Here is a 54,420-nt window from a genome sequence, read left to right on the forward strand (position 1 = left end):
AGCGGCCGAGGCCGCTTGGGACGCGCCTCCGTGCTCCAGATGCCGGAGCACGTCTTTGCGCGTCACCCGGCCGCCCATGCCGCTGCCGGGAATGACGGCCGGATCGAGGCCGTGCTGCGCCTCCAGCGCTTGCACCGCCGGCGAATAGCGGGCGCGCGCATCGCCCGTACGGCGCGGCGCGCCGGCCGCTTGCGAAGCGGCCGGCGGCGGCGCGGACGGCGCCGGGGCCGCGGGCTGCGCGGCTTGAGCCGCCGGAGCGGACGCGGCGGAAGCTTCGCCGCTGCCGCCGGCGACCGCGATGCGGCAGATGATCTCGCCGACGGCGACTTCTTGGCCTTCGGAGGCCAGCAGTTCGCCCATGACGCCTTCTTCCGTCGAAGGAATCTCGGCGTTGACTTTATCCGTGATGACTTCGCAGATCGGTTCGTACAGATCGACGGAGTCGCCCGGTCGTTTGAGCCACTTGGCGATCGTCGCGGAAACGAGCGATTCGGCCAACTGCGGCATGGCGATTTCTTTGTGCGTGGAATTGAATGTACTCATTGCGTTCACTCCTCTATGTGGACGATGCCGGTCAATACAAAGCCAATTCTCTCATCGCGTCCAGAAGTTTGTCTTTGCTGAGCATAAAGAACTTCTCCTGCGGCGGGTTGATCGGCATGGCCGGAGCGTCGGGACCGCACAGGCGGCGGATCGGCGCGTCCAGATCGTACAGGCATTCTTCGGCGATGATCGCGGCGACTTCCGCCCCGATGCCGCCGGTCTTGTTGTCTTCGTGAACGATCAACACTTTGCCGGTGCGGCGCACCGCTTCGACGATCGCGTCTTTGTCGAGCGGCTGAAGCGAGCGCAGATCGAGAATATGGCTGGTGATGCCTTCTTTCTCCAGCTCCTCGGCCGCCTGCATCGCGAAATGCAGCGGAAGGCTGTAGCTGATGACGGTAATGTCGTCGCCTTCGCGCAGCAGGTTCGCTTTGCCGATCGGCACGACGTAATCATCGTCCGGCACGTCTTCTTTGATCAGTTTATAACATTTTTTGTTCTCGAAAAAGAGTACCGGGTCCGGGTCGCGGATTGCCGCTTTGAGCAATCCTTTGGCGTCGTAAGCCGAATACGGAGCGACGATCTTCAGTCCCGGCGTGCCGAAAAAGATCGATTCCGGACATTGGGAATGGTACAGGCCTCCGAAGATGCCGCCGCCGATCGGCGCGCGCACGACGATCGGGCAATCCCAGTCGTTGTTGGAACGGTAACGGATCTTGGCCGCTTCGCTGATGATCTGGTTGGTCGCCGGCAGCATGAAGTCCGAATACTGCATCTCGGCGATCGGTTTCATGCCGACCATCGCCGCTCCGATCGCGACGCCCGCGATCGCGGATTCGGCCAGCGGCGTATCGATCACGCGATCTTCGCCGAATTGGTCCTGCAGGCCTTTGGTCGTCGTGAAGACGCCGCCTTTGACGCCCACGTCTTCGCCGAGCACGAACACGGACGAATCCTGTTCCATCTCTTCTTTCATCGCCAGACGAATGGCGTCGATATATTCCATCATCGGCATATCAGTTGTCCCCTTCCTGTCCGTCGCCCGCGTAGACGTGCAGCAGCGTGTCTTCCGCGCGCGGATACGGCGCTTTGTCCGCGTATTCGGTCGCTTCTTTGAGTTCTTGGGCGATTTCTTTAAGATACGCGTCTTCCTGCTCCTCGCTCCACAATCCCGCTTCGATCAGGTATTGTTTGTAGCGCGGAATCCCGTCTTTTTCCCAATTGGCGTCGACTTCTTCCTTCGTCCGGTACGCCAGATCGTTGTCCGACGTGGAGTGCGGCGACAACCGGTACATCATCGCTTCGATCAACGTCGGTCCTTCGCCGTTCACGCCGCGTTCGCGCGCTTCGCGAACCGCTCCGTACATGGCGAGCGCGTCGTTGCCGTCTACCCGGAATCCCGGGAACCCGTAACCGAGCGCGCGGTCGCTCACTTTGCCCGCAAGCTGCTTCGCGACCGGCACGGAGATGGCGTATTGGTTATTTTCGCACATCAGAATGACCGGCAGTTTCTGCACGCCCGCGAAGTTCGCGCCTTCGTGGAAATCGCCCTGATTGCTTGACCCTTCGCCGAACGTGACGAACGATACGGCTCCTTCGCCGCGCATCTTCGAAGCCAGCGCCGCTCCGACCGCGTGCGGCACCTGCGTCGTTACCGGGCTGGACCCGGTCAATACGCGGAGCTTTTTGCTGCCGAAATGGCCCGGCATCTGGCGTCCGCCGCTGTTCGGATCTTCCGCTTTGGCGAACGCGGACAACATCAGCTCGCGCGGCGTCATGCCGACGGCCAACATGAATCCGTAATCGCGGTAATACGGCAGGAAATAATCTTTATCGGTATCGAGCGCGAACGCCGCGGCGACCTGCGCCGTTTCTTGTCCGATGCCCGATACGTGGAAGTTGATCTTCCCCGCCCGCTGCAGCAGATGGCAGCGCTCGTCGAATTTGCGCGCGAGCAGCATATATTTATACATTTCCACGGCGCGGCGATCGTCCAACCCGACCAGTTCGTGCGGGGCCTGCGTGGCAGCCGTTGCTTTTTGGTTCATCACGGGAACCTCCTTAAATGTCTTGACCGAATAATATAAGGTTTAAACCGCCTGTCGAACGTTCGAAAACCTCGACCTGTTATGACGTCTTAAAACCTGGTACTAATTCTTGACTCGCCCCTATTATAATCCTTTTCCCGGCAAAAAGAAAATAGGCGCTTTACCGCACTCGCGCGAAGCGCTCCGGCGAACGCGTTCAGCGTTTCTCGACCATCACAAAAACCCGCTCCGCCGTCCGCGGGAGCGGGTCTGCCGATCAGACGTTAATCGCGTTGCCGTCGATCGCCAGCATGGCTTCGCCGAGCGCTTCGGACAGCGTCGGATGCGCATGCACGGCGTTGCCCACTTCCCATGGCGTGGCGTCGAGCACTTTGGCGAGCGTCGCTTCGGCGATCAATTCCGTCGCGTGCGGCCCGATGATCTGCACGCCGACCAGATCGCCGGTTTCGGTGTCGGCCACCACTTTGGCGAACCCTTCCGCATGGCCTTCGACCAGCGCTTTGCCGATCGCCGAGAACGGCACTTTGGCCGACTTGACGCTGCGACCGAGTTCGCGCGCTTTTTTCTCGGTCATGCCGACGCTGCCGACTTGAGGATGCGCGTACACGCAGCGCGGCACGAAGTCCGGATCGTAACCGTGTCTCGGCTGTCCCGCCAGATGAAGCACGGCTTCGATGCCTTCATGGCTGGCCGCATGCGCCAATTGCAGGCCGCCGATGCAGTCGCCGATCGCGTAGATATGCGATTCGCCGGTCTGGAAGTTGCCGTTGACGCCGATAAAACCGTTGACGACGCGAATATCCGTATTTTCCAGCCCGATCCCTTCGACATTCGCCGCGCGGCCGACCGATACGAGCATTTGCGACGCTTTCAGCTCAATCTCTTGCCCTTTATGAACCGCTGAGATCGCAAAATCTTTTTTGCCCGGCGCGTACGTGTCCGGTTTCAGCTCGACTCCGGTCAGAATCTCGATGCCCCGTTTGGCCAAGGTCCGATTCAACTCGCGGGCCACTTCTTCGTCTTCCCCGGGCAGGATCTGATCCGCCAGCTCGACCAGCGTGACCTTGACGCCGAAGTCGCTCATCATGGAAGCCCATTCGACGCCGATCACGCCGCCGCCGACGATCAGCATCGACTCCGGCAGCTTCGCCAGATCGACCGCTTCGTCGCTGCTCAGGATGAACTTGCCGTCCGGTTCCAAGCCCGGAATGACGCGCGGACGCGAACCCGTCGCCACGATCAGATTCTGCGGCACGACCGTCTCCATCTCGCCGTCCGGAAGTTCTACCGCCACCGCTCCGCTGCGCGGCGAGAAGATGGAAGGCCCGATAATCCGTCCGCTGCCCTGAATGACGCGGATCTTATTTTTGCGCATCAGATACTGCACGCCTTGATAAAGTTTGTCGACGATTCCCTGCTTGCGCTCCTGCACTTTCGGGAATACGAGCAGCGTGCCGGCCGTTTCCACGCCGTAAGCTTCCGCGTCTTGAAGCAGCGAATAGACTTCCGCGCTGCGAAGCAGGGCTTTCGTCGGAATGCACCCTTTATGCAGGCAGGTTCCGCCGAGCTTCTCCCGTTCGATAATCACGACTTCTTTGCCGAGCTGCGCCGCTTTGATCGCGGCGACGTAGCCGCCTGTTCCTCCGCCGAGCACGGCGACATCGCATGTAATGGTCATGGATCTATTCCTCCGGTTTCTTCTATATAGGTTCCGCTCCGCTATTCGTACAGCGCATCGCGCAGCTTGGTCGACATCGTCGGCTTGCGTCCGTTGGCTTTGAGCAGCGCTTCGCGCAGCCTTTTGTTCTGCGCTTCCGTCTCGGCCAGACGGTTCAGCAGCCCTTCGAGCCATTCCGCTTCCCCGCTCTCCAGCTCGACCCGCGTCCGCAGACGTTCCAGACGCTCCGCGTCGTCGGCTTGATGTTCGCTCATGTTCCTTCATCCTTCCGTTTCCCGCTTCGAGACCGTACAAGCCGCCCGAACAAAAGATTTCTTCTCCGCTCGGTTCGCGTCTTATCGGCTCGCCATCCCTAGCATACCACGAGCCGAACGATTTTTCCCGACCGACAATCTTATCTTGCTCTTTCGTTCTATCTGTTATACTATATATATAACAAGTAGATAGAGGAGGAATCAGATGTTCATCGAACTCGATCTGCAATCCGAAGTGCCGATCTATAAGCAGTTGGCCGATCAATTGATCGAAGGCATCGCGTCGGGCAAATTGTCTTCCGGCCAGCCGCTTCCGTCGGTTCGCACGCTGGCCGCGGATCTGGGCATCAATCTGCATACGGTCAACAAAGCTTATCAGGCGCTTAAACAGGAAGGTTTCTTGGAGATTCATCGCAAGCAGGGCGTCATCGTCCAGCCGGGCAGCCTTCCTTCGGCGGACGAAGCGTTCCGCGAACGCCTGCGAAGAGATCTTCGTCCGCTCGCCGCCGAATCGGCAGCGCGCGGCATGAGCGAAGACGAACTTCAAGAACTGCTGCTCTCGCTGTACAGACAGATTCAAAACCCGTCATCCCAAGGAGGAACCTCGCCATGAACCACACCGCCGCTTTTATCTGGATTACTGTCTTGATCGACCTGCTCTGGCTGTTGGCCTTGATCGGCCTTCCGGTCTTCATGACGCATATGCTGCTCGGCGTATACGTTCCTCCGGAAGAACGCGGACTGCCGCAGATCGGACGCATCCGCCGCAAGTTTCTGCTGCTCGCTCTCGGCGGCGGCGCGGTCGGCATCCTGCTTGCCGCTGCCGCTTACCGGTTCTCGGGCGGATCGGAAGGCTGGACGCTGGCGCTGCTCCTGATCCCTCAAGCGCTCTGCATCGCCGCCGCTTGGAACGTCTCCCGCAGCCAAGCGCTCGCTTTGAAAAAAGAACGCGGTTGGACGCTGGAAGATTCTCCGAAACGCGCCGCCTATATCGGTCCGGACCGCAAACGTTCCGTTTCCGGAATTCCGGCATGGGCGTACCTGCTTCCGCTCGCGATCATTGCGGCGTCCGTTTGGATCGTCGCGCGCAATTGGGCGCTGATTCCCGATCCGATGCCCGTGCATTTCGACGCCGCCGGGCTTCCCGACCGCTATCAAGCCAAAACGATCGGCAGCGTCTATACGCTCAGCTTCGTTCAACTAGGGCTGACGGCGCTCTTCTTCCTGATCCATCTCTCGCTGGGACGCATGCCTAAACGGCTCGATCCCAAAGATCCCGAAGGCTCGCTGCGCAAAAACAAACAGATGCTCGCTTCGACCGCCTACATGCTGTATTTCCTGTCTCTCGCGGTTAACGTCATGTTCAGCTTCATGCAGGCGCTCAGCACCTATGCTTTCGAAGGCACGCTGCCGGTCGGGTACTTGTTCGTATTCCTGCTGCTTCTGATCGTTCCGCTTATCGTTTTGGTCGTCTATACCAAACGCAAAGGACTGGCGGACGAAACCGTGAACCGCCGCTTCGGGGACGACCGTTACTGGCGGGGCGGCCTGTTCTACTACAATCCCAACGACCCTTCGTTCATGACGGAGAAAAGATACGGACTCGGCTGGACCTTCAACTTCGCCCGTCCGGCGAGCTGGTTGATCACGGCCGCCGTTACGCTGCTGCCGATCGCGGCCGTGGCGGCGGCGATCGCGTTCGGCGGTTGATGTTCCGGCCTCCTCGGTAGGTTTGCAGACACGGCCTCATGCGTAACCGCTCTATTCTTCGCCCGCCTTATGCGCTCGCTCGAGCGAATAAGGCGGGCTTTGACGCGATTTCCGCATTCGCGAAACAAGAACGTAAGTTCTTATTTTTGACTTGACTCGCCGCTTCCGCGATGTTAGGTTGGATCTATATTTTCCAATCACCATTTTCGGGAGGAATCGGCATGACGGAAATCAAACTCAGCATCGGATACGAGGAGTACGAAGACGGGCAAACGATGGTCAAATTGCTCGACGAACTGGCAGACAAACCGGAAGCGGCAGCGTTGTCCAGTCTGATCATCGGAGACTGGGGCGGCTCGTACGAGAACTCTTCGGCCGAAATCGTCGAGGCGCTGGTACGCTTGAAAGACCGCTTTCCCGCGCTTCGCAGCTTGTTCGTCGGCGATATGAGCTACGAAGAATGCGAAGTGTCTTGGATCAACCAATCCGACCTCAATCCCCTGTTCGCGGCGTTCCCGGAACTTCGCTCGCTCACGATCAAAGGCAGCAACGATCTGGCGCTGGGCCATGTCTCGCACGAGAAGCTCGAAGAGCTGGTCGTCATCTGCGGCGGTCTCGGCAAAAACGTGCTGGCTTCGATCGCGGCGGCGCATCTGCCTTCCCTGCAAAAGCTCGAACTCTACATAGGCGTGGACAATTACGGCTTCAACGGCACGCTCGAAGACGTAATGGCCGTCGCCAAGCCGGGATTATTCCCGAAATTGACTTACCTCGGCCTCAAAGACAGCGAGCTTCAAGACGAGATCGCGGCGGCGATCGCCCAATCGGACATCCTCGATTCGCTCGAGACGCTGGATCTGTCCGAAGGCACGCTCAGCGACACAGGCGCGGAAGCTCTGCTCGCCAGCGAAAAGATCCGCCGGCTGCCGAAGCTGGACCTGCATTTCCATTATCTGTCCGAAGAGATGACCGCTCGCGTGTCTTCCGAACTGCCGAACGCCGACGTGAGCGATCGTCAGGAAGTCGACAGTTACGAGGGTGAGGAATATAGATATCCGAGCTTAACCGAATGAGCGCCTTCTGCTCATTCGGTTAAGCGTAGAACGAAATGCACACGCTTTAAGTGCATTTCGTTGCGCGGACGAGCGAACGAACACGCTTTAAGTGCATTTCGTCACGCGGACGAGCGAACGAACACGCTTCAGGTGCATTTCGTCACGCGGACGAGCGAAAACGCGCACCAACCTCATTCATTGAAACCTGTAACCGAAACGCGCGCGACCCAGTAGTCCCACCGACTCGAATATTCGAACGACCTGTTCTGCACCGCCAGAATCCGGCCGCGAGGCTGCCGGAAGCAGCGAGCCGCCGCGCTCCTGCCTCCAGCTCCCGCCCGCCTTTTCGAAGAAAGGTACGATTCCATGATCAATCCCGATAATTTCCGGCTCGATCCGCGAAGCGTTCCGCTTCTGCTGATCGCGCACGCCGAAGGCGAACGCACCGACGGCATCCGGCAGGCCCGGCTGTCGCTCGGTCTTCCCGCGCCGTTCGTCGTGCCGTACGAACGGCTGCTCGCCGGCGTTCCGCTCGCCGAAGCGGCCGCCGAGGCCGGTCTGCCGGCAGGCTGCTCGCCGCTGATCCGGCTGGATGCGCCGGGCGAGCATTTCGCCGTCGAGCGCGCGCTGATCGCGCTCGGCGCGCCGGAGCATGACGACGGCGACGAACTGCTGCCGCTGCGCGGCAGGCGCGACCCGCACCGCCTCTCGGAGCGCGCTTCGCTCGCGCTGGAAGAGCATCCCGTGCGGCTGATGCATCCGTCGCAGTGGTTCCGCGGCTTCTGCCGCCTGCTCGCGCGCATCCGGCGCGAAGCCGAGCAAGCTTGGCCGCAGGCTTCGTTCTGGAACGATCCGGCGGAGATCGCCGTCATGTTCGATAAGAGAGCCTGCCACGGGCGGCTGCGCGAAGCCGGCGTCTCCGTGCCGGCGCTGCTGGCGGAGCCGGAGACCTTGACCGGCTACGAAGCGGTTCGCGCGGCGATGTCCGAGCGGCGCATGCCCCGCGTGTTCCTGAAGCTGGCTTTCGGTTCGGCCGCTTCCGGCGTGATCGCTTACGAGATCAATCCGCGCACCGGCGCGCAACGTGCCACAACTTCGCTGAGCGCGGAAGTTTACGTGCAGCGTCCGGGCGTTTTTTACAATTCCAAACGGGTCCGCACGCTGAGCGACCCGGAAGAGATCCGCACGCTGATCGGTTATCTGTGCGGGCACGGCATCCACGCGGAGCGCTGGATTCCGAAAGCCATGCTGGGCAAACGTTCTCTCGATCTGCGGCAGCTCGTCGCTTTCGGCGAAGCGGGTCACTGCGTCGTGCGCGCGGGCGAGACCCCGATCACCAATCTGCATCTGCGAAGCCGGCGCCTCGCCCCCGCCGAATCGGGTCTGCCGGAAGAAGCGTTGGCCGCGGCGCGAAGCGAAGCGCTCGCGGCGATGCGCGCGTTCCCCGGCTCGGCATCGGCGGGCATCGACGTCCTGATCGACCGTACCGGCGGACGGCCTTATATCGCCGACGTCAATCCGTTCGGCGATCTGCTGCGGCGCGTCGCTCACGACGGCATGGACCCGTACGCGTGGGAGATGTCGCGCCGGCCCGCGAACGGGCAGCCTTGCGCTTCGCCCGCCATCGTTCAAGGAGGACAGCACGCATGAATCCATCTACAGCGTCCGTCGATATGAACCGAGTCGTCGGCACGCACGACATTCTGATGATCACCCTCGACACGCTGCGCTACGACGCGGCGGTGCTCGAAGAAGCCGCCTGCCCCAATCTGTGCGGCGGCGGCTCTTGGGAGAAACGCCATTCGCCGGGCAGTTTCACTTACGCGGCGCATCATGCCTTTTTCGGCGGATTTCTGCCTACGCCCGCGAATACGGACAAGTCTTCGCACGTCCGCTTATTCCACTCGCGCGGCACGGGGTTGAAGACGCATCCGCATACATGGTTGTTCGATACGCCGGATATCGTATCGGGACTGGCGGCGGAAGGCTATCATACGCTCTGCATCGGCGGCGTCATCTTTTTCACCAAAAAAGTGCCGCTCGCGCGCGTGCTGCCGGGATATTTCCAGCGCAGCTTCTGGCGCATGAACTTCGGCGTCACCAATCCGCAGTCCACCAAACATCAGGTGGATCACGCGCTGAAGCTGTTGGCGGAGATTCCGCCGGACGAACGCTTCTTCTTGTTCATCAACGTGTCGGCGATTCACGGCCCGAACCATATCTTCCTTCCCGGCGCCAAACGCGATTCCGTCGACAGTCAGCGCGCCGCGCTGCGTTACGCCGACGCGGAACTCGGCCGATTATTCGAAGCCGTGCGGGCCAGAAACAATCCGGCGTTCTGCATGGCGTTCTCGGATCACGGCACGGCTTACGGCGAAGACGGCTATCAAGGCCATCGCCTCGCGCACGAGACGGTATGGACCGTCCCTTACCGCGAATTCATGTTGTAAATAGACATTTCATCCGAGAAAGGAGCCGTTAGCCATGACCGAAACGGCCGTTTACGACGCGGAGCGGGTTCAGGCTTGGAAACAGGAACTGGCCGCCGCTCCTTACCGTTCTTATCTGTATTCGTATCCGCACAAGACCGCTTACCGTCCGTTCGACACGCCGAAGCCGTTGGCCGATTTGTGGCGGCGCGAACCGGCGGAAAGCTTTTTCTTATACATGCATATTCCGTTCTGCGGCGCGCGCTGCGGATTCTGCAATCTGTTCACCCTGCCGGACAAACGCGAAGACGTGCATAAACGGTATGTGGACGCGCTGGAACGTCAAGCCCGGGAATGGGCCGGATTCGCGTCCCGTCCGTTCGCGCGGTTCGCGATCGGCGGAGGCACGCCTACCCTGCTGCGCGCCGATCAATTGACGCGTTTGTTCGAGATCGCGGAGGGCATCATGGGACTGAATCCCGCCGAAGCTTCGATTTCCGTAGAGACGTCGCCCGAGACCGTGGACGCCGAACGCCTTCGCATCCTTAAACAGCGCGGCGTCGATCGGGTCAGCATGGGCATTCAGAGTTTTATCGAAACCGAAGCGGCCGCGATCTATCGTCCGCAGAAGCCCGACGAAGTCCGGCGCGCGCTCGAACTGCTGGGTTCGTTCGATTTTCCGCTGCTCAATCTGGACCTGATCTACGGACTGCCGGGCCAGACGTTGGAGACATGGTTATATTCGCTGGAGCAGGCGCTGGCTTACGAACCGGGCGAGATCTTCTTGTACCCGCTCTATACGCGCGAGCATACGATCTTGAAGCCCGGGGACGTACAGGCAGCAGGGCCCGAAGATCTGCGTTGGTCGATGTATGCGGCCGCCTGCGAACGCTTGGCGGAACGCGGCTACGAGCAGTTCTCGATGCGGCGGTTCGCGCGCCGGGACGCCGCAGGGTACTCGCCGGACAAAACGCTGCTCGCTTACGGCTGCCAAGAAGAAGGCATGATGGGACTCGGTTGCGGCGCGCGTTCTTATACGCGAGACGTTCATTACGCGTCCCGTTACGGAGTCAGCCGCAAAGCCACGGAGAGCATCATCGCCGATTACGTCGCCGCCGAGCGTCACGATACGGCCGATTACGGTTTCGTGCTGAATGCCGACGAACAGCGGCGCCGCTTCGTGCTCAAAGGCATTCTGCACAGCGAAGGACTGAACTTGGCCGAATACGGACAGCGCTTCGGATCGGAAGCGTTCGACGATCTGCCGGAGCTGCGGCTGCTGCTCGATTCGGGACTCGGCCGAATCGAGAACGGCGTGCTGCGCATGGGCCGCGAAGGTCTCGGCTATTCCGACGCGATCGGCGATTGGCTGATCTCGGAACCCGTGCGGCGGCGGATGACGGAGTTCGTGCTGCCATGAGAGCGACGCTGTATTTTCGGGGTTCGCTGTCGTCTTGCAATTATTCCTGCCCTTACTGTCCGTTCAGCAAGACCACGGACAGTGCCGAGACGCTGCGCAAAGACCGGGAGCAGGTCGAACGTTTCGTCGAATGGGCCAGGCAGCAGGAAGCGTCCGGTCACGTGCTGTCCGTTTTCTTTCAGCCGTACGGCGAAGGACTAGTGCATCGCTGGTATTGCCAAGCGATGATCGATCTGTCGCATATGCCTCATGTCGAGCGCGTGGCGATCCAGACCAATCTGTCCGCCAAGCTCGATTGGACGGATCGGCTGAAAGCGGATACGGCCGCGTTCTGGGCGACGTATCATCCCGGCGAGACGACCGAAGAACGTTTCTTGTCGCGCTGCCGCGAACTGCACGATCGGAGCATTCCGTTCAGCGTGGGCAGCGTAGGCGTACGCAGCGCGTTCGACGCGATCGCTTCGCTCCGCCGGTCGCTGCCGAGCGACGTTTATCTGTGGATCAACGCGTTCAAAGACCGCGGCGATTATTACGCTCCGGAAGAGATCGCCCTGCTGCGCGGAATCGACCCTTTGTTCGAGTTGAATCTGCCGGATTACGCCAGTCTGGGCCGGTCCTGCCGCACCGGGGAATCGGTCTTCTTCGTGCAAGGCTCGGGCATCGTCAAACGTTGTTACAGCGATCGCCGGGTCATCGGACATTTGTATCGGCACGGACTGGAAGGATTGTCGAAGCCGCGTGCCTGCGGGATGAAAGAATGCGGCTGCTATATCGGTTATATCCATATGCCCGAGCTGGAAATGGAGCGTCATTACGGAAACGGATTGCTGGAACGTCGAGGATCTCCTTTGCGGCTCGCGGCGGCCGGGGATGCGTCCGCGCCGAGCGACGGGCACTCGAGATAATCTTAGAATTCAAGAATCCGCCTCGAACCCGGACAGCCTTCTGTCCGGGTTCTTGTGTTACGTTAAGATCAACCGATTCTTGTTCCATTTCTAAGGAGGAACCTTTATGGCCGAACCGTTAAAGTTAGTGTATACCGAAGATTTTATCCGGCAGTTTGCCGCCAAGATCCGTACCGTTCTCCCCGCTTTCGATGAAAGCTTGTTCGTATCCGGCGTCATGGGCAGCGGTTGGGAAGAGCTTGAACTGAAAGCACGCATGCGGCGCATCTCGGAAACGCTGGGCCGCACTCTGCCGCAGTCTTTTGCCGAAGCGCTCGACGTGCTCTATCGGATCGACGAGACCTGCGTCGGTTTTCCTTACCTCTTCTTCCCCGATTTCGTCGAAGTTCACGGGCAGCGGGAAGAAGATTTCGAACGTTCGCTAGACGCGTTGGAACGCTTCACGTCCAAATCGTCTTCCGAATTCGCGATTCGTCCTTTTCTGCTTCGGCATCCCGAACGGACGATGGCGCGCATGCGCTTGTGGGCCGCCGGAGACGACGAGCATGTGCGCCGCCTTGCCAGCGAAGGCTGCCGTCCCCGCCTGCCGTGGGGCCAAGCGCTGCCGATGTTCAAGCAGGACCCTTCGGCGGTCTTGGAACTGCTGGAGACGCTCCGAGCCGATCCTTCGCTTTACGTTCGCAAAAGCGTCGCCAACAATCTCAACGATATCGCCAAAGACAATCCCGAACGCGTCCGCGAAACGGCTCGCCGCTGGTACGGCAGCGATCCGCTGACGGACTGGATCGTGCGCCGGGGATGCCGGGGACTGCTGCGCGCGGCCGATCCCGAGATCCTCGCGCTGTTCGGCTATGCCGCCGACGCGGGAGGCGAACAGGATCTGATCGAGCAGGCTTCGCTCTCCGCGGCGCCGAACCTTGTCGCGATCGGCGAAAGCGTCGAACTGCGTTACAGCTTGCGAACCCGCCCGGGCGAACCGCTGCGAATCCGTCTGGAATACGCCGTCGATTTCGTCAAAGCGTCCGGCCGTACTTCCCGCAAACTGTTCCGACTTTCCGATCGCACTTGGAACGGCGGCGAAACGTTGTCGGGAAGCCGTCGTCACGGTTTTGCCGATCTGACCACGCGCAAGCATTATGCCGGCGTTCACCGCGTGGTTCTGCTCGTAAACGGCAGAGAATACGCGGAAGATATACTGACGCTGCAAGCCGCCGTTCCGATATCGCACGAATGAACCGTATCGAAAAAAGCGATAAAATATTTTTTTCGCCTTTCTTTCCGGAGTTTTTTTGCAATAATTTGGTTGTTAACTCGCCCTGATTCTCGTATAATGTGAAAAAACATTACATATCTCATTTTTCACAAGAAGGGCGTGTTGAGAATGAATCGAAATCGCTTTCCCCATCTTGTATGTACCGTATTGGCTTTGGCGGCATCGGCTTGGCTCTGGTCCGTTTCTTCCCGAGGAGTACCGGAGACCGTCTCGCTGGCGCTCGCGGCTGCGGCTTGCGCCGGTCTGATCGTTCTCGCTTTGCGAAGCTCGCGCCCTGCTTCTTCCGCGCAGACGGCGGACGATCAAACCGGCAAGCTCAAAAATTTTCTGTTCGAATCTCAAGTCGTCTCGGATCGGTTGTTGGGGGTTGTCGAGGAAGTTCAAGCTTCCGTGCAGAATCTCACTTCGGTCACGGAACATTCGGGCCGCGTCGAACGCGATCTGAACGCCCGAGGAACCGAAGCGGCAGCGCGCACGCAGGAAGCTTCGGCTCTGCTGGAAGAAGCGGCTCGTACATCCCGGCAGATGGCCGAACGGGCATCCGCGATGACCGGGCAAAGCGCCGAAGCTGGTTCCGCGGCCGGAGAACTGTCCGAAGCGCTGCTCTCGGCGGACCGGGCCATGCGCGATATTCTGGACCAGAATGACGCGATCGGAGCGCGCATCGACGAATTGACGAAGCATATGGCGGATATCGAAGAAATCAACGTTTTTATCCGCGGCGTGGTCGAACAGACTTCCCTGCTTGCGCTGAACGCGTCGATCGAAGCGGCGCGCGCCGGCGAAGAAGGCCGAGGATTCGCCGTGGTCGCTCAGGAAATCCGCAAACTTGCCGCGCAAAGCGGAGAAGCGGTCGGACGATCGACGGCTACTCTGGAATCGGTCGTCTCGGGAGTCGGCCACGTTACCGAATCCAAAGAAGCGAGTACCCGCGCCGTCGAACGCGGTGCCGCGGAAATGCGCCGCATGCAGCAGGAGATGAAGCAGTTGGCAGGCAGCGTGGGCGGCGTCTTGGAATCGGCTCGCGAGACGGACCGGTTGAGCGGCTTGCAGCACGAGCGAATGGTGAACGGCGTGCAAGCTCTTTCTTCGGCCGCCGAACTCTCGGAGCAGACGACGCAGTCCATGCAAGAACTGTTCTCGCATATCGGCAGGCAGAGGGATCAGATTGCTCGGCTGGCCCGAATCGGCAGCGAAATGCGCGGCGCTTCCGCCGAGCTGTCGGATATCGTCGCCGCTTTCCGGTTGGACCAATCCGACGGGATCGATAACGAAGCCGTCGAACGGACGCGGCAGGTGCTCGAAGCGGCGGCGCGGCAGGCCTCCTCGATCCCGGCCGGCGAACGCGAGCACGGGCTGCTGCTGTCCGGTTATATGGAGCGTTCCCCTTCGATCGAAGCGATCTGGTCGAACCGTTCGGACGGTTCGTTCATTTTCTCCAAACCGCAGGCCGGCTTATTGAACGCCAAAAGCCGCGAATGGTGGCAGCAGGCGATGCAAGGCGAAGTCTATGTATCGCCTGTGTACGTGTCCGCGATTACCAAGCGCCCTTGTCTCACGATGTCCGCGGCCGTGTTCGACGATCGGGGCCAACCGGTCGGCGTCATCGGCATGGACTTGTCGCTGGAGTCGGACAAAGAAAGCGGCACGCGCGTTTCTTGAGTCTGGCGGGACTGCCGGTCGGAACGGGGTTCGAATCGAATTTTCGCCATACAAAAACGGGGCATCTTCCGATCGGAAGATTGCCCCGTTTGTTTACGGATAACGTTTGAATTCGGATAGGAAACGGAGGCGTCCGTTATCGAACGGATACTTCCGCCTGTTTCTCGCGTTCGGAATCGTGCTGTTCCTGCGGCTTGCCGCTTGTCGAACCGTACAGGATAAAGTTGACTTCTTCCAGCACGTCCGTGAATTGAGGGATATTTTGGGTATTATTCATGTTGTTTCTCACCTTGCTCCATTCTGTAATGACGTGTCCTCTTATTATTTAACCACCGGGCTAAATTTGAAACCGCCGTCTTTCTTGGCATGGCAGCGTTTCCCGTCACGTCGATTACATTCAAGAACAGCCGCCTTTATTGATATCGGCAGACATGAGCGATTCCATGATATCCATTTATTTCTTTTTGGACGAAGAACGATTTTTTTTGCGAGACGCTTTCTGTTTGGCCGCGCTGCGCTGCTGGCGGCGTTTCTCCAATTCCAACTCCCGCTTCAGATAGAGTTCCATCGTATTTTCGGGGTTCTCCGAAGCGAACAGCATAAATTTCTTCAAATGTTCGTTGTATTTGTCTTTGCCGAACACCCGGCCGTTCTCGCTCAGGAACACCGCCAACATGCGCTGAGGATCGGCGGTGTTTTTCAACATGTCGAAATCGGTCAACACGCCCAAAATCCGGGAAGAGATCCGCTCGGACTGTTTCTCCATCCGCTCTTCGGCAAGCCGCTCGTCCTCGGGGTAAGCATGCGACAAGATCAAGAAAATGCCGCTTACGCCGTACAGCGCCAGCATATCGGTCAGATCTACCGAATCCGCGTCTACCCGGCTCGTCCACTCGAGAGAAGCCCGGTCGGGATGGGTGAAAATATTCAGGAATCCGTACACGTCGGTCAACTCGAACGAAATCTGTTCATACGCGTATTTCATGACCCCGAGATTGCTGCCCATCACTTCCTGAGCGGCGTCGACGGCGATCGTCTCCGGAGCGGAACGATACTGAAACAATCGGGCCGCATGCTCGAACGCGACCCGAATCTGCACGGGCGCTTCGACGACCAGTCCTCCTTCACGAAGCAGTACCGCCGCGGACAACGAATTCGCGATGCGCTGCAGCAGCGCATCGGCATAAAAATCTTCTTCCTGTTCCGCATGATCGCGCGCGATCTCGATCAATTCATGCATGTATCCGAGCATTTCTTCGCGTACGGAACCGGCATGTTCCGGCGCTCCCAGCAGCGAAGACGGGGCCCATTCTTCTTGGTCGATACCGGTCTTCGGGTCCGGCGAATGAGGTTTGGGTTTCATCGGACCTTCTCCTTCCGCTTGCTTGTTCTCCGGGCACATTCGAATTTCAATCATCCTCGCGATGCCTCTTGTTCATTGTACAGACTTCCCCCTTCGCGTTTCAACTCGCCGCCTTTTTTCGTTCGAGAACTTCCGGCGCTGTTCATGGTTAAAAAAGGAATTCTTGCTTGCTCCGTCGAAAAAGTAACGAAGAACGCCGACGGCACGGCAGGAATCTCGCGGTTCGCCGAGAAGATCCGCCGTTCGTGCCGGACGTTACTTGATCACAGACAGGGGTATCGGGCAATAATGAAAGGGAAATGGATCGCCAAAACCGCGCTGACCGCGGGCATTCTGTTGGGAGCGGCTCTGCCGGCTCCGCAGCTCTGGGGAACGCATGCTTACGCGCAGACGGCGGAAGCCGCGATCGCAAGCGGATTGAACGCCAAAAACTACGTGCTGACCGACGGCTCGCTCCGGGCGGAAGGCCGCACGATCGGCGCGCCGCAAGAGTCGTCGCCGTTCGTCGGACTGACGCGAGATTCGCGCACGGGCGAACGTTATGCTTGGACCGAAAGCGGAAGCGTCTATCGTTGGGGCAGCCTCGGCTTGACCGGAGGTCCGGAAAAGCTGACCGACGCGCCGCCGATCGCGCAGGTCTCGTCGAACGTCATGCTGACGAAATCCGGCGAAGTCGTCGGCTATGCCGGCGCGGGACTGCCTGCGGGCGTTAAGATCTCCGCGCACCCGGACGGCTTCGCGCTGCTTACCGCCGACGGGCAGATCTGGCGCTACCGCTCCGATTACGCCAGCAACAAGACGGCGAAGATCGGCGATCTGCCGGGCACGAAAGATATTCAAACCAGCAGCAGCTACGTGATGGCGCTCGGCGCGGACGGCACGGTCACCAAGCTGGATTCCGCGACGGACTCGCAGCCGGAGACGCTGACGCAAAACGCGGTGTCGCTGGCTTGGGTCAAAGAAGAAGCGCGCAGCGATCTGTACGTCGCGAAATCCGACGGCAGTCTGTGGCTGTTCGAATACGGAAGCGGCAAAGGGGAACCGGTCTCCGCCGTCAAAGGAGCCGCTGCGGTCAGCCCGGCGGAGAACGGCTTGTTCGTGCGTCTGAGCAGCGGGACGACCGGTCTTTACGCCGACGGCAAATGGAGCGAACTCGCGCCGGCCCGGCTGCAAGAAGCGAAATTGACGCTGTCGCGCTCGTCGGCCGCCAAAGGCGACAAGATCTCGACGACGGTCGAGGAACGTTATTCGGACGGAACGCGAATCAAACGTTCGGCTTCGGCGAGCGAATTGAAGGTCTCCGATCCCAAAGTCGCATCGGTTCGGCCCGACGGCTCTCTTCAAGCGGCGGGGATCGGCAGCACGACCGTTACGCTGACTTCGGGCGCTCTCGTTTCGCAGGCGACCCTGCTCGTCAAACAGGAAGGCACGCTGAGCGGAGCGGGCGTGATCGATTCCGGCGTCTATCTGCCGCTGCGTCCGGTATTTGCGGCGCTCGGCGCTTCGATCGCCAATTCCGGCAGCGACTGGACGATCGGATACGGCGACGCGCAGATCAAGCTTCGCAAAGGCAGCGATATCGCGACCGTTAACGGCAAGACCGTCAAGCTCAAAGGCAAAGTGCAAACGCTGGACGGACAGACGGTGTTCCCGGCCGGATTCCTGTCGTCCGCCGTCGCCGGCGCGTCGGTCGCATGGGACGGCAAGTTCCAACAGGCGATCGTCTCGATCGGTACCGCTTCGTTCGAAGTCGAGTCCAAACAAACGCCGCTGCTGCGCAAAAAGCAGCAGCTCGGCAGCCTTGCTCCTTATTTGGGCAAATCGTACTGGATTAACGGGTACAGCGGAGCAGGCGTGCGTTTCAGCAAACTCACGGTCGCGGACATCAAGATCTCGGAGACCTCTTCGGGCCGTTCGTATACGATCGTCTTCGCCAACGCCGCAGGCAGTCAATTCGCTGCGTCTTCGACCGACGCGTACGGCGTCGCTTCGCTCTTGAGCGATACCGACCAATTCTTCCCGTTCGATCCGCAAGTCCGTTACGGGGGCAGCGATAAAATCTGGAATTATATTCGCGGCAATTACGTAGCGCCCGGCATGAACAAGCAGCATGTCCTGCTGTCGTGGGGCGAACCGAGCAGCATCGAAAATCAGAGCAGTCCCCAAGGTCCGATCGAAGTCTGGATCTATATGCGCGGCGGCATGAAATGGCAGGCCGTAGGCTTCAGCAAAGGCATCGTCTTCGCGATCTTGTAGCACGCGGAGCGATGTAGAGATATAGAGGTATAGGGATATAGAAGAATACAAAAAAGCGCGCTTCCCAAACAGGAAACGCGCTTTTTCTTATGAGCTACTACCCTTTCAACTCTTAATCGATTCATGGCTGTCGCCGACGCGATAACGGAACGCGGAGAAATCCGCCGCGCCGCCGGCCTGCCGCGTCGAATACAGGAATAACGCGAGGCGGCAGCCCATGAAATGGTCGAGCTTGTAGACCATGCGATGGGGTTCGCCCAGTTCGCGCCAATTCTCGCCGTCCCGGTAAGCGAAACGGCATTCGTCGCGGTTCTGTTCGAATTCGCCGATCGTCCGCAGCCGAACGGTCGGTCCGTCGACGGCAACGCGCGCGATCTCCCGTCCCGGCCGGCGATCGACCAGACTGCCGAAGATCGAATCGTCTTCCGGTTCCCGTACCGTGACGCTCAGGTAATATCGGTCGTCTTCCCGGGTCAGCGCGATCAAGCCGTAGGTTCCGATCAAGAACCCGATGCCTGCATAATCGCCGTCGTTTAGCGCCGCGCCGTCGAGCGTTACCTCGGCTTCGCAGCTCGGGCCGAACGCCCGCTGCGTCAGCGTATTGACGGCGAAGGTCAGATTGGGCCGGACGTCCGCCGTGCGAATCCGGTACGCGCCCGGTTTCTCCGTCACCGACCAGTGCCGATCGTCCGGCTCATGGTTCCACTGCCAGAAGTCCTGCAGCCGTACCCGCCCTTCCCGATCCGTTTCGTAAACGAAATCGTCGTCGCCCAGCAGCGGCTTATAGACATATTCCGGACGGGTCGAAGGCAGATCGAGGCTGACCGGCGCTTTCGTCGCGAACACGGGCCGCCCTTCTTGGAACGTCAGCGGCACCAGCACCGGAATCCGCCCGACCGCGCCGTGGTCTTGGAACAGCATCGCGTGCCAATCGCCGTCCGGCGTATCGACGATGCCCCCTTGCGCGACCCCGGAATTGAAATAGCCCATATCGTCGTCGAACACTTCTCCGCCTTCGAACGTTCCTTCCAAAGAATCCGCCCAATAGCAGGCCTGCGTTCTTCGTCCCGCCGATTCGGAAATATGGATCAGAAACACATAATATCTGCCGCCGATCTTATAGAGATGCGCGCCTTCGTAGCCCAGATGAGCCGGCTCTTTCTCCCGAACGATGATCCGATGCAGGCCGCCCGGCCGCGGTCCGGACAAATCGGGTTTCAATTCCGTCAGCCAGATCTCCGTATTGCCGTAAGTCAGGTACGCCCGGCCGTCATCGTCGAAGAGCAGCGAACAGTCGTGATAAAAGCCTTCGATATAACGTTTCTCCCACGGACCTTCGATCGTATCCGCCGTATACAAGTACGTGCGGCGCGTATCGTTGGCGACGAACACGACATAGAATCGGCCTTCATGATACCGCAGCGAAGCGGCCCACATGCCTTGGCTGTAGATCTGCTTCTCTTCTTGAAGCCGCTGGGCGGGCGTGCCGTCGAGCGTCTCGTAGACGTAAGCGGCCGTTTCCCAGTTCATCAGATCGTACGAGCGCAGAATGACGCAGCCCGGCATCATATGCATCGTCGTGCTGACCATGTAGTAGGTGTCCCCTACCCGAATCACGTCGAGGTCCGGATAATCGGCCCAGATGATCGGGTTTGCTTGCATGGTGATTCCTCCTTGAACAATTCATAATATTTTAATTAATGATTCGCAATTACCTTATACACCTTTATCATAAACGAAAAAAAGCGCGTTGTCCTCTTCTTCGCCGAGAAAAAGAGAACAACGCGCTTTGCGGCATTCCGCCGGATCGATTCGTTTCGCCGATCAACCGCCGACTTTGACGAATTTCCACTGCTGGGCGGGAGCGCCGGTATAATCGCCCTGCTGAAGCTTGGCTCCGTCGGCTGTCGAAGCGCCCGCGACTTCGACAGCTTTGCCGCTGTTGACGTTGACGATGCTCCAATAACCGTCGCCCATATCGTACACGCGGAAATGCTGCGCCGTCGTATTCAGATCGCTCATGAGCTGGATCGCTTCGCCGCTGCTCTTGCTTCCCCCGCGAACTTCAAGCACTTTGCCCGGCGAATTGACGCTGGTCAGCTTGTACAAGCCGGTACCGATGCTCGTCAGTCCCCATTTCTGCGGATTGCCGCCCAAATCGGTCCACTGCTGCAGTTGAAGATTGTCCGCGTTCTGCCCGCCCGGGATGTCGATGACTTTGCCGGAGACGCGGGAGACGATCTTGTAAGTCGCGCCCGCGGTCAGACCGTTCGACACGTTGGTGCCCGGCTGCGTCTGCGCCCGTTCGAAGTACCAATGGAACAGGAAGCGGCCCATCGCGCTGCGGGTGCCGTCGCCGTCCCATTTCAATCCGGCCGTCGGATCGGCGAACGAACTTCTTGCGCCTTCCGCCAGAATGAAGCCGTTCATGTGCGCGGCGATGCTCACGTTGCCCGCTTCGCTGAAGATGGCTTTGGTATTGCGGCCGAACCCTTCGTTGCTGCCGTCGAACAGGCTCCAATATTCGGAGTCGCCGGCTTTTTTCTTGAACCAAGTCACTTCCGTGATATTGATCGGATACGCGTCGGCGGCAGCTTTGATATTGGTCGTCCATTGGTCTTTGAGAATCGCCGCATTGTCGTGCGCGCCGTATCCCGGATACCAGTGGACGGCATAACCGTAATTGTTGAGCGGATCGGTCAGCGGATGGCTGGCGGTCAGGCTGTAGAATTGGTTATAGCCGAGCCCCGCCGCCCAGATCACGTTGTCCGCGCCTTTGCTGCGAATGGTCGAGATCATCGAATTCTGGAAAGTCCGCAGGTCGTTCCAATGGTCGACGAAGTCGTTTTCCCCGTTATAACCGCCCCAATGGCCGTTGGCGAACGATTTGACCGGCTCGTTGATCAGCTCGAAATGCACGTTGTCCGCGCTTTTGATCTCCGGACGCGAAGCCAGATAACCCCAGATCTCGTTGAACTTCTGGAGATTGGACGCCGTCGTGGCCTGATCGTCTTTGAGCGTAAAGTCCAGTCCCAGCGTCACGTAGACGCCTTTGGTTTTGGCATATTGGATATAAGGAATGATGACGTTCTGCGTCACGGACTGCACGCCGGCGAAGTTATACGTGCCCGCCGCGACGTCCCCCATGTCCTGACGGTCGATGAACAGGCGCACCTGATTCATGTTCCAGCCGTGTCCGCTGCCGTATCTGGGATTGGTATCGGTAAACGTGTCCGTGATGTCTTTCAGATAAGCCAGCGTCGCTTTGTGGCGATCGTTGCCGTTGCGCGTCAGATAATAATCGCTGTTCTGATACGTCCAGTAAGCGCCGGACGGCTGATGCCATCCGCTGAGCAGCACGGGCTGACCGCCGCTGTTCACGAGTTGGTTGCCGCTGACGTGCAGCTTGCCCGCGGGCACGCCGTTCCACGCTTCCGCGCGGTTGGTTCCCGGCGGGACAAGCGTTACGATCATCGCCAATAACAGAAGCAGTATCCAATAACGTCGAACTTTTTTCATCTTCCCGATCCCTCCTTTTTTGTCGAAAACGGCCGGAGACCTTTTTAGCGGGTCGGCGCGCGTTTTCGTGGCGTTCGGCGCAGCTGGAACATGGGGATGCTTCCTCCTCTCTCGCGTTCGCGTACGAATCCGCCTTATCCGACGATTCCTGTCCGCTCGACGCTTTCGACGAAATAGCGCTGAACGAACAGATAGATCACGATCAGCGGCAAAATGGCGAGCAGGATTCCCGTGTCTTGAATCATGCTGAGATAGAACGGATCGGCTTTGGACGCGCCGTCGCCGACCTGCTGGGCCAGGTTATACGGCAGGGAAGAGAGCTGCGTCGACATGACCTGACTCGAAGTCAGGTAGGTCGTCGTGTAGAAACTGTCGTTCCACTGCCACACGAACGAGAACAGCAGCACGGTCACGAGCGACGGAACGGCGTTCGGCAGCATGATTCTGGCGAACGTGCCGAAGATGCCGGAACCGTCCACGTAAGCCGCTTCTTCGATTTCTTTGGGAATCCCCCGGAAAAATTGACGGAAGATGAAAATGTACAAGCCCGCTTTGAGCGAGTTGGCCGTCAGCGACGTCAGAATGAACGGCCAATACGTGTTCAGCAGATTGACCGGTTTGCCGGTGAGCAGCGTCATGAGTCCGAACAGATCGAAGTTCTTGAGATTGAGGTAGACCGGCACCAGAATGGTGGTCGGCGGAACCAGAATGGTCAGAATCACGCCCGCGAACAGCAGATTGCTGCCTTTGAATTTCAAGCGGGCGAAGCCGTATCCGGCCAGCGCGCACGACAGCGTCGTGAAGATCGTCGTGGAGGCCGACAGCGCGAACGTGTTCAGCAGCGTCGGCCAATAATCCATGACCCGCATCGCTTCTTTGAAGTTGTCGAGCGAGACATGCTGCGGAATCCAGACGACCACGGCGGAATACAGATCGCTTTTATGCTTGAAGGCGGTCGAGATCTTCTGGAAAATCGGGAACAAGATCACGAACGACAAACCCGCGATCAGCACGAACCGCACGATCGCCCACAGCCATCTTTTGATGCGTTCGAGCGAGAACAAACGGAGAACAAACATGCCGGACGCTCCTTTCTAATCTTGATAGAAGACTTTTTTCGCGAATATGCCGTATACCAGCGCCAGAATGACCGCGATCGCCGCGAAATACACCCAAGCCATCGCCGAACTCAGTCCGAAATCGAACTTGACGAAGCCCGTCTCGCGGATCAGCGTCGTCATCGCGTTGCCCGCGAACGAATCGACGATCGTATAGATCGCGTTGACGAAGATCAGCGGGCTGACCATCGGGAACGTGATTTTCCAGAACGCTTCGTACCCGGTAGCCCCTTCCATCCGCGACGCTTCGTAGAGCTGCGGCGAGATGGTCTGAATGCCGGCGAGGAAGATCAAGATCTGCACGCCGGATTGGCTGACGATCTGATAGATCCGGTCGACCGCGCCGCTCAAGTACGAGACCATCCATTCGCTCATGCCCGATTCCAACATCAGGTTCTCCAATTCGAACGTGCCGAGCACGCTGCCTCCTCCCGAGCCGGCGTTCTGATTGACCGCGTCGATCAAGCTCGTGCTCTCCAGCGACATGATAACGCCCGAAGCGAGAATGACCGGCAGGAAGAAGATCGAGCGCGCGATCGCCCGGCCGGGAAATTTCTGATTGAGCAGGACGGCCAGAAACAGGCTGAAGATGACGATCAACGGGACGTTGATCAGCACTTCCGTCACCGCTTCGACCAACGCGCGGTTGAAGCTGGTATCGACGGTCAGCGCCTGAATGTAATTGGCCAGTCCCGTGAACTGCACGGCGATGCCCTGCGCGTCCGCTTGAATCGTGCTCAGGCTGTAGCGCAGCGAAGCCAGCAGCGGAACGAAGAAGAACAGCAGAAATCCGATCAGCCACGGCAGAATGTACAGCATGCCCCACAGCGCTTTGCGGTCGTTGTAAGATCTGACTTTGCCCGAACGTTTGCCTAAGATCGCTTTCAGGACGGATCGCCTCCGATCGCGTAATCTTCCGGCGCCACGGTCACGCCGTCGATTTCCGCAGGTTGGTCGTTATAGTTCACCAGCACGTACCCTCCGCCTTCGTAAACGGTCCGGTATACGCCTTCCGCCACTTTCTCGTGTTCGGCGATGCGCTTGCCGGCGAAAGCCGCGTTCGCTTCGTTCACTTCGCGGTACATCTCGGCGGCCGTCTCGAGCCACGGCTCGTAATGCGCGGCGTACAGCTCTTCATGATCCGTCTCCGTGACGGCATGGTTAGGCGCGTAGAACCAAGTAAAATAAGGAGCGGCTCCGTATTCGATCAATTTGAGCACGTAGCGCTTCGGATCGCTTTCCGCGGACAGGTTGTAAGGCGCGCCCGCGTAACCGATCGAACCGTGGACCACCATCGGATAGAACGGGATTTCTTCGTCTTCCAGTTTGAACCGGCTGCTGGACATCGGGGCATCCGTCAGATCGGACACGTACGGCCATGCATAAGCGTTGCCGCCTTCGGCTGCCAATGCCAATCCGCCCTGCTTGAACAATTCCAGCGTGCGAACGGCTTCGGTCTGCGCCTCGGTGCGATCGAGCAGCTTTTCGGGGCTCATATCGCTGTTCAGCTGCTCGGCCAGATCCCGCAGCGACAAGCCCGAAGCGCCGTAACGTTCGAACGAATCGAGCAGTCCTTCCGCCGCGCCGAACATCAAACGAGGCGACAGCACGTAAGAAGGCGTGCGTTCCGAGTCGCGTTTTTGCAGCGCCGGGTCGGTCGGGTACAGAACCGCCGGTTCCTGCGTCAACGTGCGCGACGCGTCGCGGGAAGGCTTGAATCCGGATTTGTCGTGCACGTCGAGCAGCGCCGTATCCGGGAACAGCGTAACGCCGGCTTCTTGCGCGTATTCCGCGAACGCTTTCAATCCTTTGGGGCCGCCGACGGACCGATCGACCGAGATCTCGTCCGGATAACGATGATTCAGGCCGCCGTTGAACCAGCCGGAATAACGCAGCCGGATATCCTCGACCTGCTTGCTTTGAAGCTCCGACACGATCTGCCGGGCCTGATCGAAAGTCGTCAACGCTTCTTCGGCTTCGTACGGAATGCCGAGCCGGTGCTTCTGGGTCGTGATGCCGCCGATCAATTGCAGATACAGCGGAACGCTCTCGGACTGCGCGGTTTCGGGCAGACCGCCCGTCTCCCCCAGATAATCGCGGTATATCGACGCAAGGCCGGAATAAGACGCTTTGTCCGGTCCCGCGAACGCGTAGCGCACCGCGAAGTCCGAAGCCGTCGGCCGTTTCTGGAATTTGGGCAGCGTGCGTACCATATCCCGGGATTGCAGCGTGATGTCGCTTTTGTTCACGACGTAGAAGCTCGGATAGACGGAGTTGTAACCGTTCAATTTTCCGGCGACGTCCGCGTTGATCGAAGCGACGGCCGCTCCCTGCTCGATGATTCCGAGCATCGCGCTTTCTTCGCGAATCACGCCGAATACCGGCATGCGGGCTTTCTGTTCGCGCGATTCCGGCTCTTCCGACCGGATCGTCAGATCGGCGCCGTAGACGTCCTGCTGATACGCCGGATAACGGGTCTTGCCGTTGTTGAACGCGATCAGCGCGCCCGATCCGTCGGGAACCAGCATCGCGCCTTGTTCTTTCGAACCGCCCGCTCCGAAATAATCGAGCAGGGACAGCGTATGGATCGGATACTCGGCCGGGAAGCGGATATCGGCGGCGGGAACGCGCACGAGCAGCGTATCGCCTTCCAGACTGTATTCGATCGCGAGCCGGAACTGGCGGGACGCGCCCGATGCCGTTTCGAGTCCGTGTTCGGCGTTGTCGGCTTGCAGATCTTCTTCGGTATAACCGGCCGCGGCGAACGCTTCGAGCGCGCGCGTCAACTGAATCCCGCGCATCGCTTTGTCGATCCGGACGTACGCGCCCGTTTCTTTGTCTTCCGCGTACCCGATCTTGAGCGCGCGCTGACCCGCTTTGTCGAGCGGAGCCAGCACTTTCGTTTCGAATCGTTCTTTGGATATTTTCGCCGGAAGGTCGTCGATCGACGCTTCTTCGCTGCCGAATCGATAATTCACCCGAACGCCCGAAGGCTGCTGCTCGTAGCTGATCTGTTCGTGCGCGACGCTATCCGTATACGAATTGACCGAACTGCTCTGTCCGGCCGCGTTATAGAAACTCAAGCGCGTCTGAGCGGACAGCATGTCTTTGTTGACGCCCGAAGCGAGCGCGTCCGTTTCCCGGTCTTCGGGATTGCTGCGCCAGACGGCGTCGCCGTCCCGGGTCACGACGGCGACTTCCGCCGTTTTTTCGTTCAGATACAGCCGCAGCGATTCGTTCTCCGCCACGCCGATCATCCCCGGCAGCCGTTCGTCCGCGAAAGCCGACTTCAGGCGTTCTCCGGCCGGAAATTCCGGCCATTCGGAAATGTCCGCGGAACCGGCGGCGTTCGGCGACGTTTGTCCGCATCCGCTCAGCAGCAAAGCGGAGGCAAGCAGCACGGCCGTCCATTTGAACCCTTTTGCTCTCATCGTTCGTTCCCCCTCTTCAACCGCGGAGCGCAAGTTCCTGATAAATGGTGTAGACAAAAGACGTGATCTGCTGAATCAAACTGAAGAACAACAAGCACAAGAACGCCATGAACCCCATCGCCACCACGGTTAGGAACATCGTCAGGATCGTTTTGCCCGGCGTGAATTGGTGAACCGTCATATTGCCGACAAACAGCAGATATAAGCTCCAAGCCGCGGCCAGCGCGTTAAAAAAGCGATAAAACGACAATTCTTCGAGCGCGATGCCTTGGCTGAGCCAGATCCACGGAAACTGGATCAGCACGAGCGGAACGAGAGCGAAGCAGGTCGAAGCGAAAATCTCGGAAAATTTGCCTTCGCCGTCCATCAGCGTCGTCAGCGACCAGTTCGCCGTGCACCAGAACATCACCGGCACCAAGACGTAGACGATCTCCATCAGACTGTTCAGCTCGGTCGGATTGTTCATATTGACGAGAAATCCGCTGTACTGCGCTTTGAGTACGGTCGTGATCGCGAGCAGCGCCAGAATGACCAATGCCGTATTGCGCGCCTTGCGCGGACTCTGCTCGTATTTCAGTTCCCAGAACCCTTCGAACGGATGAAAAATCACATGCAGCGGATGACGCGCCGCCTGTCTACTTGATGCGAGCATACACCGCTCTCCCCTTTCTTCTCCGGACCGCGCGCGTGACGACGAATGCGATCGCGGCCAGTACCAGCCCCGACATGATCCACGAGAAATATTCGCGCATCAGTTCTTTGCGATGCAGCAGGAACGCTTTGGAATACCCTTCCCGATCCATGCTGCGTTTGAAATATTCCGCCGACTGCTTGTAATCGTCCTGCCGCAGCAGTGCTTTGCCGATGCCGGCATACGCGTAGTCCAGATTGGCGTTCAGCGACGCCGTCCGTTCGAACAGCTCGGCCGCGCGTTCTTCGTCGCCGGCGTAATAGCTGCGCGTGGCTTCGTTCAGCGTGCGCCCGTATTCCGTTTCTCCGAACACGGTAATCTCGCCGAGCGCCCGGTCGAGCACGAGCATGCGGTCGCCGACCCGTTCGATCGCGATCGGCGTATCGAATTGGCCGATCCGGTTGCCCAGCTCCCCGAAGACGTAGAGCAGATAGCCGTCTCCGTTATAGGTGAACACCCGTCCCGTCTTGGCGTCGAGCACCGAATACATATCGCTGTCGCCGACGTCGATATCGATCAGTCGGGACGGACCTTTGGCGTTGTCGTACAGCAGGTCGCCCTGCGGCCGGTAATATCCGCCGCGGCGCAGAATGTCCGCGCCCTGCGCGTTCAGCTTCTTGATCGGCTGCCCGTTGCGGCTGGCGCTCGCGGCGTAGATGAATCCTTCGCCGTCGATATCGAAGCCCGTGAATTCGGTCGGCGTGAACATGACCATCCGGCTGCGCTGTTCGCGCGTCGCCAGACGTTTCCAGAGGTATTCCGCCGGATCGACTTCGACCCGGTTGGCTCCGATAAACGACGTGAACACCCCGTCGGAACCGAATTCCATAAAGCCGTCGAATACGCCTTCCGCCATGACGTAGACGCGGCCGCTGCGGTCGGCGACGACTTTGAGCGGTTTGAACGCGAAGTCCGCCGCGAGCAGTTCCGACTTCGGCTTCTCCACGATCTTGACCAACTTCCCGTCTTCGTCGAGATGCACGACCCGCGCATGTCCGGTATCGGCCACGAAGATCTCTCCGCTCTCCGATACGTAGAAGCCCTGCGGATTGTCGAACGTTTCCTTCTGTCCTTCGCGCTCGAATCCTTCGATCGTTCGGATCGGCTTGAAATCCGCGTCGAGCACGACGATTCGGTTATTGCCCGAATCGAGCACGTAGACTTTTCCGCCCTGCGCCGCTTGCAGGTCGCTCGGTTCTTTGAAAGCCGCGCCTCCCGCTTCGCCGCCGTTCACGAGCGAAGAAGCTTCGTAAGCGGCCGGCGCGGGCACCGCTTTGCCCCAAGCCGAATAGTTGTAACCGTCTTGCCTTTCTCCGGCCCACGCAGGCTCCGCCGCCGATCCCAGCAGCATCAGCCCGCTCAGCGCCAGCAGCAGAGCCCGGCATGTTTTTCGCGTTTTCGTTGACATGATGCCGCCTCCTCTATTCTTTCATCCCGGATGTCGCCATCGTCTGCATGACGCTGCTCTGGGAGATGACGAACAAAGTGATCGGCACGATCATCAGCAGCAGCGCGACCGCCGCGCCGACTCCGGCCCGGGCGATCCCTCCCTGCGTGATCTGGCCCAGCGCGTAATGCAGCGTCTTGAGATTCTCGCTGTAGATGAAACTGCCGCCGTCCGTTCCCCATAACGCCGGAAACTGAAGGATCATCAGCGTAAGCCAAGCCGGTTTGACGTTAGGCATCACGATCGACCAGAAGATGCGGTATTCGTTCGCTCCGTCGATCTTGGCCGCTTCCAGCAGCGCGTCGGGAATCTGCTCCATGAACTGCTTCATGAGGAAGAGTCCGAGCGAAAAAGCGAGCGACGGCACGATGATCGAAGCGTGCGTGTTGATCCAGCCCAATCCCGACATGACCATATAGTTCGGGATCGCCGTAACGTGCGGCGAGAACATCAGCGACAGCACCACGATCGTGAACAGGATTTTCGAGCCGGGGAACCGGTATTTCGCCAGCGGATACGCCGCCGCCGACGCCAGCAGGATATGCCCCGCCGTGCCGAGCAGCGTGATCAGCAGCGTATTGGCGATATAACGGGACAACGGCACCCACGAATTGCCCATCAAATTGATCAGATCGGCGAAGTTCTCGGTCGTCGGATTGTTGACCCAGAACCGCGGCGGGAAAATGAACAGCTCGTCCAGCGGCTTGAACGCGTTGTTCACCGCATAGACCAGAGGCAGCACCATAAACGATCCGAACAGGGCCAGCAGCGCAAACAGCATAAAGCTGACGGTAAATGACCGATTGAGCTTTCTGGACATGCCGAAGGCCGCCCGTATCTTATGGGTCATCGTCATTCACCTATCTTTCTGAGCATTTTTTGCGTCAGCATGTTCGTGCCGAGCATGAGCCCGAACAGTACCGTGGCGATCGCGGAAGCGTAGCCCATCTCGAAGCGGATCGTGCCGTAATCCATCAAATGCGTGACGACGGTATGCGCGGCGTAATTGACGCTCGGGAATCCGGCCAACGCGATCGAGATATCGGCGACGGCGAACGCGGACGTGATCTGCATGACCGCGCCGAACATCAGCTGCGGACGCATGGAAGGCAGGGTAATGTACCAGAGTTCCTGCCAACGGTTCTTGATGCCGTCCACGGCGGAAGCTTCGACCAGCGAACGGTCGATCGTTTGCAGGCCGGCGATGAAAGCGAGGAAACTGGTTCCCAAGCTCAGCCACAACTGCACGATGATGACGATCGCCAGCACGTATTTCTCGTTCGACAGCCATTGGATCGGTTCGAGCGTCACGCCGAGGCGCATCAGGAATCCGTTCATGTAGCCGTAGCTGTCGCCCGAGAAGATGATCAGCCAGATAAAGAACACGTTGCCCGAGATCGAAGGCGCATAGAACACCAGCGTCATCACGGCCCGGACTTTGGGAGACAATTCGTTGATGATCCAAGCGAACAAGAAACAAGCGATATAACTGACCGGTCCCGTAATCACGGCGAACAGCAGCGTATTCTTGAGCGCGATCAGAAAGACGTCGTCGTTCAAAAACAGCCGGGAATAGTTCTGCCAACCTACGAAGCGAGGCATCTCCAGCATGTTGAAATGGAAAAAGCTCAGCGCCAGCGAGATGCCGACCGGGATGACCGTAAACAGGAAGAAGATCAGCATGAACGGGGCCATCAGCACATAGAGATGACGGCTCCGGTGCAGTTCCTTCGCCAGAACGGACCAGCGGCTTTCCCGCCGCTCTGCGGCGGCGGATACGGCCGAAGGTTTAGTCGTGTCTGCCTGCACGTTCCTTACTCCTTTCGTCAAGGTTCCAGCTCGAACTCTTTGCGTTTCAGTTCGATCTCCTCGTTGATGTACAGCACATAATCCGCCAACGCTTCCCGCGGGTTCTGACTGGCGTTGACCACGCGGCGGAACGCGTTATCCAGATGCCGGCCCGTGAAGTAGCCGCCCGGAACCTGCGGAATGCCTTCGACCCATTTCCACTGCTCTTCCAGATTGCGGTAATCGTTGACCGGCCACGGCAGTTCGCGCAGCGCTTCGATATTAGCGGTCGGATAACGCGCCGCCGCGCCCATCAGCCCTTCCATCTCGCGGCCGTATTCGATCTGCGTCTGCTTGTCGGTCCACCACTTCATGAACTGCCAAGACGCGTCTTTGTTCTCGGCTTTTTCCAACATCATGACCGCGCTGGTCGCGCTGGCGACTTCGCGCCGGATCGCGCCGTCTTCGCCTCGCGTGCCCGGAACCGCTTTGAACTCCCACAGGTTGCGGATTTCCGGCGCCATGACGGTCAACATGTTGTACGTCGTGTAATCCGCGATGCCGATCGGCATCTCCCCGGTCCGGAACCGGTTCGGGAAATCGGCTTTGAGCGGGAATTTGTAATTGGTGTAGAACTGCGTCCAGCGTTTGAACGCTTCCATCGACACTTCGGAATCCAGATCGCTTTTCTTGCCGCCGTCGCGGTAGAATTCGCCGTCATGCTGGTACAGCAGCATGGCGAACGTGGAATTGGGCACGAGATTCGCGTTATTGAGCGTATCTTCGATCGGCAGGTAGAATTCCATATTGTGTTTTTGCAGGACCGAGATCGCGTCATACACGTCGTCCCACGTCTCCGGCACTTTCAAGCCGAGATCGTCGAGAATGTCTTTGCGGTAGAACAGCATCGGGAAATGCTGCTGTTCCGGCAGCCCGTATACGCCGCCGTCGTAACGGTAAGGCGTCAAGCCGCTTTCGCGGAACCGTCCGGCCACTTCTTCGAAGTCGGGGAACCGGCTTAAGTCCGCCGCCGCGCCGCGCATCGCGTAGTTGACCGGGATGTCTTCGCCCATCTGCATGGCGACGTCCGGCCCTTCGCCCGCCAACGTGGCCGGCAGCAGGATGTTCGGCGGCACCAGCCGAAGCCGAACGGAAATGCCGGTATCCGGCGTGAACGAATCGTCGATCAAGCTTTTGAGCACCTGCGCCTGATCCCGGCCCGTCGTGATCCAGACGGTGATCGCTTCTTTCTGTTCTTCCACGTTGCCGATGCTGTCGTAATCTTCGGTATAAGAAGCGACATACGCGCCCCATTCGTGCTTCGCGCGCTCGAACGTCGCAGCTTCGGCTTCGGGCAGCTTCGCGTCCGGCGCGGTCAACAGCAGGTAATCGAGCGAGATCGGCTGTTCGCGTACCGACAAGATCCAAGTCCCGAGACCCCCGACGTTCACTTTGAACGTATCCAGCCGTTTCGGCACGGTCTCCGGTCTTGCGGCCATATCGCGAAGCTGAACGACCATCGCCCGCAGCACCGCGACTTTGTCGCTCTGCTCGCCGGTCGCCTGCTGCAAATAATCGGCGACCGATTCCACGGTATCCGCCTGCTGCCGGAACGTGTCGACCATCTCGGGAATGCGCTTCTCCAGTTGGTAATCGCGCATCGGATCCGGCGTATTGGAGGTAATCATCAGAATCTTGCGGTACAGCTCGTTCAGATCGAGCACGCTCGATTCCATCGTGCGCAGCAGCGGCGCGATATCGCCGAGCGTCACGGTCAAACGCAGGCGATGTTTGCCTTTGCTCAGGTGAAGCAGATAAGGCTGCTCTCCGCCCAGCGTCTGCATCTGCCAATCCGGACTGTAATAGAACCGGATGCGTTTGGCTTCTTCGAACGGATGCTTGCCGTCCAACGTCAAGCTTCGGGTCGCGTAGACGCCGCGCAGCTGGTCCTGCTTGACCTTGAGCGCCAGCTTATAGAGGCCGTCTTCCGGCACGTCCACTTCCCATTCGATCCATTCGCCGGGCAGCTTCCAGTTGAGCCCGCCGATCATGTTCACTCTCAGTTTGGATACGTCGTAAGGCTCGAGCGAAGGACTGGAGCGGTCCGAACCGGGATACAGCGTCGGCGAAGACTTCGCGGCCGCCGCTTCGCCTTGAATCTTGAGCATGTCCGCTTCGGCCGCTTTCAGACCCTGCGCTTCGTACGAAGCGGCCAGATCGGCATATGTAGGCACCTGTTCTTCTTGATACAGTTCGATATAATCGATCGCCATGCTCTCGCGCAGGGCGCCAAGCGCCAGACGCTGCTTGCCGCGTTCGAAGTAGAAACGATACGGTTCTTCGTAATAGCCCGCGCTGTCGCGCAGCGGAGCCAGCTGCCAGACCGGCTGCTCGGCCTGACGCGGCCGCAGATCGTTGCCGCGATCGTCCCGCCGCACGTTCTCGTCGCGGTTGCCCCATACCCGGTCGAACACCAGCAGGTCGGCTCCGCGGAAAGGCACCTGCTCGTTCACCGTCAGCTGCCGTTCGATCGCGGAACTTTTGCCTTCCACCGGGTAGTAATGAATGCGCAGTCCGTACAAGCCGCTCTCCGGCACTTCGACGTCCCAGCCGATCTTGCCCGTCTCCGGCGTCAGGACCGCCCGGCCGTCCAGCCCGGCATACCCTTCGACGATCTCGAATTCGCCGTTCTCCGACCGCGCGAAGTCTTCGCCTTCCACGCGAACCGTGCGTTCGGGCAACGAAGCGCCCGCGTAAGCGGCCAGGTAATGGCCGTAGCTCCCGGCATCTTCCGCGTCCGCCGCCGATTCGAAATCTTCTTGCGCCTGCGCGATGCCCCGGCTGCGCTCCTTTTCGGGATACAGGCTCCAGAGCGAAACGGCCAGCGCCAGCACAAGCAGCAGGATCAGCCCTTTTTTCTTTCGTCCCCGCATGTCGTTCTCCGTCCTCCTTCCGGCTTACGTTCCCGTCAAGACCGCGCCGGCTTCGGGGCAAACGCGAAAGTTCGCATTTTCCGTCCGCTGCCGGCGCGCGTCAAGGTCATTTTTTGTACACTTCGTCGATCGCCGATTGGAACGTCGCTTTGTATTTCTCGATGACGGTCGAGACGGATACGCCGTCGTTCAACTCGCCCACGAAGTCCCAATAAGGCAGCGACGGGAACGTGTTATGGTCAAGCACGAGCATGCCTTTGGCGACTTCTCTCGCGTTCTCGATATCCGCTTCGTCCGACAGATGCGTTTCCAGCGTCGATTGTTCCGGATAATCGTAAATGGAGTCGATCTCGTTGATCTTTTCCCAAATGTACATGAGCTGTTCGGGATTCTCGACCGCTTTCGGGATCGTCAGCGCTTGATAACGCGATTCGCCGGAATGGTAAGCGGTCGCGTCCGGACCTTTCGGGAACGGCACGAAGCCGATATCGTAATCCGGCATATCCGTCTTGATGCCTTCGATCTCGTACATCGCGCCCGAATACATCAAGGTGTTGCCTTGACGGAAGAAGGTCGAAGGTTCGGTCCAATCGCCGCCTTCGGTCGGACGGCCGACTTTGTCCGTCGCCAGCTTGGAAGCGAAGTTCAGCGCGGCTTTGGTCTTCGGATCTTCGAGATTCTGCTTGTCTTCTTGGGTCAGCGACGCTTCGTTCGAATACAGGATCGGTTCGATCAGGCTGGTCTGCGCCAGTCCCCAAGTATCCAGCTTGCCGTCGTTGTTGCGGTCTTTGTTCGCTTCTTTGGCGACTTTGACGAAAGTATCCCAGTTCCAATCGTCTTCGTCGACGTATTCTTGAAGCGGCTTCAGGCCCAATTCCTGCATCAGCGTGCGGTTATAGAAGATGCCGCTGATGAACGACGACTGGTCTTCCGTGAACCCGTAACCGCGGCCTTCGTACTGCATGTATTCGTTGGTCGTTTTCTGATTGAACACTTTGTCGTTTTTCGTGTACTCGTCGATCGGCCAGAGCAGGTCCTGCTTGGTCAGCGCCGGAATCGCGTAGTCTTTGCCCAAGCGCACGATGTCGCCTAGCGGTTCGCCGGCCATCAGGGACGCGACGACTTTTTCCTGATATTCGCCGAAATCGATCGAGATATATTCGATATCGAAGTTGTGCTTTTTCTTCAATGCTTCCAGATTTTCGATGCGCTGAATATTGTCCGGGTTGTTGTCTTCGATCTGCATGTCCCACCAAGCGACGACTTTGATCGTGCGTCCGCCCATGTCGAAATCCATCTCCGGCGTCGAATTGGCATTGGCCGGCTCGGCTGCCGGTTCCGCTTCGGCCGCTTCGCTTTCGTCTGTCGTTTTCTCGTCCGCCGGCGCGGACGCTTCGGTCTTTGCGGAAGCTTCCGGCTGCGCCGGCGCGCCTCCTCCCGAGCTGCACGCGCTGACCAGCAGCGCGAACATCAGGATCAAGCTCAACAATCCGAATGCTTTTCTGTTCTTCATGGTTCTGTTCATCGTCTTCCCCCTCGGTTATCGGTTGTCGTTTTCGATCACAGTGTAGCTCTGTAATGAAAGCGTTAACAACAGGAGAGAATGCAGGCCTTACCCCGACAAATTATAGATCGAGGTCTTCGATCCGGATTTTGAAGCTTCGATTCGCGGCAACAGGTAAACAAATGGCGCGTTCGCAAAAAATTGCATGTTGTAAACGCTTTCTTTTATTTCGATAATGGAAATACACCTTTCTTATGGAAAAGATCATACAAAGACAGACAGAGGAGGCTGCTTGATGCATACGGTGTTAGGGGTCGATTTTGGCGGTCTTGCCGCAGCCGGAATCGAAAAACTGCTGGAACAAGAAAAAACGGGGTTTGCCGTAGGCGAATACGCGAAGTCGCCGGAAGAAGCGCTGGACGCTCTCGCCAAGCGCGATTTCGCCGCCGTGCTGATCCATACCGGCGGGTTCGCTTCGTCCGGGTTATGCTTGTGCGAACAGGTCCGGGCGTTCAGTCCGATTCCGATTCTGCTGCTCGGCGGCAAAGACGATTTCCGTTCCGCGCGCAAAGCGCTCGGTTATCAGGTCAGCGATTATCTGCCCGGCCCTGTCGATTCCGCCGCGCTCGTACATAGTTTGATCCGGCTCAAATGGCGTCTGGCTTCGGAACATCCGGGAAGCCGCCCCGCTTTCGCCGCGCCTTTTCCCGCTCGCGGGAAATCGGCGGATCGTTCGGACCGGATCATCGAAGCCGTCAAAGATTACGCCTGCCGCCGTCTCGCGGACAACGTGACGCTCAAAGAGATCGCCGATCTGCTGCACTTCAACTGCGCCTATCTGGGCCAGCGCTTCAAGTCCAGAGAAAACATGTCGTTCAATCGTTATCTGCTTCGGCAGCGCATGGAACAAGCGAAACGCCTGCTCGAGACTACGGATCTGCGCATTTACGAAGTGGCCGTCCAAGTCGGATACAGCGATACGGATTGGTTCCACAAAAAATTCCGGGAATACGAAGGCGTCAGTCCCAACGAATACCGCAAGCAGGCGTTCGTTACGGCCTGAAGACGCCTTACCGTAACGAAGAACGTTCGGCGTTCCGCGCGCGCGAAAAGCCTCGCTTCCTCCCGTCAACCGGGGGAAACGAGGCTTTTTGCGATGCAGAAGGCCGAGCGATCGCGTGCCCGGATCGCGGCCGGATCGTCAAGAACGGAACCGCCAGCTTCGCAGCGCGCAGCTTGCGCTTGGATCTTCGGCGCAAAATACGAAGAACAAGTCATGCACGCCCGTCACCGCGCCGGAAGACAATTCCGCCGACCGTTCGCGGAACCCCTCGCCCGGCTCCGGCTGCAAGGCGACTTCGCAGACGGCAGGGCCGTCAGGCGCGTCCAGCCGAACTTCCAGAACACCGCTGCTTCCGGACATTTCGATCGAAGCGAAGAAACCGGCAGGACCGACCTTGCCGAAATCGACGCCCGCGATTCCCGACCATCCTCCCGGCGATATCGCGCAGACTGTTCCTTCTCCTCCGTCATATTCGGCCTCGGTACGAAGGCCTGCGCTCCATGCGCAGGTATAGCCGCCGGTCGGTCGGTAAGGATCGTGAACGCCGAGCTGAGGAACGCCTTGCATCGTCGCTTCGGTCTTCGGCAGGAGTTCTCCCTCCTGCAGTTCGAGCAGATCCAGATGCGTCGACCGATACCCGTGAGCGACGTCCATCGCCGCGGACAGCGTCTGCGCGTGATAAGCGATGTACCAACGATCCCGGAAGCGGAAGATCGCATGATGGTTATTGCCGCTCACGCCGAAATAATGGCCCGGATTATGCAAGAACGACCCTTGATACGTCCACGGCCCCATCGGCGAAGCGCTCGTCATGCAGGCGATCTCGCCGGGAGGCGGACTGCCTGCCGGACGCTCGCCTTCGTGGAAATTCGAGCAGTATGTATAATAATAGACGTCTCCGTATTTATGGATGCCCGCATCTTCGAACATGTACGGGGCCGGAACGACTTCCGCCGCTCCTTGCAGCGAAACCATATCGTCGCCGAGCCGAACGACCCGCGCCGAATTCGGCATCTCGTGCTGCCCTTCCGGAATGCCTCCGCCGAAATACAGATAGCCTTGTCCGTCGTCGTCCACGAGCACGGCCGGATCGAAGATCCACGGCACGCCTTCGACGCCGGGCGTTCCTGCCGAGATCAGCGGTCCGCCGACCGGGTCCGTCCACGGCCCGAGCGGACTGTCGCCGCGCAGCACGCCGACGCCGCTGCCGTTATTGGCGAAATAGAGAAAGAATCGATCTTGCCCGTCGATTCGTTTGCAGGCGATCGCCGGCGCCCAAGATTGCGTCGCCCACTTCGCCGTTCCTTCTTCTCCCGCGACCGCGATCTCGCCGTGATCGGTCCAGTTGGCGAGATCCGCGGAAGAAATGACCGTCAAGCGCCGGATCGAGCCGTAACTGTTCTCTTTGGCTTGACCGGCTTCGTCGAACTCGAGCGTGTCGCTGGTCATGTACAGATAAACGCGATCTTCGTAGACGAGCGCGTACGGATCGGCGCCGAATTTATGCGCCAACAGCGGATTGCGATGCGGCGGAGTTTTGCCTACGGCAGGCAGCAGGCTTTCGCCGCTTTTGCGGATCGATGTTTCCATAATCGGATTCCTCTTTTCTTCGATAGATTGATTTCTTGCTTCATACGGGCGAATCGGAGCGCGAATACGCCGAAGCTTCGGCATCTTTGAACTCCTGCGGCGTCATTCCGGTGCATTTTTTGAAAAAACGCGTAAACGAATGAGCGGCTTCGTAGCCGACCCGGGCGGCGACTTCCCGAACCATGAGCTGAGGGTCGCCGAGCAGGCGTTTGGCTTCGCGAATCCGGCAGTCGTCGATAAATTCCGACAGGTTCAGTCCCATCTCCTGTTTGAAAAACCGGGACAGATAAGACGGATTGAAATGATACCGTTCCGCCAAGCGAACCAGCGAAAGATCGTGTTCGAGATGGCCGCGCACGTAATCGCATAGAGAGCGAATCACGGCATGGGCCCGCTCTTGTTCGTCGCCGCTCTTGAAGCGCACGAGCCGATCCGCGATTTCGTACAGAAACTGCACGGCCTCTTTCATGCTGGCCTGTTCTTCCAACCGAAGCAGCCGGCTTCGGCCGGGAATCTCCGAAGCGAGTCCCCATCGGCTGATGGCGGCATACAGCATCAAAGCCAGACCGTAATACGTTTCCATGGCTTCTTCCATCGGCGTTTGCGGCAGCAGAAGTTCCTCCGTCAACTTTTCGAACGCTTCGTAGAACGCCGCCGTCCTGCCGGTTTCCAAATAACCCGACATCGCTTCGATTCGACTGCTCGGCCGGCCCGGATCTTTGGAAGCGGCTCTCGGCAGCTCCTCGCCTCGATCGATCAAGATCAAACTGACGCCGTCTCCGATTTTCATCCATTGCAGCTGTTTCAGACGTTCGTAGCGGCGTGCCGTCTCGGGCCAAAAGAACCCTTGCCCGCTCAACGTAAACGACCAAGAGACGTCGAGCGAAGCGCTGCACGCTTCCTGAACCAATTCCAGCGCGCCTTCCAAATAACGGGCAAAGGCGCCTTCCGGCTTGGCTTCCGCCTGCTTGGGTTGAATCAACCACACCACGTTGCCGCGCGTATCCGCGACGCTCGCTTGGCGTACATGTTCCTCCAACAGAGAAGCCGCGATCACGCGCGCAGAAGCCAAACGCCCGTCCGGATCTCCTTCCGGCGGATCGCCCGAATCGGCGATTCTTCCTACGACGAGATGAAGCGGCTCGTCGGCGGACAGCGGAATCTGCCGGCGATCCAGTTCGGTCTGCCGTTCTTCGGAGCCGCCGCCGAACGTCTCTCCGCTCTGAAGTCCTCTGCGCAGATAATCTTCCCGTTCCATTTTGTGAAGCTGCGCCGCAAGTTCCCGAGATCGTTCGAGCAGAGCATCCATCCGATGGCTTCGCCGAACTTCTTCGACGATCTGCTCGATCATCGCCGTCACTTTGGCATAACCTTCCGTCTTGAGCAGGTACCGGGCATCCGGCATTTGCAGCGCCCGGTAAGCGTAATCGAAATCGCTGTACCCGGTCAGAAAAACGATGCGGCAGCGCGGCCAAAAAGCACGAATGCGTTCGGCCATTTCCAGCCCGTCCATGCCGGGCATGCGGATATCCGTCATGACGATATCGATTCGCGTTCGCTCCAGCCATTCCAGCGCTTCCCGCGCCGAATACGCTTTGCAGACATCGAGCTGTTCCGGCAGCAGGCCGGCCAACGTCTCGTGCAGACTGTCCGTGATAATCTCTTCGTCATCCACGATCAACAATCGGTACATTCGCTTCTCCTCCCTGCCATCGGATTCGGATCGTCGCTTTCAGCCCTCCCAGATCGCTTCGTTCCAGCTTCAGACCGCTGCCCGAGCCGTACGTCAGCTGGAGTCTCCGATGAATATTGATCATCCCCGTCGTTTCCGCCGTTTCGCTTTGATCGGCAAGCCGCCGGCGCATCGCTTCGATCCCGGATTCGTCCAGCAGATCGCCGTTGTCTTCTACCCGCACTTCCGCGAATTCGCCGTTCATGCCGAAACTTACGCGCAGCAAGCCGGGAGCGGTCATTTTCTCCAGACTGTGTTCGTAAGCGTTCTCGATGATCGGCTGGATGATCAATCGCGGCGCGCGCAGTTCGCGCATCGCTTCGGGAAGCTCGTCGAATTCGACACGCATGCGTCTGGAGAACCGAAGCTGCTGAATATTCGTATACACGCGGGAATGAGCGACTTCGTCGGCAAGAAGCACGTGATCGTCGCCGCTGCGGGTAATGAATCGGAAATATTCGCCCAGCATATTGGTGAAGTCTTCGATCCGCTGCGTCTCTCCGGTGCGCGCCAACGAATTGAGGATAAAAAAGCTGTTGTACAAAAAATGCGGATTGATCTGCGATTGAAGCTGCTTCAGTTCGGCGCGCTGCATCATCATTCGCTGTTTGAAATCCCGGTCGATGAGCGATTGCAGCTTTTCGATCATCTGATTGAATCGGGCATACAAAAAGCCGAATTCGTCTTTGCGGGCATGGGCGATCGGGATATCGAGCACGCCTTCTTCCATCTTCTTGAAACGATTGACGAGCAGCAGCATCGGCTTATGGATCAAACGGTAACTGGAATACAGATACGCCGAGACGGCCAGCAGCGACGTGACGGCGAACAGCCAAGCCCATTGGTAGAACTTGTTGAGCGGCCTTTTCACGCTGGCTTCCGGCAAATAAGTCGCCACGGACAATCCCAACGATTCCATATTCCGTTTGCTGACCTGATAACGCGTGCCGTTCGCTTCGATCCGCGCCGCGTCTTCTCCGACGCTCGGACGAGCGCTGCGGTAAGCGTCCAGAATAAACAGATGCTCCGGCTCGTCGACGATCGCGAATCCTGTTTTTTCTTCGATCAGAAACGATCCGTTATCCGGATACAGATTCAACTGCCGCAGCGCTTCGCGAAACCGATCGGAGTCCAGTTCGACTTGAACCGCGAACAGCGGAAGCTCGCCTTTTTTGCCGGTCAGCCGAACGGCGCCGAGATTCAGCGTGCCTTCCCTTACCGACAAACGCGGCCCCATGCCTTGACGGCTCGAACTGAAATAACGGAACGCTTTTCCGTCGAATTCGTCGATCCCGTGCGTCGCGGAAAGGCTTTTGCCGACGGTAGGCAGATGCACGTATACGTTTTTGATATAAGCGCTGCTGTTCTTGAACGTGGCGAGACGTTCGGTCATGTCGTTCAACGTGTCCCGACGCTCGACCTGCCCCATCGTGTCCCACAATACGGCCAGACGGTTCAACTTGCGGTCTTCCACGATATCGAACTGCTGAAGCTCCATCCATTCCACTTCGCGGTTCAATTCTTCCAAGTACCCGCTCAGTCTTCGTTCCGTCGACGACGCGATCTCGGTGCTGGCGTTATCGTAACTCCATTGATACAAATACAATCCCAGCAGGATCAGCGGCAGGACGAATAACAGATAAATGAAGACCAGCCGGGCAAAAATGCTGCTGTGCCACGAAGCCGCGGGCAATTTGAAGCGGAGGCCTTTTCGTTCCCGCTTCCGGTATCCCCAAAAACGGCTTCGGGAGTCGGCCGTCTCGTAAGAGCCGTCAGTTCCATGGGCGACGTCGGCGTCGCCGGGCATCTCCGGCGGCTCGAGTTCGCCGCCGGAACGAAAGCCTCTTTTTTTCAAGGCGCGCCGCTTGGTTTGCTGCTGTTCCAGAGGTTCACCTCCGCCGTGATCTGGTCTCCTCCGAGTTCTTTCCAATCCTGTACGAATTGATCGAATCGTTCGATAGGTTCTCCCAGAATGATGTTCATATAAGCTTCGAGCTGCAAATCGCGCAGGATGTTATGGCGTTCGACCATCGTCTCGGTGATTCCGCCGCCGAACAGATCGGGCACGAAACGTCCGCTGCGCTCGTATTCGTCGGCGATGCTGAACGCTCCGTCCGGACCGTAAATCTTTTTCCATCCCCAGCCGCTCTCCGTTCCGATCCGGTCGTACGCTTCGATCCGCTTCTGAATGGCGGCGGCTTCGCCTTGAAGTCCGGCAGCGTTTCCGGTATCCAGAGCGCTGCGGATCTCCCGGTAAGCATCCAGATTTTTGGTTCCCGGGAACGGCGTTACCGGCGAGAGCATCCACACCGCTCGGGAATCGTCGTTATAATACGTCTCGTAATCCGCGTCTTTGCCCCAATTCTTCTCCAGATGAAGATTCATCATCTTGACCAGCGCTTCGGGATGCTCGTATCCTTTGCGAACGGCGAGCAGGCCGCCGGTTCCCGCGCGCAGCGGTACCCGAATCTCGCGGCCGGCTTCGGCCGGCAGCGGATAGGCCTGCCAATCCGCGTCGGGATCGCGTTCGCGGCTTTGCTGAACGGTAAAAGGCGTCCACTGCTCGCCGTACAGCATGCCGATCTTGCCTTGAGCGATCAAGCGGGCCATCTGGCCGCCTGATTTGTAACCGAAATCCGGATCGATCTGCCCGGCCCGGTACATGTCTTGAAGGCTCTGAAGAGCCTTGCGCGTCTCCGGCAGGATGCCTCCGTAGACCAGACCTCCTTTGCCGTCGTCTACCCACTGCGTAGGAAAAGCGCCGAATCCCGCCATAAATCCAGAAGCGCTAAGCACCGGGTTCCACAAATAACCGGTAAGTCCGAGACCGTACGTATCGTTAACGCCGTTTTGATCGGGGTCTTCTTCTGTAAGCGCTCTCGATATAGCGAGTACGTCTTCGATCGTACGGGGCGGAGACAAGCCGAGCCGCTTCAACCAATCGGTCCGGATCCATAAGTACTGCGCGCTTTCGATCGAAGAGACGGATTCGGGAATCGCCATCAGGCGTCCGTCCACTGTAGCCGCATCGAAAGGTCCGCTGCCTTCGGCCGTCAAAATTTGCCGGGTCAGCGGCGACGCGAACGCGTCGTAAGTCTGCGTCAGATCTTCGATCAACCCGGCATTCGCCAATAACCGCAATTGATACGGATCGACCTGCACCACGTCGGGAATCCGGCCCGAAGCCAGCGACACGCCCAGCTTCTGGTTGTACACGTCGCCTTTGGCCGTCCATTCGTACGTCGTACGAATCCCGAGTTCCTGCATGTAAAGCTTTGTCCACCGGTTGTCTTCCAGCGTTTCTCCGGGAAGTTCGGTTAACATCCGCTCGATATCGTCTCCCGTCTCCCGAACGAAAGACAGCTGGATCGGCGGATCGTAAGCGGATTCCGGAACCGCCGGGTTGTCCTCGGGCTCTGTCGCTCCCGGAGGCTGGATTCGGGCGGAAGGACCGCTGCACGCGAAACACAGCGCCAAGCTCGCGATCAAAACCAGCTTCACACTACTTCGAACATTCATCGTGATCTCCCGCCCTCCCCGTCCCGATCGGATAGAATCGAAGCTTATTCCCTTTCATTATCCGGGATTCCGCAGAGTACGCAAGACGCAAGTCTTGAGGTTGCGGCCCTTTTTTTACCTATTGCGTTCAGCGGCCTTGCGCCGTCTCCCACTCTTCGACCGTGATGCCGAGCAGCACATGGTCTTCCCACTTGCCGTTGATCTTCAGATATCGTTCCGCCAGACCTTCGCGCCGGAAGCCCGCTTTCTCCAATACTCGCAGCGATGGGGCATTGCGGGGCATGACGCCGGCTTGAACGCGGTGCAGACCGTGTTTGGCGAAAGCGAGTTCCAGTATGCCTTTTACCGCTTCGGTCATATAACCTCGGCCGTTATGCGCTTCGTCGAGAAAATAACCCAAGTTCGCGTTCTGAAAAGGTCCGCGCGCGATACCGGTCAGCGCCGCTCGTCCCAGCAGCTGTCCGTTCTCGCGAAGTCTGACGGCATAAATATAAGCTTGGTCCCGTTCGCGGCCCTGTTGGCTCTGAATGATTTCCGTCCGCTGCCCCGCGAGCGTCAAATACGATTCGGAACGAATCGGTTCCAGCGGTTCCAAGAAGGCCTGATTGCTCAGCCGCAGCGCCAGCAGTTCCTCCGCTTCTTCGGGAACGAAAGCCCGTAATTCCAGTCGTTCGGTCAACATTTGCCAAATCCTCCTTCGTTTCGATCACCCGACTTTTGCTCACGGCCTCTATCGGCCGAAAGGCTGCCTGCTTGCGATCTCTTGTCCCATTATATCAAATGTTTCGGCGGATCATCGTCGCGACGCATCAAAAAAACGCCCCGCCTGCGCGGAACGTTTCGTTAACGTACGGGATCGACGGCTTCAATCGTCTTCTCCCGGCAGCTTCTCTCCTCTATTTTTGCGGTCCCGGAAATTCCGATACAGCTTGGAGACCGTGTCCGGCGTCACGTCGATGCCGCGTTCGTAAGCGTACTTGACCGAATAGCCGAGCGCCAGCGTCACCGAGCCCGCGACTCCGGCAGCCGCTACCGTACCGGCGCCCGGAAACATCTTGACGATCTGCGAAAAAATCGTTTTGCCCAGATTGCCGACGATGGCGGTAATCACGATCTCTTTGGCCGCTTCCTTGCTGATCGGACGCTCGTACAGCGTCGCCAGCTTCGTCAGCAGTCCGATCTGCAAAGCGGTCAACGGCACGATATCCGCGCCCGGCAGCGGAACGGCGCCGATCGCTCCGGCCGAAGCGCCCGCGCCGAGAATCCACTTATTGGCGATCGAAGACTTTTCTTTGATCGTGCGGGCGAACAGAATGTCTTTGCTCTTTTTTTTTAACATCTCGAGGATCGCGTCGCGCAGTTCGTCGATATTCTGCCCGGTGCGCGAAGAGATCGGAATCACGTCGTATTTGTGACCCGTTTCCCTGCGTACGCGCGCGACCAGCCGATCCACTTCGTCCGCCGCGTCGATCTTGTTGAGCACGATCAGGATATTCGGATTTTCTTTCTCCACGATGCGGAACGAACGCTGCTCGCTCTCCGAGAAGACCGTTCCCGCCGCATTCAAGAAAAACAGCACGACGTCGGTCTTGCGAAAATACTCCAGCGTCGCTGCGGAATTTACCGTGTTGACGTCGTTCAGTCCCGGCGTATCGATAAAAAAGATCTTATCCTTATACGGATGCGGATGGATCGCCGTCGTCTCTCCCGGTTCCGCTCCGACGCCCGCAACCTCTTCGCCGACGATCCGATTGATCGTCGAAGATTTGCCCGCATTGACGTCGCCGATCAGCGCGATCAGAATTTCTTCCCGAAGCTGCGCGTTGATCGCGGCCATTTCTTGTTCGAACGCGTCGTCCGCGGCCTGCCGAATCTGTTTTTTCATTTCGTTTTTCTGCGTATCCGTATATCTGTCAAAGCCGCTGAATTCCATCTGGCAACCGCCCTTTCGTCGATTCTGTCGCTGCATGACGCCTATACGCTATCGTTACCCGAAAGGTTTCGCCGACGAAACGAACAAACGATCCGGCTTTACGTTCAAGCGCTGCCGAAAGCTTCGCCGATCGGCGTATGGCCGGAAGTCAGATCGAACGCGCGGCGATACGTGTTGCGGTCTTCCAGCAGCGCCGCGATTACCGCCGCCACGTCGTCGCGCGGAATCGATCCCGGCGCCAAGTTCTCGTCCGCTGCGATCCTGCCGGTTCCGGGATCGTTTTTCAAACCGCCCGGACGCACGATCGTATAATTCAAGCTCGTCGATTCCAGCATCCGGTCCGCGTAATGTTTGGCCGCATAGTAAGGTTTGATCGCTTCCACCCAGTTGTCGCGCTGATGCGCCTGCATGGCGCTGACCATGACGTAACGTTTGATTCCGGCTTTCTCCGCGGCTTCCATCGTCTTGACCGCTCCGTCAAGGTCGATGAGCAGCGTCTTGTCGTCCCCCGTCGATCCGCCCGAGCCCGCGGTAAAGACGATGACGTCGCTGCCCTGCATCGCTTCCGACAGCGCGTCTACGCGATCTTCCAGATTGGCGAGCACCGTCTCGATTCCCAGAGCGCGCAGCTCGTCTTCTTGCTCCAGCTTACGTACCATCGCTTTGACCCGATGTTTGCCTTCCTGCTTCAACAGCCGAACCAGCCGGCTTCCAATCTGTCCGTTCGCTCCGATCACCAATACGTTCATTTCGATTTCCTCCTCGGTTCGTATCGTTTCGGCCTTAATCAACGAATGCTGAACGAGATCTCCGATACTTTGTTCAAGTTGACGCTGATGTCTTTGCCTTCGCTCTCGAAAGTCATGCAGCCGCCTCCTTTGAGTTTCTCGCCGCGAAAAGACGGCTCGATATACGCTTCTTTGAATTCGTTGATCGCAATGTCCATCTCGGCCGGCGTCAGCTCTTCTTTCGAGTCGAAAGCGTACTCCTTCTCGATGCCGTTGTCGTATAATACCCGGATATAGATCGTTCTCATGCTTACTCTTCCTTTCGGCTCTTGGCTGTGCCGGTTATCGGCCTTGTTCTTATTATCGCAAACGGCGGGCCGTAAACCAAATTCCGCTTTCCCGCGCACGTCAAAACGCCGGCTTTCCCGGAGTATCGATACTCCGAAAATAGTCGGCGTTTGCGGAAAATTTGAACATGCGATAGGCGTGTGCGTTTCCGTCGGAAGCTTCGTACACGCTTTATGTACGAAACGTAAACCTTGCATCAGGAGTCCGCAAGAGGCTAACTCACCGTGTGCTCGACCCGCAGCTTATCGGCGATCATGGCGATAAACTCGGAATTGGTCGGCTTGGCTTTGTTGATGCTCACCGTGTAACCGAACAGTTCGCTGATGTTCTGCACGGAACCGCGCGACCAAGCCAGCTCGATCGCATGGCGGATGGCGCGTTCGACGCGGGAAGGGGTCGTGCCGTATTTCTCGGCGATCGACGGATAGAGCGTCTTGGTGATCGAACCCAGAATTTCGATGTTGTGATAGACCATGGTAATGGCTTCGCGCAAGTATTTGTATCCTCGAACATGTACGGGAATGCCGATCTCGTTGATGATCGACGTGATGCTGGCATCGAGCGTCTTGCCTTTGGCCAGAGTTCCGAAGCTCGGCTTGGGCGAAGGCGCGGCCGACATCGGCATGATCGGGGAAGTCGGAATGTTCAGCATCTGCCGCACCCGATTGACCAGCACCTCGATGTCGAACGGCTTCAAGATATAATAGGCCGCTCCGAGTTCCACCGCGCGCTGCGTAATGTTCTCTTGGCCGAATGCCGTCAGCATGATCACTTTCGGACGCGGGTTCAAGTTCATGCTCTGTAACTTCTCCAGTACGCCAAGTCCGTCCAGATGGGGCATGATAATGTCGAGGATCAGAATGTCCGGCATCCGCTCCGCGTCTCGGAGCAGTCCCAGCACTTCTTCCCCGTTAAAGGCGACTCCCGTCACCGTCATGTCTTCCTGTGCGGAAATGTGTTCTTGGAGCATGTGAACGAAATCGCGATTATCGTCCGCAAGCATAACTTCGATGTTTGGCAAAGCCTGTTCCTCCTTATCATCCGGTAGCTAGCCGAATCCTCTGTAATCCGCCGAACTATTTTTATCTTTTTTCCAGATCTACCGTATAAAAATTCGACATCGTTCGTATCATTCCTGCATCATTCACGATTTGACGTCAAATCTCTACCCTTTATTAGTATATCGAGTTATACGCCGATTTCAAACAAAAAATCCCAAAACCGTAAATTAGCACGCAGATCGTACCGGAATACGGCATTTTCTCTGCGATAGCGCTTGTGCAGCATCCCGAAACGAAGCTGGAAACTCTGCCGATTCGGACCTGCACACGGTTTTGGGATCTTGAACGGCGCCTCTCAGGAGACGCGATCGTTTTTGCTTTCTTCCGCTAATTTCAGCATTTCTTGCGCATGATGCAGCGTCTTCTCGGTAATCTCGACGCCGCCGAGCATACGGGCCAACTCCGTTACCCGCCCTTCTTCGTCCAAAGACTCGACCCGGGTCATCGTGCGTTCGCCTTCTACCCGCTTCTCGATCAGATACTGATGATCCGCCATGCAGGCCACTTGCGGCAGGTGAGTGATCGAGAAGACTTGGCAGTCGCGCGACAGCTTGACGAGCTTCTCCGCGATCGATTGAGCCGCGCGTCCGCTGACGCCGGTATCGACTTCGTCGAAGATCAGTACCGGGACTTTGTCGTGCCGGGCGAAAATGCTTTTGAGCGCCAGCATGATCCGCGACAGTTCGCCGCCCGAAGCGATCTTCCCGAGCGGACGCAGCGGTTCGCCGGGATTCGGCGAGATCAGGAACTCCGCGCTGTCCACGCCTTGACGGGTCAGGCGCACGCGCCGTCCTTCGTATTCGAAGCCGCGATCGTCCTGAATCGGCTCGAGCCGCACTTCGATCGAAGTCCGCTGCATCTGGAGATCTTTGAGTTCGCTTTCGATCTGACGGGCCAGTTCGCGCGAGCAATCGCGGCGCAGCGCGCTCAGTTCACGGGCCAAACGCAGCGTTTTCTCGAGCTGTTTGTCGCGTTTGACCGTCAGCTGCTCGAGCCGCTCGTCTTTATTTTCCAACAGATCGGTCTCGCGGTGGATCCGATCGTAATAATCCAAAATTTGTTCGACGCTCTCTCCGTATTTGCGACGCAAGCCCGACAGCAGGTTCAAGCGTTCTTCCACTTCTTCGAGGCGTCCCGGGTTGAACTCGATGTTCTCGCGATAATCACGAAGCTGGAATACGGCATCTTCGAGCTGATAAAAAGCGTTTCTGAGCTGTTCCAGAATCGGCTGCATCGCTTTGGGATCGTAGTTCTCGATATCTTCCAAGCTGGAGATCGCGGAACCGACGGCTTCGAGGCCTCGTTCGCCGTACAGGAGGTTATAGCCTTCCGACACCGACTCCATCAGCTTCTCGCTGTGAGCCAGCTTGGAACGCTCGTCCGCCAATTCGACGTCCTCGCCCGCTTTGAGCTTGGCCGCTTGGATCTCTTCGAGCTGGAAACGGTACATGTCGAGCATCTGCAGCGATTTCTGACTCGTTTCCCGAAGCTCCCGAAGCTCGCGTTCAAGCTTGGCGAGCGCGGAATATTCTTGTTGATACGCCGTCTTGGTCGGCGCGATCCGTTCGCCGCCGTACGCGTCGAGCAGCCCCAGATGGCTCTCGGGACGCAGCAGCGATTGGTGCTCGTGCTGGCCGTGAATATTGATAAGCTGTTCGCCCACTTCGCGCAGCATCGTCATATTGACGAGCTGGCCGTTGATGCGGGACGTGCTCTTGCCTTGAATGTTGACTTCGCGCCGGATCACCAGGTGTTCTTCCGGCGAAGCGGATATGCCGAGCTGCTCCAGCGTCTTCCAGACGGGATGCTGCTCGCCCAGTTCGAACAGGGCTTCCATCTCGGCCTTGTCGGCTCCGTATCGGATCAGATCCGAAGATCCTCGGCCGCCCGAGATCAATCCCAGAGCGTCGATGATGATGGATTTGCCCGCTCCCGTCTCCCCCGACAGGACGTGGAAACCGTGATAGAAATGAACGTCGACGGCTTCGACGACGGCGAGATTGCGAATGGATAATGCGACTAGCATGCACTCACCTCGTTGAAAGTTTCCTCCCCCTGATTCCCGAGAATCTGGGAGGAGGAGGTCAGTTCCATTATATTCATGCGAACGCATGTTTGAGAAGTGGCAAATTTGCAAATCTGCGAAAAAGTTAAGAAATGAACCCCATGATCTGGCTGATCACCGTCTGGCTGTTCTCGGGTTCGCGACAGATCAACAGAATCGTGTCGTCGCCGGAAATGGTGCCCATGATCTCCGACCATTCCATGTTGTCGAGCAGCGCCGCGATCGAGTTCGCCGTGCCCGGCAAACATTTCATCACCACGAGATTGCCGGAATGATCGATATGGACGAAATTGTCCACGAGCGCGCGCTTCAGCTTCTGCACGGGATTGTAACGCTGATCGGTCGGCATCGAATACTTGTATCGGCCGTCGTCCAGCGGGACTTTGACCAGCAGCAGTTCTTTGATATCGCGCGATACCGTCGCTTGCGTCACTTGGAAACCCGCGTTCCGCAATTCGTTCACCAGTTCGTCCTGCGTTTCGATGTCGCGGTTCGAGATAATCTCCCGGATCTTGATATGTCGTTGTCCTTTCATCAGACTCCCCCTATATAGAAATGGTTTACAACTCTATTCAACGCAAAGAAACTCACCGTTCGGCGGATGAGTTTCTGTGAAAATTCCGAGCGGCTTCCGCCGCGGTATTGGACGCCAGCTCACGAATGACTTCTTCGCCGAGCGGCTCCGTTTTTCCTTCCGGAAGCTTCAGGTAAGCGAGAAATTCGACGTTGCCTTCGCCGCCGGTAATCGGCGAGAACGTCAGGCCTCCGATTTCGAAGCCCAGTTCGTTCGCGAAGCTCAGCACTTCGTTCAGCACGTCTTCGTGCACCTTGCGATCGCGGACGACGCCCGACTTGCCGACTTTTTCGCGTCCCGCTTCGAACTGCGGTTTGATCAGCGCGGCGACTTCGGCCGGTCTGCGAAGCAGTTGAAGCAGCGGCGGCAGGATCAGGCGCAGCGAAATAAACGAAACGTCGATGCTCGCGAAATCCGGCTGCGGTCCCTGCAATTCCTCCGGCGTCATGTAACGGAAATTGGTCCGTTCCATCACGCAGACGCGTTCGTCGTTGCGAAGCGACCAGTCGAGCTGGTTATAGCCGACGTCGATCGCGTAGACGTACGAAGCGCCGTTCTGAAGCGCGCAGTCGGTAAATCCTCCGGTCGACGAACCGATGTCCAGCATCGCGCGTCCGGTCATATCGATTCCGAACGTCTTGAGCGCTTTTTCGAGCTTCAAGCCGCCTCGGCTGACATACGGATGCACCGAGCCTTTGACGTGAAGCGCCGCGCTTCGCGGAACTTTCATGCCCGGCTTCTCGATGCGTTCTTGATCGGCGAAGACAAGACCCGCCATGATGGCGGCCTTGGCTTTCTCCCGGCTTTCGTAATACGCCTGCTCCACGAGCAGAACGTCGATTCGTTCTTTGGTTGCTTTCGGTTCTTTTGGCTCGGCCATAATCAGGCTCTCTTTCTGTGTAAAATGCGGATTCGCGGCGCTGTTAAGACGGCAGGCCCGTCTTCAGCTCCAATCGGCTTCCGGTCACGATCTCCCGCGCCAGATTCGCCGCATGTTCCGCCGTGAGACCGGCTTCCTGCTGCTGTTCTTTGATGCTGCCGTGTTCGATAAAGCAGTCCGGAACGCCCATGATGCGGACTTCGGCATGCGAGATTCCGCGCGAAGCATAGAATTCGAGCACCGCTCCGCCCAGACCGCCGGCCTGCGACGCTTCTTCCATCACGAGCATCTTGACGCCGCGATCCGCGAGTTCGGTCAGCATGTTCTCGTCGAGCGGCTTAAGGAAGCGCGCGTTGACGACGCTGGCTTGAATGCCGGACGACTTGAGCAGCTCGGCGGCCGCCAGAGCGGTCTGCACCATCGGACCTACGGCCAGAATCGCGCAGCTGTCGCCTTCGCGAACCGTTTCCCAACTGCCGATCGGAATGTCGCGAAGTACCGGATCGAGCGGCACGCCGAGCGCGTTGATGCGCGGATAACGGAAACCGATCGGTCCTTTATCGTAATCGAGCGCCGTTTTCATCATATGGCGCAGTTCGTTCTCGTCTTTGGGCATCATCAGGACCATATTCGGAATATGGCGCAGGAACGCGATATCGTATACGCCTTGATGCGTCTCGCCGTCCGCGCCTACGAAGCCCGCGCGGTCGATCGCGAACATGACGTTGGCGTTATGCCGGCAGATATCGTGCACGATCTGATCGTAAGCTCGCTGCATGAACGTGGAATAGACCGCGAATACCGGCTTCATCCCTTCCAACGCCATAGCCGCGCACAGCGTCGCCGCATGCTGTTCGGCGATGCCGACGTCGATCATCCGGTTCGGGAAGCGCGACGCGAACTCCATCAAGCCCGAACCGCCCGGCATGGCCGGAGTGACGGCGACGATGCGTTCGTCCTGCTCCGCAAGTTCGATCAACGTCTTGCCGAATACTTCGGTGTACATCGGATTGCCGGCGGACTTGAGCGTCTTGCCGGATTCCATCTTGTAAGGCGAGATGCCGTGCCATTTGTGCGAATCGGCTTCCGCCGGCTTGTAACCTTTGCCTTTGGTCGTCACGACATGCACCAATACGGGGCCTTCGATGTTGTCCGATTGGCGGAACGTCTCCATCAGCTTCGGCAGATCGTGCCCGTCGATCGGGCCGATGTACGTGAAGCCCAGCTCTTCGAACAGCACGCCCGGCACCATCATGTATTTCAAACTGTCTTTGACTTTCTCCGCCGTACGCGCCAGCTTGCCGCCGATCGCCGGAATCTTCTTGATCAGCGATTCGACGTCGTCTTTGGCGCGCAGATAATGTTTGTCCGCGCGCACGCGGCTCAAATAATTATGCATCGCCCCGACGTTCGGAGCGATCGACATCTCGTTGTCGTTCAAGACCACGAGCAAATTCTTTTTCTCGTGTCCGATATGGTTGAGCGCTTCGAACGCCATGCCGCCGGTCAGCGCGCCGTCGCCGATCACCGCCACAACTTTATTGGTTTCGCCTTTGAGGTCGCGCGCCATCGCCATGCCCATCGCCGCGGACAGCGACGTGCTGCTGTGGCCCGCTTCCCAGACGTCGTGTTCGCTTTCGGCGCGTTTGACGAATCCGCACAGCCCTTTGTATTTGCGCAGGGTGTCGAATTTGTCTTGTCTGCCGGTCAAAATCTTGTGTACGTAGGCTTGATGGCCTACGTCGAAAATAAATTTGTCTTTGGGACTGTCGTAGCAATAATGCAAGGCCAACGTCAATTCCACCACGCCCAGATTAGAGGCCAAATGTCCGCCTGTCGCCGACAGCTTCTCGATCAAAAACTGGCGAATCTCCTGAGCCAACGGCGCAAGTTGATCAGTCGGCAGTTTCTTCAGATCGCCGGGTTGATTGATTTGTGGAAGCAGCATATGTCATTCCCCGCTTTCCTTCATTTTCCTGAATGCAGGCCGCATGCGCGGATTGTGGAACGGCATGTTCGTCGTTCGCGCATACGTCCTGGTCGCCCTTGTCGAATATGCGGCGTTCGGCAGCTTCCGATGAAGTCTGTTCGTCCGATGCGCCATAGTACCGGTATTATATCGTTTTTCGGGAAGCAAAGCCAATTTCCGTCCGCGGCTCCGCATCCTAGGCGCTGCCGTTTCTCTGTTGTTCAATACCCAAGCAAGCGAGCGCCGAAACCGGAATTTTCTTATTCGCCTTGTCTCAACGGTCCCGTTCCACCAAATAATCGGCGATGGCAAGCAGCCGCTCGGCGGACTGCAAACCCGCGTTTTCGACGGCCGATTTGGCTTCTTCGCTCAACCGTTTCACTTCCTCGCGCGATCCGTCGATGCCCAGGAAATACGGGTAAGTCACTTTTTCCATTTTGACGTCGCTCTGCGTCTTTTTGCCCAGCTTGCTCTCGTCGCCGACCAGATCGAGAATATCGTCCTGAATCTGGAACGCCAATCCGATGCCTCGGCCGAACGTGCGCAGCGCTTCGAGCTGCTCCGGCGTCGCGCCGGCCGCGCGGCCTCCCGCCAGCAGCGAGAACATGATCAGATCGCTGGTCTTATGCAGATGGATGTATTCGAGCCGCTTCAGGTCGGTAATGCCTTGTTCGCCTTCCATGTCCGCCACTTGGCCGCCGACCATGCCGCGAGGACCCGCGTATTCGGCCAGGTCCGACACGATCGCGATCGCCGCTTCGGCGCCGAGCAGACCGTCTTTGGCCAAAGTCGCGATCACGTAGAAAGCATGCGTCAACAGACCGTCGCCGGCCAGAATCGCCATCGCTTCTCCGAACACTTTGTGGTTCGTCGGTTTGCCCCGGCGCAGATCGTCGTCGTCCATCGCCGGCAGATCGTCATGGACGAGCGAATACGTATGGACCATCTCCACGGCCGCAGCGACGCGGATCGCCGCTTCGCGGCCGCCGCCCAAGCTTTCGCAGGCCGCGACCACAAGCAGAGGACGCAGGCGTTTGCCGCCGGCGTCCAACGAATATCTCATCGACTTCAACAGCGCCTCGGGCATATCCCATTCCGCGGGAAAAGCTTCCTCGAAATAGGCTTCCAAGTCGGACGCCACTTCAGCCATATAGGGTTCAAGCGCGAAAATAGAATTCAAAAGTTGTCGCCGCCTTCCGCTTCGGATGCGAAGTTCCGACGGCGCAATTGGCCGTCCTCTTCGACGATCGTCTCGATCTTACGCTCGACCTGCTCCAATTTCTGGCCGCAGAGCTGAGACAGCTTCATGCCCTGCTGGAACAAGTCGATGGATTTCTCGAGCGGCACGTCGCCCCGTTCGAGTTCGGCGACGATCGCTTCCAGCCGGTCCATCGCCTGCTCGAAGTTCAGTTCGGCGGCGCCGGCTTGCTCCGGGGATCGGTTTCCGGTGTTATTCTCCACTTCGATTGCCCTCCTCCGTCGTATGGATGACCCGACAGTCCAGACTTCCGTCATTGACGCGGATTACGATTCGGTCGCCCTCGCGCACTTCGCGCGCGGATTTGATCAGTTTCTGTTCGCCTTCGTCGTAGACGAGGCTGTACCCCCGAGCCATGACCTTAAGCGGGCTGAGCGCATCGAGCTGACGCATGCCGCCTTGAAGCCGCTGCCGCCGGTCTTTGACGGCGGCGTTCATGGCGGCGGACAGGCGCCCGTCCAGCGCGCCGAGCTGGCGCGCGGCCAACTGGAGCTGCGCGCCGGGATAGAAGCGCGCGAGCCTGCCGTGCAGGCGCGCGTGCTTGTCCCTTCCTGCGGCATGGCGGGCTTCGGTACGCGCCGTCAGGCGGCGCGTCAGCCCGTCGAGCCGCTGCGCGTGCGATTGAAGCGCGCGCTCCGGTTGGCGCAGCACGATTTGGAGATTCAGCAGATCC

At 58.5% G+C, this 54,420-nt stretch carries 45 protein-coding genes; 11 read left to right on the top strand and 34 right to left on the bottom strand.

The window, feature by feature from the left end; translation table 11 throughout:
* The 5 genes from CDO73_RS19060 to CDO73_RS19080 all read right to left on the bottom strand — a co-directional run.
* Positions 1–543, bottom strand: a 543-nt coding sequence (locus CDO73_RS19060) for a biotin/lipoyl-containing protein (RefSeq protein ID WP_179218752.1), incomplete at its 3' end; no start/stop codon positions are given.
* A gap of 31 nt (positions 544–574) precedes the next feature.
* Positions 575–1,558 carry an alpha-ketoacid dehydrogenase subunit beta gene (locus CDO73_RS19065; protein WP_088490120.1) on the bottom strand — a complete coding sequence of 328 codons (984 nt, stop codon included), beginning with the start codon at positions 1,556–1,558 and terminating at the stop codon, positions 575–577.
* Between the two features lies 1 nt (position 1,559).
* Positions 1,560–2,591 carry a thiamine pyrophosphate-dependent dehydrogenase E1 component subunit alpha gene (locus tag CDO73_RS19070; protein ID WP_088490121.1) on the bottom strand — a complete coding sequence of 344 codons (1,032 nt, stop codon included), beginning with the start codon at positions 2,589–2,591 and terminating at the stop codon, positions 1,560–1,562.
* 256 nt (positions 2,592–2,847) lie between these two features.
* Positions 2,848–4,269 carry a dihydrolipoyl dehydrogenase gene (gene lpdA / locus CDO73_RS19075; protein ID WP_088490122.1) on the bottom strand — a complete coding sequence of 474 codons (1,422 nt, stop codon included), beginning with the start codon at positions 4,267–4,269 and terminating at the stop codon, positions 2,848–2,850.
* Positions 4,270–4,310: 41 nt separating this feature from the next.
* The gene (locus CDO73_RS19080) at positions 4,311–4,523 is read right to left on the bottom strand and encodes a hypothetical protein (protein WP_088490123.1); all 213 of its coding nucleotides are present in this window, start codon (positions 4,521–4,523) and stop codon (positions 4,311–4,313) included.
* Positions 4,524–4,728: 205 nt separating this feature from the next.
* On the opposite strand from CDO73_RS19080, the gene CDO73_RS19085 reads away from it, so the two are divergent.
* The 9 genes from CDO73_RS19085 to CDO73_RS19125 all read left to right on the top strand — a co-directional run bounded on the left by CDO73_RS19085 (position 4,729) and on the right by CDO73_RS19125 (position 14,977).
* On the top strand, positions 4,729–5,136 hold the full coding sequence (locus CDO73_RS19085; protein ID WP_088490124.1) for a GntR family transcriptional regulator: 408 nt from the start codon (positions 4,729–4,731) through the stop codon (positions 5,134–5,136).
* Entirely contained in the window at positions 5,133–6,233 is a 1,101-nt protein-coding gene (locus CDO73_RS19090; RefSeq protein WP_088490125.1) for a DUF1648 domain-containing protein, read from the top strand. Before CDO73_RS19085 ends, CDO73_RS19090 begins: the two co-directional genes overlap by 4 nt.
* A 221-nt stretch (positions 6,234–6,454) precedes the next feature.
* Complete coding sequence (locus tag CDO73_RS19095) at positions 6,455–7,306, top strand: STM4015 family protein (protein ID WP_088490126.1); 852 nt, start codon at positions 6,455–6,457, stop codon at positions 7,304–7,306.
* 348 nt (positions 7,307–7,654) lie between these two features.
* Entirely contained in the window at positions 7,655–8,938 is a 1,284-nt protein-coding gene (locus tag CDO73_RS19100; protein WP_179218753.1) for an STM4014 family protein, read from the top strand.
* The gene (locus CDO73_RS19105; protein WP_088490127.1) at positions 8,935–9,738 is read left to right on the top strand and encodes an STM4013/SEN3800 family hydrolase; all 804 of its coding nucleotides are present in this window, start codon (positions 8,935–8,937) and stop codon (positions 9,736–9,738) included. Before CDO73_RS19100 ends, CDO73_RS19105 begins: the two co-directional genes overlap by 4 nt.
* Positions 9,739–9,772: 34 nt before the next feature.
* Positions 9,773–11,137, top strand: coding sequence for an STM4012 family radical SAM protein (locus CDO73_RS19110; protein WP_088490128.1), 1,365 nt, complete (start codon positions 9,773–9,775; stop codon positions 11,135–11,137).
* The gene (locus CDO73_RS19115) at positions 11,134–12,042 is read left to right on the top strand and encodes an STM4011 family radical SAM protein (protein ID WP_088490129.1); all 909 of its coding nucleotides are present in this window, start codon (positions 11,134–11,136) and stop codon (positions 12,040–12,042) included. The genes CDO73_RS19110 and CDO73_RS19115 overlap by 4 nt, the downstream gene beginning before the upstream one ends.
* A gap of 106 nt (positions 12,043–12,148) precedes the next feature.
* Positions 12,149–13,276, top strand: a complete 1,128-nt coding sequence (locus CDO73_RS19120) for a DNA alkylation repair protein (protein WP_088490130.1) — start codon at positions 12,149–12,151, stop codon at positions 13,274–13,276.
* Between the two features lie 147 nt (positions 13,277–13,423).
* Positions 13,424–14,977 (top strand): methyl-accepting chemotaxis protein, encoded by a 1,554-nt coding sequence (locus tag CDO73_RS19125; protein ID WP_088490131.1) that lies wholly within the window; start codon positions 13,424–13,426, stop codon positions 14,975–14,977.
* 136 nt (positions 14,978–15,113) lie between these two features.
* Here the strand turns inward: CDO73_RS19125 and CDO73_RS26825 are convergent, their stop codons facing one another.
* Positions 15,114–15,254: a hypothetical protein gene (locus CDO73_RS26825; RefSeq protein WP_179218754.1), complete on the bottom strand. Its 141-nt coding sequence runs from the start codon at positions 15,252–15,254 to the stop codon at positions 15,114–15,116.
* 177 nt (positions 15,255–15,431) lie between these two features.
* On the bottom strand, positions 15,432–16,340 hold the full coding sequence (locus CDO73_RS26830) for a hypothetical protein (RefSeq protein WP_179218755.1): 909 nt from the start codon (positions 16,338–16,340) through the stop codon (positions 15,432–15,434).
* Positions 16,341–16,628: 288 nt separating this feature from the next.
* Between CDO73_RS26830 and CDO73_RS19135 the strand changes: the two genes are divergently transcribed.
* Positions 16,629–18,596 carry a copper amine oxidase N-terminal domain-containing protein gene (locus CDO73_RS19135; RefSeq protein WP_179218756.1) on the top strand — a complete coding sequence of 656 codons (1,968 nt, stop codon included), beginning with the start codon at positions 16,629–16,631 and terminating at the stop codon, positions 18,594–18,596.
* Positions 18,597–18,701: 105 nt separating this feature from the next.
* Here the strand turns inward: CDO73_RS19135 and CDO73_RS19140 are convergent, their stop codons facing one another.
* The 11 genes from CDO73_RS19140 to CDO73_RS19190 form a co-directional block, all read right to left on the bottom strand.
* Positions 18,702–20,258 carry a glycoside hydrolase family 43 protein gene (locus CDO73_RS19140; protein ID WP_088490134.1) on the bottom strand — a complete coding sequence of 519 codons (1,557 nt, stop codon included), beginning with the start codon at positions 20,256–20,258 and terminating at the stop codon, positions 18,702–18,704.
* A 162-nt stretch (positions 20,259–20,420) separates the two neighbouring features.
* Positions 20,421–22,115 (bottom strand): RICIN domain-containing protein, encoded by a 1,695-nt coding sequence (locus CDO73_RS19145; protein ID WP_088490135.1) that lies wholly within the window; start codon positions 22,113–22,115, stop codon positions 20,421–20,423.
* 134 nt (positions 22,116–22,249) lie between these two features.
* Positions 22,250–23,194 (bottom strand): carbohydrate ABC transporter permease, encoded by a 945-nt coding sequence (locus tag CDO73_RS19150; protein WP_088490136.1) that lies wholly within the window; start codon positions 23,192–23,194, stop codon positions 22,250–22,252.
* A 15-nt stretch (positions 23,195–23,209) separates the two neighbouring features.
* Positions 23,210–24,121, bottom strand: a complete 912-nt coding sequence (locus CDO73_RS19155) for a carbohydrate ABC transporter permease (RefSeq protein WP_373446991.1) — start codon at positions 24,119–24,121, stop codon at positions 23,210–23,212.
* Positions 24,118–26,664, bottom strand: a complete 2,547-nt coding sequence (locus CDO73_RS19160) for a DUF5696 domain-containing protein (RefSeq protein ID WP_088490138.1) — start codon at positions 26,662–26,664, stop codon at positions 24,118–24,120. Before CDO73_RS19160 ends, CDO73_RS19155 begins: the two co-directional genes overlap by 4 nt.
* A gap of 16 nt (positions 26,665–26,680) precedes the next feature.
* Positions 26,681–27,316, bottom strand: coding sequence for a Yip1 family protein (locus CDO73_RS19165; RefSeq protein WP_088490139.1), 636 nt, complete (start codon positions 27,314–27,316; stop codon positions 26,681–26,683).
* Positions 27,300–28,763, bottom strand: a complete 1,464-nt coding sequence (locus CDO73_RS19170; RefSeq protein ID WP_143536155.1) for an SMP-30/gluconolactonase/LRE family protein — start codon at positions 28,761–28,763, stop codon at positions 27,300–27,302. Before CDO73_RS19170 ends, CDO73_RS19165 begins: the two co-directional genes overlap by 17 nt.
* 13 nt (positions 28,764–28,776) lie before the next feature.
* Positions 28,777–29,622, bottom strand: a complete 846-nt coding sequence (locus tag CDO73_RS19175; RefSeq protein WP_256972772.1) for a carbohydrate ABC transporter permease — start codon at positions 29,620–29,622, stop codon at positions 28,777–28,779.
* A 32-nt stretch (positions 29,623–29,654) separates the two neighbouring features.
* Positions 29,655–30,611, bottom strand: coding sequence for a carbohydrate ABC transporter permease (locus CDO73_RS19180; protein WP_088490140.1), 957 nt, complete (start codon positions 30,609–30,611; stop codon positions 29,655–29,657).
* A gap of 17 nt (positions 30,612–30,628) precedes the next feature.
* Positions 30,629–33,523, bottom strand: a complete 2,895-nt coding sequence (locus CDO73_RS19185) for an extracellular solute-binding protein (RefSeq protein WP_088490141.1) — start codon at positions 33,521–33,523, stop codon at positions 30,629–30,631.
* Positions 33,524–33,629: 106 nt separating this feature from the next.
* Positions 33,630–35,048: an extracellular solute-binding protein gene (locus CDO73_RS19190; RefSeq protein ID WP_373446989.1), complete on the bottom strand. Its 1,419-nt coding sequence runs from the start codon at positions 35,046–35,048 to the stop codon at positions 33,630–33,632.
* A gap of 274 nt (positions 35,049–35,322) precedes the next feature.
* On the opposite strand from CDO73_RS19190, the gene CDO73_RS19195 reads away from it, so the two are divergent.
* Positions 35,323–36,090 (top strand): response regulator transcription factor, encoded by a 768-nt coding sequence (locus CDO73_RS19195; protein WP_179218758.1) that lies wholly within the window; start codon positions 35,323–35,325, stop codon positions 36,088–36,090.
* 138 nt (positions 36,091–36,228) lie between these two features.
* Here the strand turns inward: CDO73_RS19195 and CDO73_RS19200 are convergent, their stop codons facing one another.
* The 16 genes from CDO73_RS19200 to CDO73_RS19275 form a co-directional block, all read right to left on the bottom strand.
* The gene (locus tag CDO73_RS19200; protein ID WP_088490155.1) at positions 36,229–37,680 is read right to left on the bottom strand and encodes a glycoside hydrolase family 43 protein; all 1,452 of its coding nucleotides are present in this window, start codon (positions 37,678–37,680) and stop codon (positions 36,229–36,231) included.
* A 40-nt stretch (positions 37,681–37,720) separates the two neighbouring features.
* Complete coding sequence (locus CDO73_RS19205; protein WP_088490143.1) at positions 37,721–39,373, bottom strand: response regulator; 1,653 nt, start codon at positions 39,371–39,373, stop codon at positions 37,721–37,723.
* Positions 39,348–41,267 carry a sensor histidine kinase gene (locus CDO73_RS19210; RefSeq protein ID WP_256972773.1) on the bottom strand — a complete coding sequence of 640 codons (1,920 nt, stop codon included), beginning with the start codon at positions 41,265–41,267 and terminating at the stop codon, positions 39,348–39,350. Before CDO73_RS19210 ends, CDO73_RS19205 begins: the two co-directional genes overlap by 26 nt.
* Positions 41,264–42,931 carry an extracellular solute-binding protein gene (locus CDO73_RS19215; RefSeq protein WP_088490144.1) on the bottom strand — a complete coding sequence of 556 codons (1,668 nt, stop codon included), beginning with the start codon at positions 42,929–42,931 and terminating at the stop codon, positions 41,264–41,266. The genes CDO73_RS19210 and CDO73_RS19215 overlap by 4 nt, the downstream gene beginning before the upstream one ends.
* 127 nt (positions 42,932–43,058) lie before the next feature.
* On the bottom strand, positions 43,059–43,613 hold the full coding sequence (locus tag CDO73_RS19220) for a GNAT family N-acetyltransferase (RefSeq protein ID WP_088490145.1): 555 nt from the start codon (positions 43,611–43,613) through the stop codon (positions 43,059–43,061).
* A gap of 183 nt (positions 43,614–43,796) precedes the next feature.
* Positions 43,797–44,816, bottom strand: coding sequence for a GTP-binding protein (locus CDO73_RS19225; protein WP_088490157.1), 1,020 nt, complete (start codon positions 44,814–44,816; stop codon positions 43,797–43,799).
* Between the two features lie 152 nt (positions 44,817–44,968).
* Positions 44,969–45,613 carry an SDR family oxidoreductase gene (locus tag CDO73_RS19230; RefSeq protein ID WP_088490146.1) on the bottom strand — a complete coding sequence of 215 codons (645 nt, stop codon included), beginning with the start codon at positions 45,611–45,613 and terminating at the stop codon, positions 44,969–44,971.
* Between the two features lie 38 nt (positions 45,614–45,651).
* Positions 45,652–45,900 (bottom strand): hypothetical protein, encoded by a 249-nt coding sequence (locus tag CDO73_RS19235; protein ID WP_088490147.1) that lies wholly within the window; start codon positions 45,898–45,900, stop codon positions 45,652–45,654.
* A 254-nt stretch (positions 45,901–46,154) separates the two neighbouring features.
* Positions 46,155–46,961 (bottom strand): sporulation transcription factor Spo0A, encoded by an 807-nt coding sequence (spo0A, locus tag CDO73_RS19240; RefSeq protein WP_088490148.1) that lies wholly within the window; start codon positions 46,959–46,961, stop codon positions 46,155–46,157.
* A gap of 335 nt (positions 46,962–47,296) precedes the next feature.
* Entirely contained in the window at positions 47,297–49,027 is a 1,731-nt protein-coding gene (recN, locus tag CDO73_RS19245; protein WP_088490149.1) for a DNA repair protein RecN, read from the bottom strand.
* A gap of 124 nt (positions 49,028–49,151) precedes the next feature.
* Positions 49,152–49,601, bottom strand: a complete 450-nt coding sequence (gene ahrC / locus CDO73_RS19250) for a transcriptional regulator AhrC/ArgR (protein ID WP_088490150.1) — start codon at positions 49,599–49,601, stop codon at positions 49,152–49,154.
* 52 nt (positions 49,602–49,653) lie between these two features.
* A complete protein-coding gene (locus tag CDO73_RS19255; RefSeq protein ID WP_088490151.1) occupies positions 49,654–50,520 on the bottom strand; it encodes a TlyA family RNA methyltransferase in 867 nt (288 codons plus the stop codon).
* 43 nt (positions 50,521–50,563) lie between these two features.
* A complete protein-coding gene (gene dxs, locus CDO73_RS19260) occupies positions 50,564–52,468 on the bottom strand; it encodes a 1-deoxy-D-xylulose-5-phosphate synthase (RefSeq protein ID WP_088490152.1) in 1,905 nt (634 codons plus the stop codon).
* Between the two features lie 295 nt (positions 52,469–52,763).
* Entirely contained in the window at positions 52,764–53,669 is a 906-nt protein-coding gene (locus CDO73_RS19265; RefSeq protein ID WP_373446990.1) for a polyprenyl synthetase family protein, read from the bottom strand.
* Positions 53,666–53,950, bottom strand: coding sequence for an exodeoxyribonuclease VII small subunit (gene xseB / locus CDO73_RS26835; protein ID WP_256972774.1), 285 nt, complete (start codon positions 53,948–53,950; stop codon positions 53,666–53,668). Before xseB ends, CDO73_RS19265 begins: the two co-directional genes overlap by 4 nt.
* Positions 53,940–54,420 (bottom strand): exodeoxyribonuclease VII large subunit (locus CDO73_RS19275; RefSeq protein ID WP_306437536.1); only part of this gene is annotated, 481 nt, incomplete at its 5' end. The genes CDO73_RS19275 and xseB, both read right to left, overlap by 11 nt.

The sequence above is a fragment of the Saccharibacillus sp. O23 genome (assembly GCF_002205895.1).
GTDB lineage: Bacteria > Bacillota > Bacilli > Paenibacillales > Paenibacillaceae > Saccharibacillus.

Bases quoted from the DNA above. Each gene is read 5' to 3' on its own strand.
- CDO73_RS19105 (WP_088490127.1), top strand. From the start codon at position 8,935: ATGAATCCATCTACAGCGTCCGTCGATATGAACCGAGTCGTCGGCACG.
- CDO73_RS26825 (WP_179218754.1), bottom strand. From the start codon at position 15,254: ATGAATAATACCCAAAATATCCCTCAATTCACGGACGTGCTGGAAGAA.
- CDO73_RS19070 (WP_088490121.1), bottom strand. From the start codon at position 2,591: ATGAACCAAAAAGCAACGGCTGCCACGCAGGCCCCGCACGAACTGGTC.
- CDO73_RS19170 (WP_143536155.1), bottom strand. From the start codon at position 28,763: ATGTCAACGAAAACGCGAAAAACATGCCGGGCTCTGCTGCTGGCGCTG.
- CDO73_RS19140 (WP_088490134.1), bottom strand. From the start codon at position 20,258: ATGCAAGCAAACCCGATCATCTGGGCCGATTATCCGGACCTCGACGTG.
- lpdA (WP_088490122.1), bottom strand. From the start codon at position 4,269: ATGACCATTACATGCGATGTCGCCGTGCTCGGCGGAGGAACAGGCGGC.
- CDO73_RS19090 (WP_088490125.1), top strand. From the start codon at position 5,133: ATGAACCACACCGCCGCTTTTATCTGGATTACTGTCTTGATCGACCTG.
- CDO73_RS19185 (WP_088490141.1), bottom strand. From the start codon at position 33,523: ATGCGGGGACGAAAGAAAAAAGGGCTGATCCTGCTGCTTGTGCTGGCG.
- CDO73_RS19120 (WP_088490130.1), top strand. From the start codon at position 12,149: ATGGCCGAACCGTTAAAGTTAGTGTATACCGAAGATTTTATCCGGCAG.
- CDO73_RS19160 (WP_088490138.1), bottom strand. From the start codon at position 26,664: ATGAGAGCAAAAGGGTTCAAATGGACGGCCGTGCTGCTTGCCTCCGCT.
- CDO73_RS19135 (WP_179218756.1), top strand. From the start codon at position 16,629: ATGAAAGGGAAATGGATCGCCAAAACCGCGCTGACCGCGGGCATTCTG.
- CDO73_RS19065 (WP_088490120.1), bottom strand. From the start codon at position 1,558: ATGCCGATGATGGAATATATCGACGCCATTCGTCTGGCGATGAAAGAA.
- CDO73_RS19080 (WP_088490123.1), bottom strand. From the start codon at position 4,523: ATGAGCGAACATCAAGCCGACGACGCGGAGCGTCTGGAACGTCTGCGG.
- recN (WP_088490149.1), bottom strand. From the start codon at position 49,027: ATGCTAGTCGCATTATCCATTCGCAATCTCGCCGTCGTCGAAGCCGTC.
- CDO73_RS19175 (WP_256972772.1), bottom strand. From the start codon at position 29,622: ATGTCCAGAAAGCTCAATCGGTCATTTACCGTCAGCTTTATGCTGTTT.
- CDO73_RS19225 (WP_088490157.1), bottom strand. From the start codon at position 44,816: ATGAAAAAACAGATTCGGCAGGCCGCGGACGACGCGTTCGAACAAGAA.
- CDO73_RS19200 (WP_088490155.1), bottom strand. From the start codon at position 37,680: ATGGAAACATCGATCCGCAAAAGCGGCGAAAGCCTGCTGCCTGCCGTA.
- CDO73_RS19235 (WP_088490147.1), bottom strand. From the start codon at position 45,900: ATGAGAACGATCTATATCCGGGTATTATACGACAACGGCATCGAGAAG.
- CDO73_RS19230 (WP_088490146.1), bottom strand. From the start codon at position 45,613: ATGAACGTATTGGTGATCGGAGCGAACGGACAGATTGGAAGCCGGCTG.
- CDO73_RS19165 (WP_088490139.1), bottom strand. From the start codon at position 27,316: ATGCTCGCATCAAGTAGACAGGCGGCGCGTCATCCGCTGCATGTGATT.
- ahrC (WP_088490150.1), bottom strand. From the start codon at position 49,601: ATGAAAGGACAACGACATATCAAGATCCGGGAGATTATCTCGAACCGC.
- CDO73_RS19100 (WP_179218753.1), top strand. From the start codon at position 7,655: ATGATCAATCCCGATAATTTCCGGCTCGATCCGCGAAGCGTTCCGCTT.
- CDO73_RS19150 (WP_088490136.1), bottom strand. From the start codon at position 23,194: ATGTTTGTTCTCCGTTTGTTCTCGCTCGAACGCATCAAAAGATGGCTG.
- CDO73_RS19195 (WP_179218758.1), top strand. From the start codon at position 35,323: ATGCATACGGTGTTAGGGGTCGATTTTGGCGGTCTTGCCGCAGCCGGA.
- CDO73_RS19205 (WP_088490143.1), bottom strand. From the start codon at position 39,373: ATGTACCGATTGTTGATCGTGGATGACGAAGAGATTATCACGGACAGT.
- CDO73_RS19115 (WP_088490129.1), top strand. From the start codon at position 11,134: ATGAGAGCGACGCTGTATTTTCGGGGTTCGCTGTCGTCTTGCAATTAT.
- CDO73_RS19095 (WP_088490126.1), top strand. From the start codon at position 6,455: ATGACGGAAATCAAACTCAGCATCGGATACGAGGAGTACGAAGACGGG.
- dxs (WP_088490152.1), bottom strand. From the start codon at position 52,468: ATGCTGCTTCCACAAATCAATCAACCCGGCGATCTGAAGAAACTGCCG.
- CDO73_RS19085 (WP_088490124.1), top strand. From the start codon at position 4,729: ATGTTCATCGAACTCGATCTGCAATCCGAAGTGCCGATCTATAAGCAG.
- CDO73_RS19220 (WP_088490145.1), bottom strand. From the start codon at position 43,613: ATGTTGACCGAACGACTGGAATTACGGGCTTTCGTTCCCGAAGAAGCG.
- CDO73_RS19190 (WP_373446989.1), bottom strand. From the start codon at position 35,048: ATGAACAGAACCATGAAGAACAGAAAAGCATTCGGATTGTTGAGCTTG.
- CDO73_RS19145 (WP_088490135.1), bottom strand. From the start codon at position 22,115: ATGAAAAAAGTTCGACGTTATTGGATACTGCTTCTGTTATTGGCGATG.
- CDO73_RS19255 (WP_088490151.1), bottom strand. From the start codon at position 50,520: ATGGCCGAGCCAAAAGAACCGAAAGCAACCAAAGAACGAATCGACGTT.
- CDO73_RS19110 (WP_088490128.1), top strand. From the start codon at position 9,773: ATGACCGAAACGGCCGTTTACGACGCGGAGCGGGTTCAGGCTTGGAAA.
- CDO73_RS19125 (WP_088490131.1), top strand. From the start codon at position 13,424: ATGAATCGAAATCGCTTTCCCCATCTTGTATGTACCGTATTGGCTTTG.
- CDO73_RS19215 (WP_088490144.1), bottom strand. From the start codon at position 42,931: ATGAATGTTCGAAGTAGTGTGAAGCTGGTTTTGATCGCGAGCTTGGCG.
- CDO73_RS26830 (WP_179218755.1), bottom strand. From the start codon at position 16,340: ATGAAACCCAAACCTCATTCGCCGGACCCGAAGACCGGTATCGACCAA.